The sequence below is a fragment of the Finegoldia dalianensis genome (genome assembly GCF_046255015.1).
GTDB classification, from domain to species: Bacteria; Bacillota; Clostridia; order Tissierellales; family Peptoniphilaceae; genus Finegoldia; species Finegoldia magna.
In genome coordinates this window covers 115,343-173,013 of the sequence record NZ_JBDLBQ010000005.1, presented here as the reverse complement: position 1 = coordinate 173,013, position 57,671 = coordinate 115,343, and the positions used below count along the sequence as shown (strand labels likewise).

Sequence of the window (57,671 nt, the reverse complement as noted above, 5' to 3'; positions counted from 1 at the left end):
ACTTTACAAGCATTGGAGTTATAATTAGAGATCTTGAGGACTCATATTTTGAAGATATTAAGTTAGAAAACAAAGGAATAACATTTAGAGATATTATAGTATTCGATGAAAACTTCAAAAAAACAAGTGAATATCGAATCAACTATAATAAAGCGAAAGATTATTGGTTGAAAAAAATTGAAGATTTACCTGAAGGACCAACATTAACAACCAAATCAAGTGAAGGAAATGTATCAATAAAACAATTTAATCTTCGTATAACTGAAAAGAGAGAATTAGAAATACAAGATATTTGTAGCAGAAACAAAATAACCCTAACAGCGTTTATATTAACAGCATATGCAGAAGTATTAAGCCGTTGGTCTAGCGAAAAAAGATTTTGTATAAATGTCACAATTTCGGAGAGAGGTGATATTCATCCTAATATTAGTTCTATTGTAGGGGATTTTACTGATATCAATTTACTAGAAATAAGCAATTTAAACGAAAATGAATTTGTGGAAAATGCACAAAATATCCAGCTTCAACTTTGGAAGGATATTGATAATAGAAGTTTTTCAGGTATTGAAGTTCTTAGAGAAGTATCAAAATCAAGAAAACAGAATATAATATATCCATATGTTTTTACAAGTGCTTTAGGCATTCAAGAGAACATTAAAAGTAACAGTATAAGTAATTTTGGGGAATTGGTTTATAAAATAACACAGACCCCACAAGTAATACTTGATTGTCAGGTAATGAGAGACAAGGGTGGAATATTGATTACATGGGATGTAAGAGATAATATATTCCCTAAAGGTATGATTGAATCAGCTTTTACAAGATTCTCTGATATTATACTAAATAGACGTAAAGAAAACTCTAGCAAAGATAAAGAAGTGTTAAGAACATTTGGCCAGAGTCATATATTGTCATCGGAGTTTAATGACAATATGAATTTTGAATCTTTTATTGGAAATCTATATCTAGAAGAAATGGCTTCTAAAATAATATTGAATAATTATGATCAAAAATATACGTATAAAAAATTAGGTTTGCTAGTAAGAAATATTAGAGATTTATTAATTATAAATAAATGCAAAGCTGGAGATACTGTTTTAATTAATTCACCGGATGCTTTTTTAAAAGTCGGAGCTATCTTAGCAATATTATCAATAGGAGGGGGAGCATTACCTATTGATGAAACGGAAGATTTAGAAGAAATAGAGTCGCTAAACAAGAAGTATGATATTAAATTTGCTCTAATTAATGATATTAACGATTTTTGCTTAGATGGAGAGATTTATAAAAATTTAAAAATTATTTCTTTGGAACAGATAGAAGATTTTGATGATGAAAAACCAGATAAATTTGAAATAACTGATATAGCAAAGGCTACACTCATTTCAAAGGAGATGGATCAATTAGGTGAAATGAGATTTTATCCTATCAAGGTTAAAAACATATTTTCTTTTGTCAGAAAACAAATTGATTTATTGAAAGTAAGAAAAGCTGATGAATTACTAGTTTGTGAAAATAACAATAGCCGTGTTTTAATTACGAATTTATTAATATGCTTATTATCTCAATCAACATTAAACCTGTGCAAAAATATTTCACAACAAAAATATAATAAAATGATAATGGACTCAGAATTCATACAGGTCAATATGCATCAACTTGAAGTGTTATGTAAAAATCATATTCGTAAATCAAAAATAAAATCAATAATTTCTAAAACTTTAATTGTTATAACTGCTATTGACTCTATGAGCTTAATAAATCAATTTCCAGAGTTATTAGAAAGTTTTAGAATTATATTTATGATTGATGATTTTACAATTCAAGATAATGAGCAGTATATGATTTTATGTAAAGAGTATGTAAAGATGGATCATGAAGATAATTTGCTTTCATTTAACAAGAATCTATCGAGCGGTGAAGTTTCTATTTTGGATCAGCATTTGTCTATGTGCCCAGAATGGGTTGTAGGTGATATATTCGTCAACAAAAAATCGAACGATGAGTCAAGTAGTGACATATATAACAGTACTGATCAAAAAAATGTTCTTGCGAAAACAAAATTTAGAGGAATGTATACATCAGATAGTATAATAGTAACCCATGATAGTACTGGTGATGTAAAATTAGAGGGTAACGATATTAATGTTTATGAAATTGAAAGTAAAATTAATTCTTTAAAAGATATTCATAAGTCTGCAATTGTCCCCAATAAAAATGATTGTAGCGTAGATGTGTTTGTCCAACCAAATTTTTCTGAAGCAACCAAAGATACCAGAAATATTAAATTTTCGGAGTTCAACATAAAAGATGTGGGTGACTTTAACTTGGATAATTTTTTAAGGTGGATGCAGGCATCAAACGAAACGGCTATAGAGGATATTTTTCAAACATTTTTAAAATTAGGAGTATTTGTTAATAAAAACAAGTGGTATTCTATTAAAGAAATATATTATGAAACAAAGGTTGTTGATATATACAAAAGATTATTGAAAAGATGGCTTAATGCACTTATTTCCGAGGGAATTATTAAATACAACGCAAACAGAGGATACAAATTAAATAGTTGTAGAGTAGATAATATAGGAAAGGCATGGGAAAAATGGAAAGAGATAGATTTGCACGTTAAATACAGCGATATAATGATGAATTATTTTTATGAATCACGAGTGAATCTAATTAAATTGCTACAAGGAAAGATAAATCCAGTTGAGTTATTTTTCCCAAATGGTTCTTTTGATGTAGCTTTAGCAGCATATAAAAACAATCCTATAAGTAACATAATGAATAAAGCAACGATAAAATATATTAATGATATTATAGATGATTTCAATCAACGCTTTCCTAACAAGGATTTCAGGATTTTAGAAGTAGGGGGAGGAGTTGGAGGAACCACTATTGATTTAATGAAGCAAATTAAAAATTATAATATAAAGTATTTATTTACTGATATTTCTCAGTCATTTATTAATGAAGCAGAAAAAAATTTTATAAAGTATAATAATATAGATTTTGGAATTTACGATATAAATAAAGATTATTTTGAACAGGGAATGAATAATTCAGAGTTTGATTTAATCATTTGCAATAATGTATTTCATAATGCAAATGATGAATCTGAAGTATTAGAACAATTTAAGGGAATGCTTACTAGAAATGGACATCTAGTAATTCTTGAAGGTTTACCCGGAAGTTATGCGTTATTAACTTCAATGGAGTTTCATGCAGGCTTAGACCATATAAAAGGATTTAGAGAAGATACGGATCAAGTGTTTTTATCAATGAATGACATGAATAAAATCATAAATTATTGCAATGGTGATTTGGTGAAGTGTTTTCCAGACAATAGCAGAGAACGAGATATTTTGGGACAATGTTTATATATTGTAAAATTTAGAGAAAGTATTATTGATTTAGATAAAAAAAGAATTTTAAATAATATATTAAGACTCTTGCCTTATCCTATTAGAGTTAATACATTTAATTTTATTAATTCAATCCCTCTTACAAGGGAAGCTTGTATTAATAGAAGAAAACTAAGAGATGATTTAAAGGAAAGAATTAATAAAAGAGTAAAAATAAAAGAAATAAATAAGAAGGAAGTTGGACCTGCAACTAATTTAGAAAAAAATTTAGTTCAAATATGGAAAGAAACATTGAAAGTTGAAAGTTTGAGCATTAATGACAACTTTTTCGAATTAGGAGGTGATTCTTTAATAGCTGCACAGATTGCCTCTAAAATGAAACAAAACTTAGCAGAGTTTAAAGAAGTTCCTTGGGATCAGATAATGTTGGGCTTAATTCAATCAGATTCCTTAAGAGAAATGTGTAGTAATTTTATATTTAACTCGCAAGAAGAACTAAAAGAAGATAATGAGAGTATAGGAAAAATAATTTTACTGAGTGAGAAAAAGACTACGAATTCAGCATGTGTTTTATTTCATGATGGTTTAGGAAGCTTGGGACCATATTCGAGCTTGATACCATTAATAAATGAAAATTGTGATAAGTATAATTTATACGGAGTAGGAAATATTGATGAAAAAAGTTTTTTATCAATATCTCCAGATAACTTGATATCAACATTAGGATACGAGTATGCAAATCTATTAGAGCAGACGGGAGAAAAAGAATTCGAATTAATAGGATTTTGTACGGGTGGGTTGATAGCTATTGAAACTGGTAAAGTTCTATTAGAAAAAGGTTTGAAGGTAAATATGGTGACCACAATAGATACTATGATATGCAAAAAGATGATACTAAATAATTTTCTATTAGAAAGGGCATTTGCACAACTCATAGGAGCGAATATTAATAAAGCTGGTCATTCAGTTTCAGACGAAGAAGTGAGAAAGAGCTTACTATACTTATCGAAGAATTATAATCTTAAATTAATGCAAAGGGATGATTTATTTTTAGAGTCTATTGATAAATTTAAGAATGTGAAAGAATGTTATGTAGAATTTAGTACATTAGATGAAAATGAGCGTTTTAATAGGATGTTAAATAGCATTGAAAACGAAAAGCTTAATGAAATAAATACTTTAAGTAATATTAAGCAAAGATTTAACATATTCTCTCAAAGTTTTGAGGCTGCTATGCTATATGAGCCTGAAAATTATGTAGGAGATGTAAAAGTTTTATATTGTGATAATGAAAAATTTACTTTTTTACCGCTCGATAATATTGATAATGAAAAATTTTGGAAGAATGCAACTTTAGGGGATATAAAGCTACAAAAAATAAAAGGGAATCACTTAACATGTTTAAATGGGAAAATGGCAAGTGAAGTATTTAAAAATATTTTTGGAGATAAAAAACAATGAAAAAAAAGATAGGTATATTGGGATCTAGTGGCTTTTGCGGGAATATAGTATTTGAGGAGTTGAAGCAAAGTGGGTATAGGTTAAGATGTGGACATAGATATATAAAAAAAGATCTCGTAGATAAATATATTGAGCACGTATCCGTTGATGTTTTGAATGATAAAGAGTTGTACCTTTTTTGTAAGGATTGCGACTTGATAGTTAATGCGACAGGACCTTCATATGTTACAAGCCCTAAAATTGCTTATGCAATAAAAAAACTTGATTTAAAATATGTTGATTTATTTGGCGTTAATTTATTGGATGATGAAATAATTTTAAATACAAAATCTGTAATAGGTACTGGAAATTTCCCAGGATTATCTGGAATTGTTTTGAAGTGGCTCAATGAAAAATATTCAAAAAACTTAAAACGTATTTACATGTATGCTGGAGGAAATGAGAAAGTGACATTAAATGCATTAATTGATGTTTTAATGAGTTCATTAGATGGATATATTGAGACCAATTGTTTTATCTATAAAGGAGAAAAGAAAAAAATAAGCAGAGAAGTTGATTTAAAAGAACAAAATAATGTTGATTTTTTACCTTTGAATTCTGTATGTATAAAATATATTTCTAAAGAGTTATTAAATGTTTCTGAAAAATTTCCTAATAATGAAGTTTATTGGAATAATGTGTATCTCAACCCAGAGCATGATAAGATTCTAAGACAGGGTGTTTCAGAAATCCAGAAAGAATATTCCTTGGAGAAAGTATATCAAGTTGCCGATTACATTAATGAGCAAATATCAAGTAAAAGAAAAGCTAAGGATAATTTACTTCAATACAAGTATCAATGTTCTATAATTCTAGACTATGGGTTTGGGGAATATGAGGAGTTTTTAGAAGTTATATGTGGAGATACTTATCTTATAAACGGTTATTTAACAGCAATGTGTGTAAAAGAGTTGTTGGATAGAGATGACATAAATAAAACAATGTGGGCGTTTGAGATTTTGGATAGTAAAGATGTTTTAGAAGAGTTGCTATACAGAAAAGCTATTTTAGATATTAAATTAAATGGCAAATCAATAAGAGATGAAATTTGTGTTAGCCAAGAAAGGGGGGAAATATAAGTTATGCAAAACAAATATAGAGTATTGGTTTGTGGTGTAGGATTTGGACAGTTTTATATAAAAGCTATCGAAAATATGAATGAAAAATTTCAGATAGTAGGCATTTTGTCAAAAGGTAGTGAATTGTCTCAAAGTTATGCTAAAAAGTATAAAATACCAATATATACAACCTTAAATGATGTGAATCTTAATGAAATAGATTTGGCTTGTGTTGTTATAGGGTCAACATTGATAGGTGGGGCAGGCAGTGATTTGGTTAAGCAACTGTTAAAGAATGGAGTAAATGTAATTCAGGAACAACCAGTTCATTTAAAAGAATATATAGAGTTTTTGAAATTATCAAGAGAAAATTCTTGTTTTTATAAACTTAACACATTTTATCCAAATTTAAAAAGTGTAGATACATTTTTGAGTTTATCTAAAAAGCTAAATAAGTTGTCGAAAATTAGATTTATTTCTGCACAATGCAGTGTACATGTATTGTTTCCTCTTATAGATATTTTGGGAAGAGCTTTGGGAGGACTAAAACCTTATGAATTTAGAAATATATCTACGCAGAATATAGAATCACCTTTTGAGATTATAGAAGGGTATATAAACGATATTCCTATATGTATAAGTGTGCAAAATCAAATGACTGCGAAAAATCCAGATAATTACATGTTATTAATGCATAAAATAATGTTTATAACGAACTCAGGGAATTTGACATTATCAGGTACAAATGGACCTATAATATGGGAGAGTTGTTTGGATAAGCCACATGATAAAAATGGAAAATTTAATTTAGAAGAAAGCAATGAGTTTTCGAAATTAAAAACATTTGAAATAGCTGAAGATAACGAAGAAACTTATAGTAGTATGATGAAATTAAGTTGGGTTAATTCTATTTCAAAGTCCATTATAGAATTTATAAATTGTATAGATAGTAAAAAGGCTAATATAGTGGAGCAACAATACTTGATTTCAGCGATAGAGACATGGGGTGAATTATCTAGAGAGCTTGGACAAAGTAAAATAATTCAACCGTATAAAAAAAATGCAATTAAAATTAATGATTTAAAAGGAGGAAAAAATGAATAAAAATAATATGAATGGTCTAAAAACAAAGGATTTGATTACTATAGGGGTTTTTACAGCTCTCTATTTTATATTTAATATGATTGGGGGAATGCCTTTTGGAATGAATCCTGTATTAACCTTTTATCAGCCAATGGGTAGTGCTCTTTTATCAGGAATAATATTTATGTTTCTGATCTCGAAAGTGGCTAAAAGAGGAACTATTGCTATTTTGGCAATAATAATTTGTATTTTGAGATTTGCAACTGGCATGCATTGGGCTATGGGTCTTGGAACTTTAGTTATGGGGATAATTGCTGAGTTTATAGCAGGAAGCAAGTCATATAAAAGTAAAAAAACAAACATCCTTTCTTTTGGAGTATTTGCACTTGGAGATATAGGGACTTTTGTCGTATATTTTATGGATCCTAAGTCTTGGTCAAATGCAATGATAGAGAAGGGGACAGATATAACATATATAGAGTCTATGAATGCAGCAGCTGCTGATTGGATGATTTATGTTATTGTGATTGGAACTTTTTTAGTTGCTTTATTTAGTGCTTTTATAGGTTCTAAACTTTTGAAAAAGCAATTTGAAAAGGCGGGTATTATATGATTTCAGGAGAATTGAATACACATATTAATCCATGCACAAAAATAGTTTTACTATTTTTGTGCATAATTATATCTAGTATATTGCCCTCAATAGAATATGAATTAGCTTTTGTAGCATTAATTGCTATTTTTAGTCTTATAAATAGAAAAATCAAAATTGCTTTTACTGGGATATTAATATATCTATTAGTATATTTTCTTAGTATTTTAATTGTAAGATATGGAAGTAATACTTTTAGAAGCATATTTATGCCATTTTTGGGTTTAGTTAATAAAATTTATCCGGTATGTATGCTCTCTATGATAATACTTAGCACAACGAAAGTAGGGGAGTTTTTATCTGCTATGGATTATGTTGGTGTTTCTAAAAAAATTTCTATCCCCCTAGCAGTAATGCTTAGGTATATACCAACTATAAAAGAAGATTGGCTATATATAAAAGATTCAATGAGGTTTAGAGGAATTTCTCCATCTTTTTTGGGGTTTATAAAAAACCCTTCTTTAACCGTAGAATGCATTTATTCTCCTATGATAATTATGGCGTCAAAAGCCGCAGATGAATTAACTATAGCTTCTATCACGAGGGGAATTGAATCACCAAATAAACGAACTTCAATTATAAGGATTAATTTTGGAATTTTAGATTATTTATCTCTAATAATTGGAGTAGTAATTACTGCATTTACAATATATTTGAGGTATTTTTATGATTAAGTTAAATGAAGTTTGTTTCAAATATAGAAACTCTAAGGATATTAGCCTAGATAATATAAATATAGAAATAAAAAAAGGAGAGTTTATTTTAATATGTGGTTCTTCTGGCTCTGGAAAAACCTCTATTACAAGGCTTATAAATAAGTTGATACCATATTATTATGAAGGAGATTTAAATGGTGATGTAAAAATAAATGATAAATCATTATCTGACTATCAAATGTTTGAACTTTCAAAAAATGTCGGCAGTGTTTTTCAAAATCCTAGAACCCAATTCTTTAATGTGGATACAAATAGTGAAATTGTATTCGGACTAGAAAACCAAGGAGTAGAAACAAAAATTTTAGAAGAGAAATTAGATGAAACCTGCAAGAAATTAGAAATAAATAAACTAAAAAATAGAAATATTTTTCATTTATCTGGAGGAGAGAAACAAAAAATTGCTTTTGCATCAGTTTATGCAACAAATCCAGATATTTATTTACTTGATGAGCCTTCTTCTAATTTGGACATACCGACAATAGATATATTAAAAAAACACTTATCCATGTTGAAAGAGAGTGGTAAAACAGTTATTATATCTGAACACAGAATCTATTATATAATGGATTTAGTTGATAGAATTATTTATATGAAGAATGGGAAAATTGATAAAATTTTTTCCAATAAAGATTTTTTAAGTTTATCTGAAGATGAAATTAAGACTATGGGTTTAAGAACAAGAAACAAACCTAGTTTAAATATAAAAGAAAAATCACCAATTATAGGTAAGTCTTATTTACAGGTAAATAATGTTTCAATTTATAGGAAAGATAAATGCCTTACAGATAGATTTAGTTTTTCTGCAAACAAGGGTGATATTATTGCTGTTTTAGGATCTAACGGCATAGGGAAAACTACTTTTTTAAGAACTCTTTGTGGACTTTATACTGATTATAAGGGTGAGTTTATTTTAAAATCTAAAGAAATTGATGAAAAAGCAAGAAAGCAAATATCTTATATGGTTATGCAAGACGTAAATTATCAATTATTTGCCGATAGTGTCTTTGCTGAATGTAAATTAGGAATAAAGAACGTAAAAGATGATTTAATTAATGAACTGCTAAATGATTTTGACTTATATAATTATAAAAATAGCCACCCTAACACTTTGTCTGGGGGACAAAAGCAAAGACTTGCCATAGTTTGTGGACTATTGTGTAACAAAGAAATTTTTATTTTAGACGAGCCTACAAGTGGGCTTGATTATAAAAATATGATTAAAACTGTAGAATTATTAAAGTCACATTCAAAAGATAAAATTATTTTTATAGCTACCCATGATTTTGAATTTGCAAGTTTAATTTGCAATCGTGTATTGGATTTAGAAAAAATAAGATATGTCTAACTTGATATCTTAATGAAATTATAAAAAATATTCACATTAATAAGAAGATAATTTAATTGTTTTATTATAGTTAACTAATAATTGTTCAGTATTACACTTTAAAATTATTAAGGCATAGAGTTTTCAAGGTAGTGTTAAATAAATTGTGTAACCTCTTGTGAAACTAAGTAAATTGTACCTAACTAGATAATGCTACATGCTTTGTACCTTAATCCCATATATTGGATGAAAAATTTTTGCTTTGGCGCTTTCCTTATGTTTTATTTAGCAGTTTACTTAGTTCATATAGTGCCATCCCAAATTCCTTATGGATCATAGAAGAAAACGCCGTGTTGTATTTTGAAACATCGGTATACACATACTTTTCCAGAGATGTTTCATGGGGAAATTGTTCTTTTACTTTAGGATATTTGTCTGCCCATTTATCAAACAAATTTTCTAAGGGAAGTTTAAGTCTTCCAGTAGGGGTGACTTATTATTGACTCTTACTTTATTGGCTATATTTCTTATGATATGTATCCAGTAGGATCGATGTTTTGATAAGGGACATTCATCGTTAAGAGTATGCTTTAGTTTTGTTAATTCATCGCTAACAAAGAGAACGATATCTTCTAGTCCTCTGGATTTAAGATCTTGGAATATTTCTCTGTAGTTAGAAGCAGATTCTATGGGATAAATAGCAAAGCTTAGACCCTCTTTGTGGCCTTCTTTTGTGATTCCTATAATATCATGAACAGCTTCTTTGCTAACCGAATCTCGTCTTATGGAGAGAAAGGTAACATAGCAGTAGACAACGGCCTGTCTGGAGTTCTTTTTAAAAAGCTATAGTTCCTCTAGGGTGGACTTCGAACTATTTGATACGGTTTGCTGACCGTATATTTTCTCAATCATTTCTAATAGGTCTCTGGTTGTTAGACCATTTTGGTGGAACAATTTAATGTTATCTTCAAGAGTAGAATTTGACTCGTTAAAAAAAGATAGGGGTTTTTGAGAAAAGAGCCCCTTCCTATCCATAGGCATCTTAAGATGTAATATACCATATTTGCCTTTAAGGGTTCTAGTGTAGTAGCTATTTCTAGAATTCCCAGAGTTGTATTCACTGGTATCACAGGGCTCAAATCCTAAAAAACGTTTTTTTCTGTTTCTAGAAGAAGATTCATCGCATCTTCCGGTTGACAGCGAAATATTTCTGTAACATCTACTCCTTGGGCTAGCACTTCAATCAATTCTTTGTTAAAATTTGTTATGAGGTTCTCCAATATTCATGTGATTTAGTTGTGTTAACTTAATCTTACAAGATTGGATCCTCTTTTTCTATCCAAGGAACAACTTTACGTTTACACAAGATATTTTACACTATGATTTTCAATGAGATATAAATTTATATTGTTAATTAATAGTATTAAAAATTCTAAAAAGAGGACTAGACATATTGAGGCGTCTTAGTCCTCTTTTTAGGAATATGGTTTAGATTTATTTATTTAAATTAATCATAATTTTAACCTCATTAGGATAAACTCCCTTATATCTTTTGTAAAGTTTGCTAAATCGGCTAGCTGAAGTATACCCAACAGTTTTAGCTATATGTCTTATTTCAAGATCAGTGGTTACTAATAATTGTTCTGCTATATTCATTCTTTTTCTTTGGGTAAATTCTGTAATACTCAAATTGTTTTTTTTCTTAAAACTTTCCTTTAACTTTGTTCCACTCATACAAGCGATTTTTTCTAGAAGTGATTGAGGTATGTTGTTAGAATAATGATCGCTAATATATCTTTCTACATTCTCAATAAGTTTTTCATCTTCGGTTGAAAGAGTCTTAAAATTTTTCGAATCTTCACTAGCCTCAACAGTTATATAAAACCACTCTTTTACCTTTTCCTCAAAGAAAAGTTTAGCTTCAGCATTTTCAAGTTTACAAGTCAAAATATCTTTAGCAATCTTACTTATTGGATTAATAATTGAATTTTTAGATTGAAAAAACATATCTTTTAAATCATCTACATTATTTGAGTAAGAATATGGTGGATAGTATTTTTCTAAAAAACTTTTTTTAAATTTTACACCTACAAGACACAATCTAGAATTTTTATGTATAAGATATCTATTCTTTTTGTCGCTTGGATCCATAACAAACATAGAAAAAGGTTCAATTGACTGATAGGGATTAAACCATTCTCCGTTTCCAGACATTACAAAATTGGAAATTAATGTAACATAATTTTGCATTGATTCAACGCCATCTTCTACAAAATCTTCTTTTATGAAAAGATTATGAATGTCTATTATAAAGTCGCTACTTTCGTAATACCAGTAATAACCATTATATAATTTCGTATTAGCTATATAATACCTCCCTAGAGGATGAAAATAATTCTCGTCTTTTAATTCCGATGAAACATAAGCATTTATTAAACTTTCAAAATTTTCCATACAAACCTCCAATAACACGTTTAGACATATAAACCTATATATATTGTAAAACAAACGAAAATATTTTACAATATACTTATGATAAAAGTTATCAAGTAAGTCGTACTTTTTATTTGAAATTTATCAAAATATTATTAAGGGGGTAAATATGAAAATTTACAAAAGGCTTTTTTCCTATGTGCCTGAGGGAAAACATAATGGATATATAGCAGTTTTCTTATCAGCACTATCTGCGTTTCTGATGGTGTACGGATATTCATTGTTGTATAAATTTTTAAGAAGTTCAATTGTTGAGGAGGATTTATTAGTTGCTAGAGCAATGTCTATTCAAACTGTTTTGAGTTTGACGTTGGGAGCTTTGGTATATTTACTATCAGGTTTATTTTCCCATAAGCTCGGATTTCGTTTAGAAACTAATTTGAGAAAGAAAGGGATAGATGGACTTACAGGAGCAAGTTTTCGTTTTTATGACTTAAATTCATCTGGAATTATAAGAAAAACTATTGATGATAATGCAGCTAAAACTCATACGGCAGTAGCACATATGATACCAGATAATTCACAAGCTTTTTTAATTCCAGTATTATCTTTAATACTTGCCTTTTCTATTAGTAGTAGAGTGGGATTAGTTATTCTTATACTAACAATAGTAGGGGCTCTTATTTTAAAGAACATGATGGGTGGAGGAGAGTTCATGGAATACTACCAAAAATCCTTAGAAATTTTAAGTGGTGAAACAGTTGAATATGTCAGAGGCATGCAAGTTGTTAAAATATTCGGAGCTACTGTAGAGTCTTTTAAAACTCTTTATAAGGCGATTAAGGATTATTCTAAGTATGCTCTTGATTACTCAATTAGTTCTAAAAAACCTTATGTACTATATCAATGGATATTTTTTGGGATTATTGCAATTTTGTCTATCCCTTTAGTTTTTACCATAAATAAAGTTAATAATGCTAATTTGCTTATTGTTGAACTATTCATGATTTTGTTTTTAAGTGGAGTAATGATGGTTTCATTTATGAAAATTATGTGGGCTAGTATGAACATCTTTAACGCTAGGTATGCGGTAGATACTTTGGAAGATTTATATAAAAAGATGAATGAAGATAAATTGTCTTATGGAGAGAATATTAATTTCAAAAACTATAATATAGAGTTTGATAATGTAACATTTGGTTACAATGGAAATAAAGTATTAGAAAATTTATCTTTTAAATTAGAAGAAGGAAAAAAATATGCTTTGGTGGGTCATTCAGGATCAGGTAAATCGACTATTGTAAAGCTATTATCTGGTTTTTACAAAGTAGATAGTGGCAGTATAAAGATTGGAGAGAGACCCTTAGAATCTTATAGTAAGGATACTCTAATAAACACAATTTCTTTTGTTTTTCAGGATAGCAAACTTTTTAAGACATCTATTTACGAAAATGTTGCTCTTGCTAATAGAAAGGCAAGTAGAGAAGAAGTTATGAAGGCTATGGAACTTGCAGGTTGTAATGTTATTTTAAATAAGTTTCCTGAAAGGGAGAATACCATGATCGGCTCAAAAGGAGTCTATTTATCAGGAGGAGAAAAACAGAGAATTGCTATTGCGAGAGCCATGCTCAAGAAATCTAAAATTGTAATTATGGATGAAGCTAGTGCTTCTATTGATCCAGACAATGAGTATGAGCTTCAAAAGGCCTTTAAAAACCTTATGAAAGATAAAACAGTTATTATGATTGCCCATAGGATGAGTAGTATTCGTTCTGTTGATGAAATTTTAGTTTTAGAGAATGGAGAAATAATTGAAAGAGGCAGTGATCAAGAACTTATTTCAAAAGGTGGAAAATATAAGGAATTATTAGAGCTTTATGACAGTGCAAATCAATGGAGGGTTAAAGATGAGGAAATTTTATAAAAAACGATTTTGTCTGACTGATAAAGGGGCTAAAGATCTCACTAAATCTACTATATCGAGTTTCTTGGTTTACTGTATTAATATGGTTCCTGCCTTTATTTTAATGATGTTAACAGATGAGCTTCTTTTGAAAAATGTTAAAAGCCCTTATTTATATTTTGGAGTTTCTGTTGTTACATTAGTAATAATGTATGTTTTGTTATCCAAAGAATATGATGATCTTTATACTACAACTTATGAAGAGAGTGCTAATTTAAGAATAGATATTGCTGAAACTCTATCAAAACTTCCCCTATCCTACTTTTCAAAACATAATTTATCAGATATATCTCAAACGATTATGGCAGATGTGGAAAAAGTAGAACACGCTATGAGTCATTCAATTCCTAAAGTAGGAGGAATGGTTTTATTTTTCCCACTAATTGGAATTATGTTAATGATAGGCAATTTTAAGATGGGGCTAGCAGTAATGATCCCAACTATTTTAAGTTTTATACTAATACCTATTGCTAAAAAGTCGCAGGTAAAAGGAAACAAGAAATATCACAAGGTACTTAGAGAAAACTCAGAAAAATTCCAAGAAACTATTGAACTTCAACAAGAAATAAATAGTTTCAACTTATCTGATGAAGTGAAGACATCACTTTATAAACAGATGGATGAAAGTGAAAAAATACATTTAAAAGTGGAAGAGAGTTCTATTATAACATTAGGTTTATCTACTATGTTTTCTTTCGTAAGTATAGCAGTAGTTAGTTATGTTGGTATTAGCCTTATTCTATCTGGGGAGATTGACATTTTATATCTCTTAGGGTATTTAATGTCTGCCATAAAGATAAAAGATATTTTCGATTTATCAAAAGAAGGATTATTAGAAGTGTTCTCTATAGATCCAAGTGTTGAAAGGATTAGGGAGATTAAGGAAACAAAAATTCAAGAGGGTAAAGATGTAGAACTGAATATGTTTGATATAGTCTTTAAAAATGTAGCTTTTTCTTATGATGATAATCAGGTTTTAAAGGACATTAGCTTTACTGCGAAACAGGGAGAGGTAACGGCTCTAGTTGGAGCTTCTGGCTCTGGAAAGACAAGTATATTAAGATTAATATCAAGATTATATGATTATGATAAAGGTCAAATTTTAATAGATGGAAAGGATATAAAAAACATTTCCACAGATTCTTTATTTAAGAAAATATCTATTGTTTTTCAAGATGTTACTTTATTTAACTCATCTATATTAGAAAATATTCGTATAGGTAAAAAAGATGCCAGCGATGAAGAAGTTATCAAGGCAGCTACCCTTGCAAATTGTATGGATTTTATTAATAAACTTCCTAATGGATTAGATACAGTTATAGGGGAAAATGGGTCAGAGCTTTCTGGTGGTGAAAGACAAAGGCTTTCTATTGCAAGAGCTTTTTTAAAGGATGCACCAATTCTTATATTAGATGAAATATCAGCAAGCCTTGATGTGGACAATGAAAAGAAAATTCAAGAAAGTTTGAATAAATTAATAAAGGATAAAACAGTTATTATTATTTCCCATAGATTAAAATCTATTGAAAATGTAGATAAAATCATAGTCATAGAAAATGGACATGTGGAAAGCCAAGGCAATCACAAAGAACTGATAGAAGAATCAAAATTGTATAACAATTTATTAGAAAAAACGAAATTAGCAGAAGAATTTATATATTGAGGGGATTAAAAATGAAACAAAACATGAAAGAACAGTTGTTGACCAAGAAGCCATTGTCTTTAATGTTTCAATTATCTATACCAGCAGTAATTGGGATGGTAGTTATAGGCCTATATCCACTTATGGATGGAATATTTGCAGGACAGATAATAGGGGAAAATGCCATGGCAGCTTGTTCAATAGCCATGCCACTTACATTTTTTAATAATGGGATTGCAACGCTTATAGGGATAGGTTCGGCATCGATTTTATCAAGAGCCATGGGAAAGAGTGATAAAGATACTATAGACAAGCTTATGGGAAATCTTATCTATTGGATTATATTTTTTTCAACGATCATAACAATAGGAGGAATACTTCTAGGACCATATTTTTTAGATTTAATTGGAGCAACAGGAGAAATAAAGGCATTAGGCATAAGGTATTTAAGAATAATATTTCTAGGCTCAATTTTTGTAAACTTTACCCAGTCAGCCAATATGGTTATGCGTGGTGAAGGACTTATGAAAAGAGCAATGAGTATCATGGGACTTGGTGCCTTTATCAATATAGCTCTTGATCCAATACTAATGAAATTAATGGGTGATTATGCCATTGAGGGAGCAGCTATAGCAACTGTAACAGCACAAGTAATTCAAGCGGTTATTACTCTTTATTATTTTAAAAGTAAAAGTGAAAATGTAAAAATAAAGAAAATAAAAAAAGAAAAAGATATATCAAAGGAAATGTTTGGAGTAGGAGTATCAGCTATGATCATGCAAGTATTTTTCATGGTTCAACAAACATTGCTTTATAGACAAGCTTTTAGATATGGAGGAGATCCAAATGCAATATTAATGTCGGCAACTTTGAGATTTTATGGATTTTCATTTATACCAATTTGGGGAATGAGTCAGGCGTTACAGCCGATTATTGGTACAAACTTTGGAGCAAAACAATACGATAGAGTAAAGGAAACTATGAAGATATTTTCTATAGGAGGAACAGTACTTGCAGCAATTTTTTGGTTACCAGCACAAGTATTTTCAAAACAGTTACTTGGTTTATTTAAAGTAAGTCAGGATATAATTTCAAGTGGAGTTAATAATTTCAGAATATTCTATTCAGTATTTATTCTTTATGGAATTATGATTATGACAATAACTTTTTTTCAAGCGATAGGGGATGGAAAAAAAGCTGGAATGATTGTAATGCTAAGACAGTTAATACTACTTGTTCCAGCCTTACTTATATTTCCAAGAGTATTTGGAGCAGGGGCTGTTTGGTGGGCAGAACCAGTTGTAGATTTTACTATGATAATGGTAGGTTTAGCAATGCAAGCCAAGGCTATTTCAACTATGAATTTAAATAATTAAAGATTTGATTTTTATAATATTTTTATGGGAAAAATAATATATCAGTAAAGAAAATTCGATAATTGAAAGATTACCTGCTAATAAAAGAAAATTACAAATACAAGATACTAGTGTAGAAGTATTTATTTCTAAAGGTTTTGCATAGATAACAAAGAAAGACATATAAACCAGCAGGAATAAGCACAGGATGCTTGTATAACTATAAAAAAATAAGAATGATATTTTATCTGAATTGATTTTTGAAAGATTTAGTCTTATTTTTAGTTGAATCCAAAGCCAATCAAAATTGAAAAAACAAATAAAACTAAAATTTATAGATTATTTTAACAAGAAAAACTTGGATAAGTTCATATGCTTGGAAGGAAATAAATTTTATGAGAATCTAGAGATATTAACACTTTCTATAGAATTTTTAGATATGAAGCAGAATTAATGCAAATATATCTACTTTTAGTGATATATATAAATGTGATGGAGGTAGATATATCAATGAAGAAAACTATAAATAAAACCACGATAAGAATACCTATCTATTTTAATAGCATGTTTATGTTAACTTTTTAGGTTTAACAGAAAACAGTTTTTAGTTTTAAAACTTCTATTTTTCAGAGGACTCGACATGCCTAAATGCCGTAGTCCTCCTTTTTTATGCTCAAAAATCGAAAAACGAGTAAAAAAAGGAGGACCAAAGGATGTCAGATAATGATAAAGAAAAATACATTTATGTTAAGGGTAAAAAAATATATGTACCTGATGAAGTGTATAGAGCATATAAAAAAGAGATTAATCATGAAGCTCATTTGAAGCGCCTGGATATAAAGCACGGTGTATTTCATTTTGGAGATTTTAATACAAGTGTTGTAGATATTGCGGATAAGAGTATTGATGTTGAAAAGATTATTGAAACTAAAATGCTAATAGAAGATCTGCATTGTGCATTAAACAATTTAAATGAGGAAGAAAGAAACCTAATCAAATTACTATATTTTGATGATAAAACTCTCATAGAAGTTGCAAAACAAAGAAACACAAATCCAATGAAAATTAGTAGATTAAGAAATAAGATTTTAGAGAAACTGAGAAAACTTTTGGATAGGTAAATCAAGTAGGGGACAGAGATATTTTTCTCTGTCCTCTATTTTTTTAAAATTTTTCAAAAAAATATTCAAAAAAGTGTTAAAAGTTGTCCTGAAAGTAAGGCTTATATATAGAGGGACTTTTATACCTCGTTATATATAGATTTTGAACCTTGACAACTGAATAGACCAAGACAAGACGTTAACTGTTAATTGAGCAATTTACAACTTACGCCAAGATAAACCTGCTAAGATAATTGGTTTAAATGAATACCTACATTTGTAGAGGATATAAGGTTTGGAGCGGTAAATAAGTTTGTATAAAAAGAGGGTGGCAACTCTTGTGCGATGATATTAACAGGGATAATGATACTTCTACAGTTGAAGCCGGCTCATCTTGAAAAGGGGCGGAGGTGAAATTCCTATGTTGCAGCCAATGCACTTGTCAATGTCAAAAAACTTAAAAATATTGAAGATAAGGAGAAGGTATTATGTGTGATGAACATAATATAAATACAGAAATGAAAACAGATAAAAAAGATAAACAGATGATAAATCAAATTGATGGTTGGAATATAGAAGTTAAATTTAATGAAAATGGATTTAGCTTAGAAAATTTAGTAGAGGAATACATCAAAGAAAAATTTTCTGTCTATTAGGGGCTGACAAAAAATATAAGGAGCGTTATAATATTTTTGTGGAAGCCTAACCTTGGTTTGATTTATTGTATGTAAATTGAACTAAAGGAGGCTTTTTTATGTTTAAAAACAATTTAGCAAAAGAAAATTTGGCAGTTATGTATTTAAGATTATCAAAAGAAGATGGCGAAAAAACAGAAAGTAACTCGATATCCAATCAAAGAGAAATTATAAACTCTTATGCAAGAAGAAATCAAATTCCAATAGTCAAAGAGTATGTAGATGATGGATATTCAGGTGCAAATTTTGATCGTCCCAATTTTAAAGAAATGATAAAGGCTGCCTATGATAGAAAGTTCAATACAATTATTGTAAAGGACTTATCGAGATTCGGAAGAGATTATATAGAAGCAGGAAAATATATTCAAAGAATATTTCCAGAAAACGGGATAAGATTTATATCTATAAACGACAATTACGATAGTCAAAGTGCAGATATAAACGATACACACCTTATACTTCCTATAAAAAATTTCATTAATGACAGTTATTGCCGAGATATTTCCAATAAGGTAAAAAGCTCTCAGAAGATAAAAAGAGAAAAAGGTGATTTCATCAGTGCCTTTGCACCTTATGGATATAAAAAATCAGAAAAGAACAAAAATAAGTTAGTGGTTGATGAACAGATTGCTAACAACATTAAAAATATATTTGATATGAAGCTCTTGGGATATTCCTCAAAGGCAATTGCAGATGAACTAAATCATTTAGGAGTTTTAACTCCAAGAAAATATAAAGAAAGTCAAGGATTTAAGTGTAATGGATTTCAAAATATAAAAGGCGGTAATTGGTCTGCAAAGGCAATAAACAGAATTATAGAAAATGAAGTATATATTGGAAATACCTTACAAGGAAAGAGTGTTACTTTAAGTTATAAAAATAAAAAGCAGATAGAAAAAGAGAAAGAAGAATGGATAAGAGTAGAAAATACCCATGAAGCAATTATAAGTAAAGAAGTTTTTACTATTGCAAATACTATGTTAAAAAGAGATTTGAATAATTCTCGTGGAAAGGACAAAATTGATATTTTTACAGGAATGCTTTTTTGTAAAGAATGTGGAAGTTCTTTGATTAGAAGGACTGTAAAGTATAAAAAAAGAGAAGAGATATTCTATATCTGTTCAAAGTACAACAAGGGAAAATCTTGCACAAGACACAGCATAAAAGAAGAAACTTTGATAAAAGCAGTATCTAAAATAATGAAGTCCTACATTGAATTTAATGAAAATCTATATTCTAAAGTTCAGCGTATAGATATAAATAAAAATTTGAAAGACAATCAAATTCCTATACTAAGACGAGAAAAAGCAATGACAGAAGAACTCTTATCTTCCCTTTACCTTGACCTAAAAGAAGATGTTATTAGTAAAGAAGAATATCAACTTTTTAGAAAAAACTATACAGAGAAATTGACTAAATTAGATGAAAGTATCGAGTATAGATTGAAAAAACAGGAATATACTAAGGAGAAGATTGACAAAAATAAGAGTTGGATCATCGACATTAACAAGTATAAAAATTTATCTGAAATAGATAGATTGTCTGTTGTGATGCTTATTGACAAAATTTTTATTTCTGAAGATAAGACGATAGATGTTAGGTTTAATCATACCGAAGAATTGTCTTTACTTGAAGAAATGACAAAAACGGATAAGCCTGATATTAAATCTAACACCATAAAAAAGAAAAGTGTCTATATAAGTAGGAAGTCAAAAACTATTCCCACTGTTATGAATAAAAGTCTTGTAAGTGCTGAAAGTGAGGTATGCTGTGGCTAGAACAAAAAACAGGCATATATCACAATCAGAAACAGAAGTTGGAAAAGTGATTGAAAAAATATACATTGCCGGTATTTATGCTAGATTATCACAGGAAAGAAAGGAAGCTTACAGGGATAAAAGTAATTCACTTGAAATGCAGGAAGAACTTTGTATAAATGCTGCAAAAGAAAAAGATATAAAGATTTTAAGAGTATACAAGGACTATGAGTATTCTGGAACAAATTTTAAAAGACCTGCATTTATTGAAATGATGGAAGATATCCGAACAGGTAGGATAAATTGTATCATAGTAAAAGATATGTCAAGGTTTGGTAGAGAGTATTTAGAAATCGCAAACTATATCGAAAAAGTATTTCCATTTTTGGGAGTTCGATTTATTTCCGTAAATGATAATTTGGATACTAAAGACGGTATAAAATCAGAACAGAGTTATGAAATAGCAATAAAAAATATCTTTAATGATTTATACGCAAAAGATATTTCAAAGAAAATAAAAGCCTCTAAAGAAATAAAAATGAAACAAGGGTCTTTTATAGGAGGATGGCTCCGTATGGCTATAAGGTTGATAAAATTGATGGAAAAAGAGTTCTGGTGATGGACGAAAAGGCATCAGATGTAGTAAGACTTATCTTTTATATGGCAGGTCAAGGTAAATCCAATATGCAAATAGCAAGAGAATTGACTAAAACATATACGACACCTGATGAATATAAAAGAACAGGTAAAATTTTTAAGGATAAAGAAGATACAAAACAATGGGATATTTCTTATATATCAAAAATGCTTTCTGATGAAGTATATATTGGGAATTTGATTCAAAGAGTATACTCAAATAGACATGATCCAAGTAGGAAAAGTAAGTTTCGTGATAAAGAAGAGTGGATTATAACAGAGAACACCCACAAAGGGTTAATAGACAAAACTACATTTGAAAATATCAGAGAGATAAAGGAGAAAAAACAAAACTATCTACCTTACCATTCACTGAAAAACATAATAAAAGACGGAAAAGAAAATGTTGGAGTAAAAATTCAAAGAGATCATAAAAAAGAAGGAAAGTATGACGACCTCATACAGTGCAGTGTTTGTGGCAGATATTTGAAAAAACAATATGGACCAAGAGGACTGAAATATCATGATGAGATTTGCTATTGTTATTATTGTAAAGGTGGAGACAGATTAAAATTAGAAAAATCTCATGTCAGAATATATGAGACAGACCTCGACAAAATTTTAGTAGATACCTTAAAAAGACTGGTTTCAAGCTTTTATAAAAAGGATAAAAGATTACAACTAAAAATATATTTAGAAAATATAAGTGCTGAAAAGATAAATCAAGTTTCTCTAAAAACAGATGTAAATAATAAAAAGATTGCTTCTCTTAGGATCAATCTACAAGAACAATATGAAAACTATGTTAAAGGAGAGGTTCTTTTAAGTGATTTTAAAATAGAAAGTAAAAAAATAAATAATCAAATAAAAACCTTAAAAAATGAATTAAAAGTTTTTGATGAAAGAATAAGAAATATAAGAAAGAAAAAAAGAGAAATTATGGAATTTATAGATGTACTATTTTGCTGCTTGGATGCTAAAAGCATAGAAGTTGATAAAGAATTGGTCGATACATTAATTAGCCATATAGAAATATCAGAGTATAAGCAGGTTACCATATATTTTAAGTTTAATCTTGATAAAGATATGGGAAAGCAGTTGGAGGTAGAGCATGAATAAGATAGCTATATATTTAAGACTTTCTGAAGAAGATTATCACAAAGTAGATGAAAGTGTAAGTATAGTAAATCAAAGAGATTATATAAAAAGCTACATTGAAAATGAAACATCTTTAAAAAGTTGTGAAATAGAAGAATATGTAGATGATGGATATTCTGCTACTAATACAAATAGACCTTCATTTTTAAGGCTTATTGAGGATATAAAGAGTGGTAAAGTAGGAACTATAATTGTAAAAGATATGTCTAGGTTTTCAAGAGATTATATCCTACTTGGGGATTATTTGAGCAATATATTTCCATTTCTAAAAATACGATTTATAGCTATTAATGACAACTATGATTCTTTAAAAGAACAAGGTAATGGCTTAGATACAGATACACAGTTTAAGACATTGTATTATGATTTATTCAGTAAGGAATTATCTGAAAAGGTAAGAAGTTCTATTAGGCAAATTAAATCGCAGGGGAAAAATATAAATTGGGCAGCACCTTTTGGATATATTAAAGATCCTAAAGATAAACATAGTATCATCATTGATGAAAAAACAGCTTTTATAGTTAAAGAAGCTTTTGATTTATTGCTAAAAGGATATTCGTGTATTCAAGTGGCTAATATATTTAATGAAAAAGGTTATATTACACGCTCTGAACGAAAAGAAGAACTGAAACTTTCTGATTATACTGGAAATTTAATTACTGGAAGTGAAGTAAAGAAAAGAGTTTGGACAAACGCAGCTATCTCACAGATTACAAGGAACGAACTATATACAGGAGATTATGTATATAATAAATTCAAAGAAACAAAAATAGGTGGAAGAAAAAGAATTTTACTTCCTGAAGAGGAGTGGAAAATACTTCCAAATACCCATGAAGCGATTATTTCCAGAGAAGTGTTTGATAAGGTTAAGAAAATAAAAGAAAAACGAAGTTTTGGGGGATATATAGGAAACAAAAATCGTTCTATTTTTTCTGATAAGATTTTTTGTAAAGAATGTGGTAGACATATGAGTTTACGATGTGACAGTAGACAAAAGAAGAATTCTGATAAAATATACAAGTATAAGATTTATTATTGTAATTTATGTAAAGCTGAGAAAAAACCAAACAATATCAAAGAGAAAGATATTATTGAACTTATAAAACCCAAATTAAAAGATTTTATGATTCAAAATACATTAAATGAAGAGAAAGTTATAGAACACAAGAATGTAAAAGAAGAGATTCTAAAGGAAATATCCATATTAAACAGAAATTTACAAATTATCTATGAAAACTATAAAAAGAAAAATATTTCAAAAGAGGACTATTTAAAGGAAAAAACTTTTATCCAAGATAAAAAGATATTATTGGAGAGTAAATTGGAAGAATTGAAGTCAGAGAAGATTGATTCAAGGAAAGAAACGGATATTACAGTCTTAGACGAAGATAGTTTATTGAAGGCTTATGTAGACAATAAAATTGATAAAATAATTGTATCAAGAAGTGGAGAAATAGAAATTGTAGAAATATAGATGGATGGTATTAAAAGTAACTCATAATCTCGCCAACTTTAATTTTAATACGCCAAAATGAAAATAATAGCAAGAAAATTTGCAGAAATAAATAGTGCTGTTTACTATGAGTTGATAGGGTAAATATTTAGGAACAAACAAAAAAATGATATAATTATAGTTAAAATGAGATATTGTGAGGTGATTTTTGTGTCTAAAATAAATGTGGAAGGATCAGAAATTAGCATTATTGCCATAGATAATAGAGATTATATTTCTTTAACTGACATGGTTAGAAATGTTGAAAATGGTGTGGCACTAATAGAAAAATGGCTAAGGAATAAAAATACAATTGAATTTTTAGGAATATGGGAAGAAATGTATAATGCGAATTTTAATTCCACCGAATTCGAGGGAATTAAAAATGAAGCAGGTTTTAATCGTTTTATTTTATCGGTTAAACAATGGGTCAATAAGACGAATTCTATAGGAATTGTTGCCAAAGCAGGAAGATATGGTGGAACATATGCACATAAAGACATAGCTTTTGAATTTGCGTCGTGGGTATCACCTTATTTTAAGCTCTATCTTATTAAAGAGTTTGAGCGCTTAAAGGAAGAAGAGCAAAAACAATTAGGTTGGGATATCAAGAGAAATTTAGCTAAGATAAATTACAAAATTCATACAGATGCAATTAAGAATAAACTTGTCCCTGAGAAATTATCAAAGGAAAGAATAAACTATATCTATGCAAGTGAAGCAGATATATTAAATGTAGCTTTGTTTGGAATGACAGCAAAAGAATGGCGTGAAAATAATCCAGAGTTAAAAGGAAATATGAGAGACTATGCTGATATATCACAATTAGTGTGTTTATCAAATCTTGAGAACTTAAATGCTGTTTTTATAAATGAGGGAATGGATGCAACTGAAAGGATAGAAAAATTAAATGCAATTGCTATTGAACAAATGAGGATTCTAACAGAAAGTGAACGTATAAAAAAGTTAAAATAATAGTTTTGTATATAAATTAGGCGATAGAAATATCGTCTAATTTTATGTAACAATTGCTTGACATTGTAGGGTAAGAGTACATTAGCAAATATTTTATTGAGAAGACTTGATTATAAAAATGGATCTGTGAAGTTTGATGATACAGAATTAAAATGCATAGATGAGGATGATTTTTATAGTAATATCTCATTGGTGAGTCAAAATGTGTTTTTATTTAATGATACTTTAAAAAATAATGTTTGTTTATACAATGATTACAGTCAGTCTGATTTTGAAAGATCTATTGAAAAATCAAAATTAAATAGTGTTATAGAGGATCTAGAAGAAAAAGAGAATACGGTTCTTGGAGAATATGGCACATCACTTTCGGGTGGAGAAAAGCAAAGAGTTAGTATATCTAGGGCACTTATTAAAAATTCATCATTTGTTATTATGGATGAAGCAACTTCATCATTGGATATCAAAACAGCGAGAGCTATTGAGAATACTTTATTATCTTTAAATCAAACTGTTTTAGTGATAACACATAGAATTGACGAGAGCATTCTGAAAAAATACGACAAAATATTTTTGTTAGAAGATGGAATAATTACACAAAGTGGAGATTATTCAGATATAAGTTATTTTAATGAGGTGTTATCATAATGAAAAACATTAGAGATTTATTAATTAAACAAAATTTAGGACAATTTATAGTATTCATTATAACCGCTATCTTAGAAATTCTAGCAGAGTTGTCATTTGCGTTTGCATTTAAGGTTATATTTGATTTGGCTACTGGAAGTACAGTTTATAGTGTGAAGGAAGTAGCGGCTATAATCATACTTTCGTTGATGTTCAAGATATTTACAACATATTTAATTGAAGTTCAAACAGAGAGAGTGAGCATTAAAGCTATGGAAGATTTTAAGTTAAATATGATGAGTTCATACTTAACAAAAGATAACGAAATGAAGACTTCAAATGTTTTAAATATAGTGACTGATTTATCTGAACAAATTTCTGAAATGTACATTAAACCTTTTTTGACTATTGTTAGAATGATTATAATGTTTATTGGAGCTGCAGTTGTAATCTTCATAAATCAAAAGTTTGTTTTATTGATAGTGTTCTTGGTGGGTTGGATTCCATTAGTTTATTCTAAGTTCTCCTCTTCAAAAACACAAAAATCTAGGGGAGAATATATTCAAACTAATGAACAATTCATTTCAAAGTCAAAAGAAATAGTGGATGGATACGATTTGATAAAATCTTTTAAGATTGAAAATAGAATTTTGAATATTTTTAAGAATCTAAATATAAAAAATGAAAATGCACGATATAATGCTGACAAAGATAGATCATTTTATTCAAGCATTTCAATTTCTATAAGTTCGATTGTGTATGTAGCGAGTCAATTAGCTGCATTTTCATTTGTAATATTTAAAGTTATAAGTGTTGGACAATTTATGATGGTGATACAACTATCTAACTTCGTTCAACAACCACTATCTGTGATTCCTGAAATGTATAGTGTTATGAAAAGTATGGAAGATCAAGTATCTTCTAAATTAAAATTGATTAATGAAACTAATAAAGATACAAGAAATTCAAAATTTGACTTTGATGACAAAATTTCAGTGAAAAACTTAGAGTACTCATATGGAGATAGCTTAGTATTAAGAGATATAAGTTTTGACTTAGAAAAAGGTAAGAAATATGCAATAATTGGAGAAAGTGGAAGTGGAAAGTCTACGTTAGCTAAGATTTTACTTGGAAGATTAGAAGATTACAAAGGAAGTATAAAAATAGGGCAAGACGAACTTAAAGATATCAATAGAAAATCTCTATACTCAAATATAGTTCCAGTTAATCAAGAGGTATTTATGTTCAATGATACGATAAAAGAAAATATTTGCTTATATAATGAATTTTCTGATGATAGAGTTGAATATGCAATACAAAAGTCAGAGTTATCCAAATTAATTGAATCTTTACCTAATAAACTTAATACTATTTACGGAGAAAATATGAGGGATTTTTCAGGTGGTGAAAAGCAAAGAATCAGTATTGCTAGATGTTTGATAAGAGATTGCGATATGATAATTCTAGATGAAGCCACTTCAGCACTTGATTTTAAAAACTCAAGATTAATAGAAAATACTATTCTTTCGTTGAAGCAAACAGCACTAGTTATTACTCATAAATTGGACGAAAAGATTTTAAAAAAATATGATGAAGTATTTGTCCTTGTTGGAGGAAAAATTGTTGAACGAGGAAAATATGAAGATTTAACTTATTTTAAATAACACATCTGTACCCATAAAATTATTTTAATTTGCTACTATGATTAGATGCAATTTGCATGTATTATAAAGGCGAGGTGATTTTAATGGATATAAATGAAAAATTAAAGGGCGGAGTAATAATGGATGTAATCAATGCTGAACAAGCGAGGATTGCAGAAGCAGCAGGAGCAGTAAGCGTAATGGCACTTGAAAGAGTTCCTGCAGATATTAGAGCTGCTGGTGGAGTTAGCAGAATGAGCGATCCTAAAATGATTGAGGAAATCATGAAAGCTGTCAAAATTCCAGTGATGGCAAAAGTTAGAATTGGTCATTTTGTTGAAGCGCAAATTTTGGAATCTTTGGGAATTGATTACATTGACGAATCAGAAGTTTTGTCTCCGGCAGATGACAAATATCACATCGACAAATCAAAATTTAACACTCCTTTTGTTTGTGGAGCGAGAAATTTATCGGAAGCTTTACGAAGAATCAAAGAGGGCGCCAAGATGATTAGAACAAAAGGTGAAGCTGGAACGGGAGATGTTGTCCAAGCTGTTACACATATGAGACAAATCATGGGCGAAATTTCATTGGTGAAGTCTTTGAAGGAAGATGAATTGTACGACAAAGCAAAAGAAATGGGAGTTTGCTTTGAATTATTGAAATACGTTCACGAAAATGGAAAATTACCTGTACTTAATTTTTCTGCAGGTGGAGTTGCAACTCCTGCTGATGCGGCGTTGATGAGACAATTGGGAGCTGAAGGTGTGTTTGTTGGTAGTGGAATTTTCAAAAGTGGAAATCCTAAAAAACGTGCCAAAGCTATCGTAAAAGCTGTAGAAAATTACAATAATCCTGATGTATTGCTTGAAGTGAGCAAAGATTTGGGAGAAGCAATGGTGGGAATTAACCCCGATGAGATAAAAGTCATCATGGCTAATAGATAAAACGAAATAAACTAAACAATGGCTACCTGAAAATTGGTAGCCATTTTTATGATATCATTTTCTTTAAATTCATTGTAATAGCTAGAAGTATTTACTATAATTATTAATGAAAGGGGTAGAAAATGAAAAAACTAACTACATCAAAATTTTTATTAGATAATAAATCTAAATTACAAGAAATTATAAAAAAATTGGAAACTGATTTCAAATACGTTTCTATTTTGGGTTGCGATGTTGATGGGGCAAGTTATTCTGTGACTACATCAGCAATTTCATTAAATCCATCTCCTGATTACCAAAGAGGATTTGTAATCAGAGTGTACACTGATTTGGGATTTAGTGAGTATTCATTTAACGAAGTAAATGTAGATGAAGTTTGCGAAAATGTCCGTAAAATCGCACTTGAAGATCGTAAAAAAATCGTCGAAGGCTTGGACAGAGTAACTTACGACAGACTTCCAAATGATGACGAAATTACAAAAGAAAGAATCACTGAAGTTGAAAACTTACCAGAACAAGATAATCCAGAAAAAATTATCACTACTTTGCAAAAAATTCACGACGAAGTTAAAGCGAAGTACGAAAAAATCGTTCAACTTTCTTTGAGATTGAATATTACGCAAGTTAACAAAATTTTCTTATCCAAAAATAAAGATTTGTACCAATCTTATGCTTATTCAACAGGATTTGCAATGGCGGCAGCAACTGATGGGAACAATACTAAAATAGATTTCATTTCTAGTTCTGGATTGTGTGGAAGTGAATTGATTTCTGAATTCGAAAAAGCAGCAGAAGATGCTTGTAGAAGAACTGAAGAATTACTTACAGCAGACAGAGTCGTTCCTGGAGAATACGACATAATTTGCGATCCTGATTTTACAGGATTAATCGCTCACGAAGCCTTCGGTCACGGGGCTGAAATGGATATGTATGTAAAAGAACGTGCAAAAGGAAAAGAATACCAAGACAAGAGAGTTGCAAGTGACAAGATAATCATGCACGACGGTGCGACTGCCTTCGATGAAGTGTCAAGCTATTTATTCGATGACGAAGGGAACTTGGGAAGAGATACTGTGATTATCGACAAGGGAATTTTGCGTCATGGAATGTGCGACGAATTGTCTGCGATTTTGTTGGGACAAGAATCCACAGGAAACGGCAAGAGAGAATCTTTCAAGAGAAAAGCTTACACTCGTATGACTAACACTTTTTTTGAAGAAGGTGAAGATTCCGTTGAAGATATGATTAAATCAGTTGACAAGGGATATTTGTTGGAAGGTTTCTCATCTGGAATGGAAGATCCAAAAAACTGGGGAATTCAATGCGTTGCAATGAAAGGCCGTGAAATCATAGATGGAAAATTAACTGGCAAAATCGTAAGCCCTGTTTATTTGACAGGATATGTTCCTGATTTATTGCAATCAATCACACAAGTTTCCAACGGACTTGTACTTTCTGGTGGAGGATATTGTGGAAAAGGCTGGAAAGAATGGGTTAAGACATCGACTGGTGGATCATACATTAAGGCAAAGGGGATTTTAAGTTAATGGAAAGATTAATAAATATATTAAAACAAAACGAAAAAATTACCGACTGGATAGTTGTCAACACTGTGTCCACATCAAACGAAGTATTTTTGATAAAAGACAAAGTAGACATGAACAGAAGTTGCGTGACTAATGAAACATCTGTAAGAGTGTTCGTGGATTTTGAAGAAAATGGCGACAAATTCAAAGGTGACAGCACAGTTGTGTTGAACTTAAGTGACAGTGACGATGAAATCAAAGAAAAAATCGACAGAACTGCTTTTGCAGCGAAATTTGTCAAGAACAAATACTACGAACTTCCAGAAAAAGAAGAAGGTTATGCCACTCTTAAAGACATCAAAGTGTGCGAAGATTTGACAGATAATTTCAAAAAAGTTCACGATGTTATCTACAAAGATTACGGCTACCAATCAAAAGTGAATTCTTGTGAGATTTTCGCCTACGAAAACCACAAGCATGTGGTTACATCAAAGGGCGTGGATGTAGAATATCCATCTAACAAGTTTACGTTTGAAATCGTAACTGATTGTAATGTTGGTGATGAACCTGTTGAAATATTCAACGGATATGATTTGACAAGTATCGATTATTCGAAAATCCAAGAAATTGTCGACAAACAACTTTTGGAAACTGAAAAAAGATCCAGCGCCGTTAGAAATGAAAAAATGGAAAATATGAGAGTGATTTTATCAAATGAAGCTGTCGAAGAATTCTTGTATTACTATTACAACCAAGCGAGAGATGCCATGATTTATCAACAAATCAGCTCTGCAAAATTAGGCGAGAGATTTTTCGGAGATAATCCAAAAGTAAACTTCAACATGAAAATCAATCCAACATTGGAGACATCAATCAACAAAAGACCTGTCGATTCAGAAGGTAAAAAACTTGTAGAATATGATTTGTACAAAAATGGCGTCGTAGAAAACTTGGTTACTAACGCAAAGTATAGTTATTATTTGAACGTAAAAAATATGGGACAATCACCAGTTTTCGAAGTGAGTGGTGGAGATATTTCTGTCGAAGAATTGAAATCACAAGATTACATTGAAGTATTGGCGTTCTCGTCATTCTTGATGGACAGCACTACGGGAGATTTCGGTGGAGAATTCAGACTTGCAAGGCTTGTAAAAGATGGTGTGAAATCATTCATAACAGGTGGTTCAATTTCATTAAATGTAAAAGAAGTTCAAGATTCTATGATTTTCTCAAAAGAATTGAAATCGCGTAAGAACAGCTTAGCACCAGCAGTTATTGCGTTTGATAATGTGACTATTGCAGGAAAATAAGGAGGTAAAATTGGAACAAAAAGATAAATTTGGCGTGTTGGAATTATATGCGTATTGTATTGGATATATTTTATTGATAACAATCTACAGATTTTTCAGAACAAATGAGTTTGATGCTGTAGGATTTTTGAAAATAGCAGCTACAATTTTTGTAGTAGCATCGGCTACGTTTGCAATTTTCAATAAAGGATCATTCGAGAAAACATCTTCTGATTACAAACTACCTATGATAATGATAACGGCTGTAGTGTCTATTCTAGTTTCAGTATTTATATTCTAAAAAAAAAGGTTTGAACATTGGAAATCCAATATTCAAACCTTTTTTAAATTCCGAGAACAAATTCGTCGTCGTTGTGAATTGTTTTAACCAAAAATCCCGATTTAACCAAGAAATAAGTCGTAGTTAATGTGGATAAAATATCAGACACTGGCATTGCAGACCATACGCCTGTAAGTCCGAAAAGTTTTGGGAAAATCAACATCAACGGCAACAAATAAATAAGTTGTCTTGTCATTGTCAATATGAAACCAATTTTTGGTTTGCCAATTGCTTGGAATAGTGACGAACCAATTATGGAATATCCAAGCATGAAAATCATCGAATTGTAAATTCTAAGTCCAGGAATTGCGATGTCCTTGATGACTGCATAATCTTCTGGTCTTGAAATAAAAATCTTCACCAACAAATCTGGTCTAAGCATAGTGAATGCCCAGTTCAAAACCATGTACACAGTTCCGGCTACAATAGCAATTCTCAAAGTGTGTTGAACACGTCTGTATTTGTGCGCTCCGAAATTAAATCCTAAAATTGGTTGGATACCTTGATTGATACCAAAAATCGGCATGAATGCAATTTGGGATACGCTGTAGATAACACTCATTGATGATGTCGCCAAGTCGCCACCGTAAATTTTAAGGAAATTGTTGAAAATAATATTAATACCACTAGCTACAAGTTGCATTGCGAATGGAGCAGAGCCCAGTGCAAAAATTTGCTTACAATAGTGCAAATCAAGCTTGAATGTTTCCTTTTTAAGTCTCAAAAGTGCGCGATCTGAAAGGAAATATCTCACAACCCAAATACAAGACAAAATTTGACCGATAATAGTCGCCCAAGCAGCACCTTTAACTCCCATTTTCATAGGGAAAATGAAGACATAATCCAAAATAATATTGCTGATTGCACCGATGAACATCGTAACCATCGCAGCCTTAGGATTGCCTTCTCCACGGATGAAGTTGTTCATCGCAAAACCAACCATTTGAAAAGGTGCACCATACAAAATAATTTTTCCATATTCATAAGCGTAAGGCATCAAAGTGTCACTTGCGCCGAAAATTTTCAAAAACCATTTTAAATTTAAAAGAAAAATCGCTGATATCAAAACCCCGAAAATAATAGACAGAACCATCGAAGTACCAAGTATGATTTCCGATTCTTTTTTCTTACCTTCACCGAATTTAATTGAAGAAAGGGAATTGCCACCCACACCAATCAACATTCCGAACGCCATCAAAAATAAAAAAATCGGGAAAATCAAATAAACGCCACCAATTGACATTTGATTTACACCGGCACCAAGAAAAATTCTATCTACAACATTATACAAAGCTTGAACCAACATCCCAATAGTCGCTGGAACTGAAAACTTCCAGATTAATTTCGGAATGGATTCATTGCCGAGAAGATTTGATCGTTGTTCGTTTAAATTTTCTATAATAATCGCCTCCTAATCAAAATAATACAAGTTATTATACATTAAAAAACAAACATAATCAATGATTTATAAAAAAATTCAATAAATAACTAAAGCAATTAAAATCTTATTATGATAATATAGAAGTAAGAATAATAATAAAAAGGATGATAACATGAAAATATTACACGTAATCGCACAACTTCCGAAACAAACAGGAAGCGGCGTTTATTTTACAAACGTAATTCAATTTATGCAACAAAATCATGAAAATGCTGCTATATTTGGAATACAAGACGACATCCAACTAAATTTGGATGAAACAATCAAAAAATATCCAGTGGAATTTAAAAGCGAAAAGTTGAACTTCCCAATAGTTGGAATGAGCGATGAAATGCCCTACGATTCCACAAAATACAGCGATATGACACACGATATGATTGAAGATTGGACAAATGAATTCACAAAACAATTGAAAAAAGCAAAACAAGAATTCAATCCAGACGTCATCGTATCTCATCATTGTTGGATGCTAAGCAGTCTCGTGTTAGATATTTTCGATGAAACTCCTGTTTTATTACTAAATCATGGAACCGACATCAGACAAACAAACCTAAACCCAGAATTATTTATGACTTGTGTGGATAATTTAAACCGCGCACAAAAAGTTCTAGCGCTAAGCAAAAAAGACGTAGAACCAATCTCTGATATATTTGGAATCGACAAAGAAAAAATCGTTGTAATGGGTGGAGGCTACAACAGCGACATATTCTACAGAAGAAAAGAAGACCCACAAAACGACAGAATCAAATTATTGTTTGCAGGGAAATTATCACACGCAAAAGGAGTTTACGAACTTTGCAAAGCCTTCAAAAAACTAGAAGAAAAATACGATAATTTGGAATTAACACTAGTGGGAGATGTCGATATAGAAACAAAAGTTGAGTTGTGGGACAACACAGGAAACTCACTTCACTTTGATTTGCACAACACATCTTGTCAGAAAAAACTCTCCAATAAAATGAGAGATTCAGACATCTACATTTTGCCAAGCTATTATGAAGGATTGGGACTCATTGCAATCGAAGCCTTGGGTTGTGGAATGAGAGTCGTAGTCACAGAAATAGAAGGACTAATCGAAACGTTAGGCGATGAAATAAATGAAAGTAGCGCAATTGAATTTGTCGAAATGCCACGACTCAAATCAATCGATGAACCTTATGATTCAGAAATCGAACCATTTGTTGATAGATTAGCAAAAGGAATTGAACAACAAATAATCAGAGTACAAAACAAAGAACCAATACCAGAAAAAATTCACGATTTAGTATTAAAACATTCTTGGGATCACATAATGCTTGAAATCGAGAATGAGTTGGTGGAGATTGCAAATTTACAATAGAATATAAAATTTACTGAATGCAGCTTTTAATTTATTAAGAGCTGTTTTTGTGTATATAAGATTGCTAAAAGTAACGTATAAAATTTTAGCTAGCTCAATATTATGTGTTTGAAGATATTGATAAGCACGAAACTTTTTTTAAAATTAATTTGATAACAAATATCATTGAAAAGAAATTGAGATTATAGTAAAATAAAAGAGTTCTTTAGATGATAAAGAATATCATTATTAATTTAATAGGAGGTTCGTATGAACAAAAAGAAGATTATTTTTTCTTTGGTTTTTGTATTTGCTTTGATTTTTGGATTAAATATTAATTCCAATGCAGCTGATGACAAATATACAGCGGATGATTTTGAAATTGTGGGAGATACTGTATACGGTTTTTCGAAAAGCGGTGTGCAAAAGCTAAAAAGAAATCGAAATGTTGTGCTACCAACAAAAAGTAAAGAAAATGTAGCTTTGAAAAAAATAGCAAGTTTTGCTTTTGTCTACAATAAGAGTAGTGCGATAGATGAGTATACTCAAAGAGAAGGCGAAAATGGAGAGGTTAACAACTTAGATGTTGATGGAAACGAAATTAAAAAGCTTGGAGAAGATTTCAAGCAATTAGACATAGAATCTGTAGAGATTCCTGAAGGATATACTTATATTGGGCAAGATGCTTTTGAAGAAAATAGTAATATTAAAAGCGTTAATTTACCAAAGACCATCACTAAAATTAGTGATTATGCATTTGCACATCTAAGTTTAAAGACTATAAAATTACCGGATAATTTGGAATTTTTGGGAGAACAAGTATTTTTTGATAACCAAATAGAAGGCAAACTTATTTTACCTAAAAATTTAACAAATTTAGGAGAAAGAGCATTTAAATCTAATCAAATTACAGAATTAGAATTTAATTGTGAAAAATTAGAAACTATAAAAGAACAAGCTTTTCAAGATAATAAAATTAAGCAAGTGAAGCTTCCAAATAGTGTGAAAAAAATTGATATTGGTGCGTTTAGTGGAAATTCTGGCGATGAAAACTACGCGATGAAAGTTGTGCTTTTCTCAAATGGAAATGTGGACAACAAGGATTCTTCTTCTATTGTAAACCCGACAGAAGAAGATAAGACAACTTCAGTAGATGTGGATAGTTCAAAATGGGATGAAAAAGATTTTGTATTTGATAAAGGCAAGGTTCTTGGATTTTCTAGTATCGGAAAATTAAAAGTTCGTGAAAACAAAAATCTTGTAATTCCTGAAAAGAATGGGAAATATGTTGTTGATGAAATTGGAGATGATGCTTTTCGAAATGTGGATTTTGAAAATAGTAGTTTGAATAAGTACGATTTACAAAGCGTAAATCTTCCGAAAAATGTGAAAAAAATCGGGAAATTTGCATTTCAGTCTAATTATTTGACAGAATTTGAAGCACCTGAGGCTCTGAAAATCATTGGAGACGGAGCATTTATGAATAACAAGATCGAAATGCTTGAATTAGGCGAAAATACTGAAATAATTGGAAGTAGTGCGTTTCATATTAATAAATTATTTGCAATAGTGATTTATCCAAATGTTAGAGAAATTGGAATTTCAGCTTTTAGAAATAACGATGCACAAAATGTAATGTTTATGGGCGATAAAGTTGAAAAAATAGGAGAAATGGCTTTTTGTAATAACAAAATATCTGAGTTGGATTTGAGTTTATTAACAAAATTAAAAGAAATATCTGTTCAAACTTTTTACAAAAATAGCATTACAAAGGTTACAATGCCCGGAAATTTGGAAAGTGTAAAAGAAGAAGCATTCAGATACAATAATTTAAAAGAGATTGATTTTTCGGATAAAATCAAAGAGATAAGATTTAACGCATTTGACGATAACAAAGTTGAGGATAACTACAAAAAAGTTTTAGTTAGAATTAAGGGAAAAACACTAGCTGATGGAAATAATTTTGTTGTTAATCCTGAAGAAACTACGAAAAACAAAGATGATTTGAAAAAAGTTTTGGATGAATTAAATAAGTTAAATTTAACAGAACTCAGAGATGATACTCAAAAGCAATTTGAAGATATGAAGGCTGAATGTGAAAAGCTGTTAAAACAAGACAAATTATCTGAGGGTGCGAAGTTAAAGTACATCCATGATACTCAGTTTTTTATAAATCGCTATAAGTTAGACTCATTAATTAAAAAAGGAGAATTAACGATTAAAAATCATCCACAAAATTCTGGGATTTTGAAAGATAAACTTGAATACGCAAAAAAATCTTATAACAATTCAGCTGTTGTGGATAATAAATTAACTCGTTTAACAAAAGAATTACAAAATCTTATTAATATTGTTGAAAACAAAGGGAACATGGCAAATTCAATAATGAAACAAGGTCATTTTGAACTTAAAACGCCACTTCCAATTCCACCTTATCATATTGGGGTGAATGTTTATTTCGATAAAAACGGAAAAATTTTGTATGTACTTGATATGTCATATACTATTGGAAAAGGCCAAAAAGACGAGTACGGAAATGATATTTTAAATGTCGATGAAGATAATGAAGGTTATCACATGTTGGCTTTAGAAACATTGGATGATTATGAAGGGCTAAATTATTCAGATATTTTGAAATCAAATATAGATAGTCTTGGAAAAATAAGAAAAGTTGATGATAGAGCAAAATACCATAGGGAAGGAATTTTCAATGCAATAAAAGATGCTTGCAAAGATTTTGAAAAAGAAAAATCAACAAAACCAGATAATCCTGGCAAAGACAATCCAACAAAACCAGATAATCCTGGAACAGTAACACCAACACCAAGTGTTCCATCAGAAACACCAGCAGAACCACAACAAAAAGTTACAACAAGAACAGCTGGAGCTGACAGAATACAAACAGCAGTAGAAGTATCCAAGAAATACTACAACACAGATGAAACAGTAATCGTATCAAACTACGAAAAATTCGCAGACAGCTTATCAGCATCAGCATTATCAAAACAATTAAAAGCACCAATCTTGTTAGTACAAAAAGATAAATTAGATTCAGTAGTAGCACAAGAAATCAAAAGACTTGGCGCTAAGAATGTAATCGTAGTAGGTGGAGACCACTCAGTTGACAAAGCTAAAAACAGCCTATCACAATACAACGTTAGAACAATAGCAGGAGCAAATCGCTACGAAACAAGTGCAAAAATCGCACAAGAAGTAATCAAACTAACAGGAACAAAGAAAGCTGTAATAGCAAGTGGAGAAACATTCGCAGACGCATTAACAGTAGCACCACTCGCAAACAAAAACAACATGCCAATACTACTAGTACAACAAAACAACATACCACAAGAAGCAAAAGAAGTATTGAAACAAATTGAAGAAGTAATAATTGTAGGTGGAGAAAAGACAATCTCCAAAGAAGTAGAACAACAACTACCAAACCCTACAAGAATAGCAGGAGCAAACCGTTACGAAACAGCAAAGAAAATCTACGAATACGGCTTCAAAGACAGATTAGAAGTTAACATCGCAAACGGAATAGTTCCAGCAGACAGCTTAGTAATAGGCTCAATAGACTGCCCAATATTATTAGTAGAATCAAATGAAATTCCAGAAGCAACAAAACAAGCATTCGAAGAAGCAAAATTTGAAAAAGTTAATGTATTTGGTGGAGAAAACTCAGTAAATGAATCAATAGTAAAAGAATTGATTAAGTAAACTAAACGCAGCACATAAAAATAATGTGCTGCGTTTTCACTAAAAAACAAAAAACATAATCTCTACTAATTTGAACATAATTAGTACACATTCATAGTCTATTATATAAGTATAAACAAAGTAAGTTTAATCACAAGAAACAATCTCCTCCCTTAATATTGTTTTAACCTTAGATTAAACTGGAGACCACTCAGATGGTCTCTTTTTTATATTAAAATTTTAACCTAAAAAAGCTAACTCGTTTGAGTTAGCTTTTCTTCTATATCTTTATTGTTCTATTGGTTTTGATAAGAATTTGAATCTTTTTTCTACGACTTTGATGTTTGATGGTGTTTTTTGGTACAATTCGCCATCTGTATCTGCGACTAATCCTTCAGGTGAGATGAACTTTATTTCTTTTGCTTTGAATGTTTGAACGCCTTCGTTTTCTTCGTTGAAATCAAAGCTGTTTGATTGTCCGAACATTGCTTTGAATGCTCCGATGTTTGATTGCTCAACAACAAACACATTCAACACTCCATCGCTTGGGCTGATGTCAGAGATTGGAACTTCAACTCCTCCGGAGTATAATCCATTAGCGACAAATACCATAACGGCATTTCCTTTTATCGTTTCGCCGTCGAGTTCCATTTCATAATCAAATGAATTGTCTTGTGTTAATGTTTCAAAAACTTTTGGAATGTATGTCAACACGCCGAATGTTGATTTGTCAGCGTCTTGCATTTTTTGTGCGTTTTCTGATGCCATTCCTACTGTCCAGAAATTCAGAGCGATTTTGTCGTCATTTAATATACAGTCGTATTCTTTGACTTCTGCATCCAACAAATTCTCACTTGCTTCTACTGGATTTGCTCCGATGTTAACAGTTTTTGAAAAATCGTTGAATGATCCTCCTGGAATAATTCCTATAACAGGGTTCATATCGTAATCATATAAGCCGTTGATGACTTCGTTTATTGTTCCGTCGCCTCCAACTACGATTACCAAATCAAAATCTTTTAATTCTTCACATTTTTTGTAGAAATCACCTTGTTCTTCGCTTTGGAAAAACACTGTTTCATTTGATAATTTTAATATATTAGGACTACATTTGCCTAATACTTCAAATATGTCTTGTTGTCCTGAATTATCGTGATACATAACGATTGATTTTTTGAATTTATTCATTAAATTCCTCCTAAAAATTTTACGATTTGTACAATTATCATTATGATAGGCTGGTGAATTAAATAAATCATCAAACTTTTTTTGCCCATTTTTGATAATACATTCTCTCTTACATTTAATTTTATATCTAAAAAGTCTCCTGCGCAATATCCAACTAGATACATAAAATACCAAGGTAGTAATGGGAAATAGTCGCCGCTGTAAAACTTATTGTTGTAGAATCCTATAAAACTAAATAAATTGGTACTTATATCCATTGGATGAGCGCTTATTTTGTAAGTTAGAATGAACATTACAAAAGATAGGGCACACAATATTTTTTTGTTAAGGGTTAATTTGTCGACAAAAATCGTGAACAATGACGCCAAGCACAACAGGTGAATTATTCCAAAAACTATGAAAAACTCATTTGCGAAGAAATACGTCGTAACGCTCAAAATCATAGCCACGATAAAAAGCGTGATGGTGTGTTTCTTGTGATTGCGAGATAAATTGAAGCAATAGCCCGATATCAAAATAAAGCTTATGCAGATGAATCTCTCCCAAATCATGCCTGTGGTGTTTTCAAACCATTCAATTTTGAAATTCTCCATGTAGACCAAATCGAATAGCAAATGGTAGATTACCATGTTGACAATTGCAAATCCCCTTAACGTATCGATCAAATTATTTCTTTTCATTATATCATCGGCGAGAATACTTTTAGTATTACTGATAGTATTTTTCTTGATAGCCTTTGGTTTTCCAATTGTCTTGCGAATATTTCTTGTGATTGTGATTGCATTTCCAAGAAATCTTCCTTTAAGTCATCGACTATGTGCGAATCGTAGTACATCGCTCCGTTTTCAAAATGCAGATACAATGATCTAAAATCCAAATTAATTGAGCCGATTACACAGTGTTTGTCATCTGAGACACAACTTTTTGCGTGCAAAAATCCCGGAGTATATTCGAAAATTCTAACACCTGCTTCTAAAAGAGTTTTGTAGTAAGTTCTTGTTACCATGTAGACCAATTTTTTGTCTGGAATTCCCGGAGTTATGATTCTAACATCGACACCACTTAAAGCCGCATCTCTAAGTGAGTCTATCATATCATCCGAAGGAATTAAGTACGGTGTTGTAATGTAGAAATATTTTCTGGAACGTGATAATAATTGCATATACGTACCTTTTCCAACAGGGATACCATCTAGTGGAGAATCGGTGTATGGTTGACAAAAACCTTCGTTTTCGGAAACATCTGGCACAGTTTTTTCGAAATAATATTTGTAGTCTAGCTCGTTATCGTCGTACAATTCCCAAATTGACAAAAACATTATTGTAAATGACCACACACCATCACCAGTAACTCTAATTCCAGTATCTTTCCAATATCCAAATCTTTGGATTTTGTTCATATATTCATCTGCCAAATTAAATCCGCCAGTGTAAGCGACTTTTCCGTCGATAACGACGATTTTTCTGTGGTCTCTATTGTTGTGACGGGGCATAGGTAGAACTCTGATTTTATTGAAAACTTGAACCTTGATGCCTTTTTCTTCTAGTTTTTTGTAATATCTACGAGAAAGTTTGGTGATGCAGCCGAAATCGTCGTACAAAATCCTGACGTCGACTCCCTCTTTTACTTTTTGTTCCAAAACTTCCAGAATATTATTGAACATATAACCTTCTTCGATAATGAAAAACTCCAAGAAAATATAATCTCTTGCGTTTTTTAAATCTTCCATCAAATATTCAAAGAAAATCTCACCGTTTTTTAAATATTTCGAACTTGTTTTAGAAAATACAGGAGCGTGAGCTGTTGTGTTTATGTAAGTTGCGATTGACTTGGAGTCACCCTCCAGTTCATCAATTACATTACCATTCGACAAAATATGGTTGTTAAACGTTGAACTAATCGTATCCATTCGTCTTTGTTGTGCACGAACGAATCTGTTTCTTCTGAAAAACAAATAGAACACCGCTCCAAACAACGGGAATATCCATATAGGAATGAGCCATCCTAGTTTGAAACTCGGGTTTACATCGGTGTTGACCACCATTATAGTAAAAGCGAAGGATATTATAATATTTAATGTGTAGACATACACAAAATTTCTTTGAAAACTTAAAATAAAATAAACTAATAGTGAAATTTGAATTATAAATACAATTGCCAAAAGCATTATTCTACTAGTTAAAAATTTGAATAATTTTTTCATTTTTACCTCCACAAATATTTTTAAATTTATTTAATTATAACACAAAAACCCCGACAAACTTTGAAAATCAATTCAAAATCGCCAGGGTTTATTTTTAAAAATATTATACCAATTTTACTCTGTGATATACTTTCTTACCTTTTTTTATAATAAGTTCATCATCGTTAAAATCGTGAATTGTTACAATTCTTTTTGGATCAGCTTCCTTCTTGTCATTAACAGAAATTCCGTTTTGAGTTACAAGTCTACGTGCTTCGCTGTTTGATTGAGTAAGTCCTGTCATGGTCAACAAATTCAACAAACCAATTCCATTTTCAAAATCCAAAGCTTTCATTTCAGTTGTTGGCATATTTTCATCAACAGCGTTTGAATTAAACAATGCGTTTGCTGTTTGACGGGCTTCTTCTGCTTTTTCTTCTCCGTGAACTAATTTGCACACTTCAAATGCCAAAACTTCCTTAGCTTTATTGATGTCACTTCCCTCTAAGCTACCAAGTCTCTTACATTCTTCAGTTGGCAAGAATGTCAACATCAACAAGAATTTTTCGACATCCCTGTCGTCAACATTTCTCATGTATTGGAATAAATCGTAAGGAGTTGTTTTGTTTTCGTCCAACCATACAGCGCCTTTTTGTGATTTACCCATTTTAACTCCGTCAGCAGTAGTTAAAAGCTTGAAAGTCATTGCATAAACCTTGTCGTTTTCTAATTTTCTAACCAAATCGTATCCGCCTAAAATATTAGACCATTGATCAGAACCGCCCATTTGTAATTTACAACCGTATTTTCTGTACAATACCAAATAATCGTATGATTGCATCAACATATAACTAAATTCGAAAAATGTTAGACCTTTTTTCATTCTGTTTTTGTAACTTTCCAAAGTCAACATTTGATTTACAGAAAAATGAACGCCGATTTCTCTCATGAAATCCAAGAAATTCAAATTCAACAACCAATCCTTGTTGTTTTCAATGTATGCCTTGTCTTCACCAAAATCGATGAATCTTGTCATTTGAGAATAAAATCTTCTGGCATTTTCATCGATAACTTCCTTAGTCATAATACTTCTCATATCGTTACGACCAGAAGGATCCCCAATCATTGTAGTTCCGCCACCTAAAAGACAAATCGGAATGTGACCGTGAGCTTGCATTCTCATCATAACCATCAATTGAATAAAATGGCCAATAGTCAAACTATCTGCAGTCGCATCAAATCCAATGTAAAATGGAACTCTTTCTTTTCCGAGTAAATCTCTCAATTCATCTTCGTATGTAGCTTGTTCAAAATATCCACGCGCTACCAATTCGTCATACACATTTTCATGTTCAAATTCGTAATTAATCATAAACTCCTCCTATAAAATAAAAAAACTCTTGACACGAAAGGGCGAATCTACGCGGTACCACCTTTCTTATCAAAAGCTTATGTTCCATGCAAAGTATGAAACTACCTTGAAAACTCATGTGTTGTAATTCCCGAATAATCGGTACTGGTCACAATCATAATTTTCTATTGAGTTATTAAAATTTTATACTAGAATTAGATTCTAGTCAATAGCAAAATGGTTTTTTTATAATTTCGTAGCCAAATGATTGATAAGAACATCGATAGCAACCTTGTTCTTGCCACCCTTTGGCACAATCAAATCGGCAAATTTCTTACTAGGTTCCACAAAAAGTTCATGCATTGGCTTAACAGTTTCCATATATTGAGTCAAAATCGATTCAATAGTTCTGTCACGTTCCACGACGTCTCTTGTAATTCTTCTTTTGAGTCTGACATCTCCGTCGCAGTCTACGAAAACTTTCATATCCATTAAATTGCGAAGTTCTTCATTCTCCAAAACCAAAATTCCTTCTACAATCACAATTGGCTTTGGGCTTTTCTTCAAAGTATCAGAGCTTCTAGTGTGAATTGTAAAATCGTAAGTTGGAATGTCGATTTCTTCATTATTTATAATTTTTTTAACATGCTCAATCAACAAATCTGTTTCAAAAGCTTGGGGATGATCGTAATTCAAACTAGCACGTTCATCCATAGTCAAATTATCATGAGCAAAGTAATAATTATCGTGTTCAATAATTTCTATTTTATCTTCAAAATGTTTTTTCAAAGTCTTCACGATTTCAGTCTTGCCTGAAGCACTTCCACCTGCGACTCCTACAATATACGGTTTCATATTAGCCTCCTAGTTATTAGTTAATTTTAATATAAATTTTACAATTTTTCAAGGTTGAAAATTAGGATAACCTTTTAATTATATGTAGAATAAAATTATAAATTGTGCTAAAATAATATTGAAATGTTTTATTTTGTAAATTTTATTACAAACTTTACAAAAAATTCAAGCGAATCACAATTACGGAAAATGTTTTAACAAAAAAACAAAAGGGGATTTGAAATGTCAAAAAACACAAAACTTATTATTTACTCGTTGATTTACATATTGTTCATGATAATCATCAGATACACATTGTCTCATGCGCATGGATTTTTGATTGACCATTGCTTGATGATATTCTTGGCTATCGCAGTAGTCCTTGGATATTTCCATGGATTTATTTTCAAATTCAATTTTACGATTGTTTTCGTAGCGATATTTATGATGCTTTTCATCGGACAGATGACACCTCCATCCAGAGGATTCATCGAATACTCATTTATCGACTTTTATTACGTGTCGGCGGCGACGATTTTCATGTTAGTAGCAGACATTGCAGGATCCATCAGAAAAACTCACTTGATTCAAAAAGAGATTTTCTTGGAACAATTAGAAAAAGAAAAAAACGCCAAATTATTTAAATCGTAATCAATTAAACCATCAAGTGTTTTGCTTGATGGTTTTTGAAATTTTGGTGCAAATTGCTTTAATGTGGAAAAATAAATAAAATAATGTTAAAATATAGATTATAGTTTATTAAAAGAGAAGGAAGAGAATGAATATACTACAAAAATTATCAGAAGAATTAGGCATAAAATATGATAACGTTGTTAAGACAGTTGAATTATTAGATGAGGGAAATACAATTCCATTTATCGCCAGATACAGAAAAGAAATCACTGGGAATTTGACTGACGAAACGTTGAGACAATTAAACGATAGGCTTACATATTTGAGAAACTTGCAAGAAAGAAAAGACGACATCACACGTCTTATCGATGAGCAAGGAAAACTCACTGAAGATTTGAAAAAACAAATCGACGAAGCGACTATTTTGACAGAATTAGAAGATATTTATCTTCCATTTAAGCCTAAGAAGAGAACTCGTGGATCAATCGCTGTAGAATTGGGACTACAACCAGTAGCAGATATGATAATGGAGAAAACTCACTCTTTATCTGAGATTGAGAAAAAAGCCTCAGAATTTGTCAACGGAGAAGAAATCAAAACAGTTGATGATGCTATTAGTAAAAGTTTGGACATCATAGCAGAATTCGTATCTGAACAAAAAGTATTCAGAGATATAGTTCGTAATTCGTTCATAACAGATGGGGTTATGAAAACTGAAGAAAAAAATGAAGACGAATCCGGCACATACAAGATGTACTACGATTATTCAGAAAAAGTAAAAGATGTCAAAGCACACAGAGTTCTTGCGGTATTTAGAGGAGAAAAAGAAGGATTCTTGAAAGTTTCGTTCATTTTAAATGACGATTATAATATTTTCAAAATTATGAGAAAAATCGCAAGAACAAATGATTTTGAAAGCTATGATTTGATTGAAAAAGCAGTAAAAGATAGCTACAAGAGATTGATAGTTCCATCAATCGAAACAGAAGTACGTCAAAGTATGAAAGAAATGGCAGACGACGAATCAATCGGCGTATTCAAAAGCAATTTGAAACCATACTTGATGCAACCACCAATCAAAGAAACTGCAATTATAGGACTTGATCCAGGATTTAGAACTGGTTGCAAAGTTGCAGTAATTTCTGAATACGGGGATTTCTTGGACAGTGCTGTAATTTATGTGACAGATGCCAGAAAACAAATTCAAAGAGCAGACGAAACTTTGAAGGATTTTATCGACAAATACAATGTAAAGCTAATCGCAATCGGTAATGGAACTGCATCTCGTGAAACAGAAAAATACGTATCTGATTTGTTGGCACAAATCGACGATGAAATCTTTTATGCAATCGTAAACGAAGCGGGAGCTAGTATTTACTCTGCATCAAAACTTGCAATCGAAGAATTCCCTGACTTGGATGTAACAATCAGAGGTGCTATTTCGATTGCACGTCGTATTCAAGACCCACTTGCAGAATTGGTCAAAATCTCTCCACAATCAATAGGAGTTGGACAATATCAACATGACGTCAACCAAAAGAAATTAAAATCATCACTTGAAGAAGTTGTAGAAGATTGCGTAAACACAGTTGGGGTCAACATCAACACAGCAAGCTCCGCGCTTTTGAATTACGTATCTGGAATTACGAAAACAACTGCGAAAAACATCGTGGATTACAAAATAGAAAACGGACCATTCACTAATCGTCAAGAAATTTTAAAAGTAAAAGGAATTGGACCAAAAGCATTCGTACAATGTGCAGGGTTTTTGAGAATTCCTGAAAGCGAAGAAATATTAGATAACACAGAAGTTCACCCAGAAAGTTACGAAATCGCAAAACAAATTATGAAATACGATTTGAACGATATAGATGTGAAAAAACTATCCGAAGAACTAGAAGTAGGAGAACCTACTTTGCGTGATATAATCGAAGAACTAAAAAAACCGGGGAGAGATCCACGTGATGAAATGCCAAAACCAGTTCTAAGACAAGATGTATTGTCAATCGATGATTTGGAAGAAGGAATGATAGTCACAGGAACGGTTAGAAATGTCGTGGACTTCGGAGCATTCATAGACATCGGAATAAAAGAAGATGGACTTTGCCATATTTCTAAGATGAGCAATTCTTACATCAAAAACCCAAGAGAAGTGTGCGAAGTAAGTGACACCGTAAAAGTAAAAATAATTGGAATAGATAAAGACAGAGGATTGGTTTCCTTGTCGATGAAGTTATAAAATGGGCGCTATTATAGCGCTTATTTTTATGAGAAAATTCAATTGACAATATGGGATATATAACATAAAATATAATCAGAGGTAAATATGAATGATTTTGAAGCAATATTATATGAAAAAGAAAATGGAGAAATACCAGTAGAAAAGTTTTTGGATAATTTACCTATTAAAATGAAAGCAAAAGTAGTTGGATTGATTCAAATATTGCAAGAATTTGGTAATGATTTAAGACAACCTTACAGCAAACACTTAGAAGATGGTATATTTGAACTCAGGGCAAAGCAAGGCAGAGATATTACAAGAGTTTTGTATTTTTTTTATTTTGATAAAAAAATTATATTAACTAATGGATTTGTAAAGAAAACTCAAAAAACGCCAAAGTCTGAAATCCAAAAAGCAAAAAAATACAGAGATGATTTTATGGAAAGGACAAAAAATGAAGACTTTTGATAACTATTTAAAAGAGCAATTGGAAAATAAAGAATTTGCAAATGAATATAAAAACATTCAACCAGATATGGATATTATAAGAGCTATAGTTTCTGCAAGAACATCTCAAAACTTAACACAAAAGCAATTATCTGAAAAGACAGGCATTGATCAATCAGACATAAGTAAGTTAGAAAATGGAACCAGAAATCCAAGCATAAATCTTTTGAAAAGACTAGCTGATGGTTTGGGAATGGATTTAAAAATTGAATTTGTAAAAAAGAATACACAAATTTCAAAATAAACAATTCAGAATATATTGAAGAGGATTGGTTTCCTTGTCGATGAAGTTATAAATATTTTCAATAAAAACTCCCAATTAGTTTAGCAATTAATTAGGATTTTTTTACGTTATTTGCAAATAAATATGCTGCGATAAAGTATATAATTTTGTTTTTAAATAAGATGATAAATTTATATTAAATTAATTGTTTTAAATGTGTTATTAAGTTATAATAATATCGGTATAAAATTAACTACCAAAAATAAAATCATTAGGAGGAAGCTTTGAAAAGAGTTGTAGCTTTTCTGTTAGCTTTTGCGCTTGTTTTTGGATATGCTCCAGTAGCAAAAGCAGCAGATGAAAAAGTTGATGGTAATGTAAATAATGAAGCCACATTACCAGAATCAGATGTCAAAACAAAGGAATTTTCTGTCAAAGTATTGTGCAAAGTGTGCAATATGACTCCTGTTGTAAACCAACTGGATTTTGAATTAGAAAATTTAGAAACAAAAGAAGTGATGGAGTTTACTTCAGTACAAGGAGTTGCAAAGTTTAGTATCAAAGATATTAAAGTAGGTCAAAAATACAAAATCACTTTGAAGAAGAACAAAGATTATCAAATGGATTCATTTAATGTAGAAGTAATGGAGTTTGAAGGAGATCTTGTATTAGCAAAAGAAGACAACTACATTTTAGAAGATATTCAAGTAGCTAAAATTGATCTTTCAAAGGAATGTGTCGACGATGTTTGTGAATTTTCAGACAAAAAAGTAACTATGGCACCAATTCCAATGATGGTGGAAGAAAATGGTAATAAAAGAGCTTTGAAATCAGATGAAGAAGTTATATTTAATTTGTATAATACTTCTAAAGCTGAGAGAGTTGGCGAAGTAAAAACTATAAATGGACAAATTCCAGCTTTAAGCGTTTATGAAAAAGATGATTACATTCTATTCACAAGCCCAAAGAATAAAAAGTTCATTCTAGCGGACAAGCCATTTGAAAAACCTGTTAGTGAATTCTATTTCAGACAAAATGGAGAGGGCAAATTACCAATTAGACATAAAACAAAAAATCCATACTTAGAACCAGCAAAAACAGAAATAGAATCATTGACTGTAAGACCATTAAAAGAAAACGAAAAGATTAATGATAGAGTTACATTAGATTATGTTTGTATAGCACCAATTGAAGGAGATAAGCAAGATTTTAAGGATTTAAAAGTTGTATTTACAAGTGAATACGATACAGTGACTGCAGTTCCTATTTTGCAAGATCAATACGGAACTTTATTGAGTCCTTTTAGTTTGTATGAAGGAGTACAATATTCTGTAAAAATCGAAGATCCTAAGGGACAATACGCTATAGAAAACTTCCCGTTCGCTATAATTGACAAATCAGAAAGAGGACCTAATCATCCATTGGGATGGGAAGATGGAAAATACGGATTCAACCATTCATATTGTGGAAATGCAAACTACATTACTGTGGTTAAAAAAGGCGAAGAAAATAAACATAACACAGTAATTAAATGTGCAAACGGAAATACATCTGTTTCTGGAATGAATTTTAGGGATTTACTTTTAAGAACAATTCATCCTAATAAATCACAAATCAAAGGAATGGAAAGAAAAGATTTTGATTTATTTAGATTTAAATTAATCAATCCAAAAAGATGTGAAGTTTCCAAAATGGCTGATGGAGATTTTACAATTCACAGAAACATACCAAAAGACAAATCAGTAAAAGCTGTATATCAAGTGGAAAAAGATGGAAGTCTTACAAAACTAGACTATACTGTGAAAGATAATGTGGCAAATATTAAGACAAAAACATTGTCCATTTACGATACTGTAATTGAATATGGCAAAAAATCAGAAGAAAAATTGGATCAAGAGTTTGAACTAGATGTATTGTGTGGTTCTTGCAACAGATTGCCAGTTGACAAAGAATTGGAATTTGAACTTGAAGACTTGAATACGAAAAAAGTTTCAAACTTCAAATCAAAATCTGCAAAAGCTAAGTTCACTTTAAGAGAAGGCGAGAAATACGAAATTCGTTTGAAGAAAAACGACGAATATAAGTTAGATACATTAAAAGTAAATGCAAAAAAAATGAATGGTAAAATTGTAGCAGTAACAGATGATAATAAAGTTGTAGAAGAAATTTTGTTGACTAAGTTAGATTATTCAAAAGAATCTGTGGATGATGTTTGCAAATTATCTGACAAAAAAGTCAAAATGGCTCCAATTCCAATTATGGTTAATGAAGATGGAAAGACTAGACCTTTATCAGATAGAGAATATTTGTATTTCACATTATATGATTTAACTAGATCTGAAAAAGTTGGAACTTTCATGGCATATGAAGGGGAATTGGCATCATTGTACGTATATGAAAATGACGACTATATGCTAACAACTGGCTCTAAGAATAAGCAATTCATATTATCAGATACTCCTTTTGATAAGGAAGTAAACGAATTTTATTTCAAAGCAAATGGCGAAGGAAATTTACCAATTAGACACAAAACTAAAAACCCTTACGCAAAACCAGTTGATCCAAAAATTGATCATCTAACAATAAGACCTTTGAAAAAAGATGAAGTTATCAAAGATAAATACACTATTGATTATGTAAGAATATTACAAGATAAGAATAATCCAAAAGATTACAGCAATGTTAAGTTGATATTTACAAGTGAATACGACACTGTAACTGCAACTACTTTAGAAGAAGATGAATGGGGAGTGCCTATTACACCAATCGATTTGTACGAAGGAGTGCAATATTCAGTAAGAGTTGAAGATTCAAAAGATGAATTTGCAATTGCTAATTTCCCATTCACACTTGTTGATAAATCAGAAAGAGGACCAAACCATCCATTAAAATGGGGCGACGGCAAATATGTATTCAATCAAACTTCTTGCACTAACGCAACTTATCTTACGTTAGTTCCAAAAGGAACAGAAAATGATAACAATACAGAATTAAAATCTGAAGATAAAAGTACAACAATCAAAGGAATGAACTTTGGAGATTTGATGCTTAAAACAACATATCCAGAAAAATCAGATGTAAGACAACTTTCTGGAAAAGATTTTGATTTATTCAGATTCAAATTAATAAATCCTCATAGATGTGAAGTTACAAAAATGGCGTTAGGAGATTTCACAATACAAAGAGTTGTTCCTAATGATAAAAATGTTGTAGCGGTTTATGAAATCGACAAATATGGAAACTTAAACTTATTGCCATTCAAGCAAGATAAAGATTTAGTAGACATTAAAACAAAAACATTGTCTATTAATGATATCGCGATTGAATATACTAAAAAACCAGTAGAAGATAATCCAAGTGTTCCAGATGATAAACCAAATAAACCAGATGACAAGCCAAGTACACCGGACGATAAACCGAATAATCCAGGCACAGTGATCCCAAGTAATCCTGGAGATAATACTAATCCTTCTGATAAAAAAGAAGTGAAATCATTCGAAGATTTGTACAAGCAATTTGCAAATTCTAGAATTTCAGGAGAAGACAGATATCAAACAGCTATTGAAATTTCTAAAAAACACTTTACATCTTCTGAAAATATAGTATTAACATCAGCAAATGAATTGGTAGATTCATTGACATCAACTCCACTTGCGACATCTTTAAAAAGTCCAATACTTTTAAGTGGTAAATCAGAAGTAAATGCAAATACTCTGAATGAAATTAAAAGATTAAACGCAAAAAATATTTATATTGTAGGTGGAGAATCTACTATATCAAAAACAGTAGAATCTAATTTAAAACAACAAGGATACAATGTAGTCAGAGTTTCCGGCAAAGATAGATACAAAACATCTGTCGAAGTTGGCAAAAAAGTCGTGGAAAAATCTGGAAATAAACACAAAATTGTGTTGGCGAGTGGAGTGAACATTGTCGATGCACTTTGTGGAAATAGTATTTCCGCCAAGGAAAATATCCCAGTATTGTTAACTCAAATCGATGAATTGAATGAATACACGAAGAAAGCAATTAAAGAATGGAATATAAATGAAATTGTAATTGTAGGTGGAAAATATTCTGTATCAGAAAAAGTCGAACAAGAGCTTGTATCTATGGGAATAAAAGTAACTAGATTAAGTGGCAAAGATAGATTTGAAACTTCAGTAGAATGTGCAAAACACATCTATCCAAATGCAGAAAAAATCCTTGTAGCAAATGGATATAATTATGTAGATGCATTGGTTGCAGGTCCTATAACACAAATCAATAAAACTCCAATAATTTTACTTGAAAAAGATAAAATCCCAGCATCTGTTCAAAAATATTTGAACGATTCTAATATCAAAGAAATCCAAGTAATTGGAGGAGTAGAAAGTATTTCAAAATAAAACCTTAGAGATATTGGCATGTAGCTGATATCTCTTTTTTTGTGAAATTTAGAAAAATAATGGATAATATTTGTGAGGTGAATTATGAATACAAAATACGTTATAAAAAATGCAGCAGTTAGTCCAGATGATTACAACGAATTGCGCGAAAAATCTGGTATTGGAAATAGAAAATCGAAAAAGAATGCGAAGGTTGCAATCGAAAATTCTCTTTTCATTTCATCGATTTATGATGGGGATAAGTTAATTGCGATGGCAAGGGTTGTCGGAGATGGGGCGATTAGTCTTGTGGTTACTGATGTGATGGTGGATTCAGAATATCAGAAAAATGGTTTGGGAAGAGTTTTAATGAATGAGATTAACAAATACTTGGACGAAAATTACGATGAAGATGCGTATATTATTTTGTTGGCGAACACTCCTTATGATGCATTTTACGAAAAATTTAACTTCAAACAATTTCCTAACAAGAAGGGTATGCTAAGAGTTTTGTAAATTTTAAATTAAATATTTTAGTAACAGAAAATTTTTGTTCGTATTTTTAACGAAAAATGATTTATTAATTGGTCGTATTATGATAAAATTTATTCAACGCGAAAAGTTCTTTCGTAAAATTTATAGGAGGAATTTATGAAATCTAAATCTAAGATGAGCTATAACTTGTCGGTAATTTTACTAATTCCACTTGGTATAGCTATCAATTTTGTTGGTGCAAATTTGACTGCAGCATTAAAATTACCGGTTTATTTGGATGTTATAGGAACTGTGTTTACAGGTGTATTGTGTGGGCCTTGGATCGGTTTTCTTACAGGTGTTATCACAAACATCGTGACATCTGTTACTAACCCTACGCAACTACCATACATGATTGTAAGTGGTGCAATTGGTTTGGTTGCTGGTTGGTGTGGCAAAAAAGGAATGTTCAAGACTCCAGCAAAAACATTCGTAGTAGGAATTATTATTTGGTTAGTGGCAATGATTACATCTGCGCCGATTACTGTTTTGGTGTTTGGAGGAGTTACTGGAGCGAGTGGTTCTAGTGCTATAACGACTTTTTTGGTTGCAACAGGAAAAGGATTATGGGAGTCTGTAATAGGGTCAACGGTTCTTACAGAAACTTTGGACAAATTTTTGACTTCTTTTGCGGTGTATTTTTTAATAAAATCAATTCCGAACAGAAATTTGTTGAGATATCCTAATGGAATTAAATACATAAAAGAAAAGAAGAACAAATACGTGAGAGGTGCAAAATGATATCTAAAATTTTCCCAACAACAAAACTTTTTATGGTTATAATTACGGTTATTATTTCGTTGGTTTTGCCATGGCAATTTGCATATCTTTTTGTACTTCCATTAAGCTTGATATTAGCTTTGTTGGATAATAAATTCAAACAATACGTGAAAAAATTGTGGATAGTATTATTGCTAGTGCTTTTGATAATGTTCTTGTTCCAACTTTTCTTGGACAAATCCACAGAACACGTGTATGAACACGTGTATTTGAATTTAGGATTTATGAGAGTGACACTTAACGGAATTTTAAATGGATTGGAACAAACTAAGTTCATATTGACGCTTATCACTTTGTTTTTGTTATTCTTCGAAACTACAGACATTGAAGATTTGATGATTGCTCTTCAAGAAAAAAACGTAAGCCACGTTACAAGTTACGTAATTATGGCGACAATGACTATGATTCCAGAAATGATTAAGAAAAGTTCCAAAATCATCAAAGCACAAGAAGCACGTGGGATTGAAACTACAGGTTCCATCAAAAACAGAGCCAAGGCATTCTTCCCATCTCTTGGACCTTTGATTATATCTTCACTTTCAGAAATAGACGAAAAAACAATTACACTTGAAGCGCGTGGATTTGCATCTGAAAACGAAAAAACTTGTCTCAAAGAAATCAAGAAAACAACTGCAGACAGAATTATTTTTTACGTTTTCATTGCATTGGTTGTGTTGGTATTGGTGTGGAGGTTTAAATAATGATAGAACTTAAAAATGTTTCGTTCAAATATGAACTTCAAGAAGATAAAACGATAAAAAACTTGGATTTGTACGTGAAGCAAGGAGAATTTGTGGGGATTATTGGCAAAAATGGTTCCGGCAAGACGACTTTGTGCAATATCATTAGAGGGATAATTCCAGACTTCGTTCAAGGAACAATCACAGGAAGTATTTCTATCGACAATAAAAACATCAACGATATCGAACGAGGAGAAATGGCGGAATTAGTTGGATTTGTATTCCAAAATCCATTCAGTCAAATCTCTGGAATCAAGAAAACTGTATTCGAAGAAATAGCCTACGGACTAGAAAACTTGGGAGTTCCAAGAGAAGAAATCAGACAAAGAGTAACTGATGTCATTAAATTACTTAAAATAGAAGATTTGCAAGACAAAAATCTTAACGAATTATCAGGTGGTCAATCGCAAAGAGTAGCGATAGCTTCAATCATCGTAATGAATCCAAAAGTATTGATATTTGATGAGCCTACAAGTCAGCTTGACCCACTAGGAACTGAAGAAATCTTCTATATTTTGAAACTTTTAAAATCACAAAACAAAACAATAATACTGGTAGAACACAAGATTGATTTGATAGCAGAATACGCCGATAGAGTTGTGGTAATGGACGATGGAGAAATCATCTTCAATGGTGAAACTCACGAAGTTTTATCAAACGATAAAATCGAACAGCACAATGTATCTATGCCTATAGTTTCAAAACTTGCATACAAATTAAATGAAGAAAAGCCAGGATTTTTGAAAAACATACCTATAACTTTAGATGAATGCAAGAAAGAATTGGAGGAAAACTAATGAGCAAATTAGAATTTAAAAATGTAAGCTTTACTTATCCTAACGGATTCAAAGCGATTAACGATTTGAATTTGGTCGTGAATTCTTCAGAAAAAGTTGCAATCGTGGGACAAAATGGAGCCGGCAAATCGACTTGTGCAAAACTAATGAATGGACTATTGAGACCTAATTCTGGGGAGATTTTGTTAGATGGAAAAAATACAAAAGACATGACCACAGCACAAATATCCAGAAAAGTAGGCTACGTCTTCCAAAACCCTAACGATCAAATCTTCAACTCCACAGTTTACGATGAAGTCGCTTTTTCGTTGAGAGCATTAAAAGTCGACGAAGATGAAATGGATAAACGTGTCAGACAAGCTTGTGAAATCTGTGAACTTTCAGAATATTTGGACGACCATCCGTACGACTTACCTTTTAGTACGAGAAAATTCATCACAATTGCCATTACAATCGCAAATGACTGCGATGTATTCATATTTGACGAACCAACTGCGGGGCAAGATGCTTATTCTATGAATTGTTTGAAAAGAGTTATTGACTATTTGCACGAACAAAACAAAACGATTATAACAATCACACACGACATGGAATTTGTCGTTGAAAACTTCAACAGAGTTGTCGTGATGTCCAACAAAGAAATCATCAAAGATGCTGATAAGAAGGAAGTTTTTGATGAAGATGAAATCCTACAAAAAGCATACATCCAACCACCTGTTGTCAAAAGACTTTGCAACTCAATTAATTTGAATGAAAAATTATTGTCAGTGGATGATTTTGTAGATTACATCAAAAATTTTGGAGATGCTAATGATTAATTGTATATTGGATTTTGATCCGGGAGTTGATGATGCAGCAGCTTTATTTGCAATTAAAAATTCGAAAAATTTAAAGCTGTTGGCACTTTCTTCAGTAAACGGAAACGTATCAATCGAACACACAACAAGAAATATGCAATGCTTGGCAAAACTTTTGGACATAAATGTTCCTATGGGAAAAGGACAAGAAGTACCACTTGTAAGAGAGCCTTATTTCGCATCAGCTCATGGAAATGATGGAATTGCAGGATTAAGAGATATGATGGAATCAAATGATGTGGCTGAACTTACAAGCGAAAATTCTGTTATAATGATGCACGAAATTATTAAAAACTCAACTGAAAAAATCACGATAATTGCAGTTGGACCACTTACAAATATTGCACTACTTCTTAGAACTTTTCCTGAAGATAAGGAAAAAATCGAGCAAATTAGCATAATGGGTGGCTCCATCACAAGAGGTAACGTCACAAGTCTAAGCGAATTTAATTTCTTCGTCGATCCAGAAGCAGCGAAAATCGTATTTGAAAGCGGAGTTAAAATCATAATGACAGGATTAAATGTAACACAAAAAGCCAGTATAACTGATGAACAAATTCAATTTTTGGATAAAATTGAAACAAAAACAGCCAAATTTGCACACAAAATATTGAAATACTACACGTCAAACGATGCAGGAATTCACGACCCTTGCTCAGTAATCGTATTGGATAATCCAGAAGTTTTCGAAACGGAAGACATGTTCATCAAAATCGACACCCAAAACGATGAAACAAGAGGAATGAGCTACAGAGATTTAATCAAAGAAGAAAATGGTGAATACAACTGCAAAGTTATCACAAAAATCGACATCGATAAATTCAGAGAAATATTGATGCAAGCTCTAACAGAATAAAACTTACTCCGAGAAATATCTCGGAGTTTTTCTAAATAGGAATGATAATCATTATTGACATAATAAAAAAATAGTGTTATTATTTATTTGGATAAAGTTAGTAGGATACATTTTACAATTGATTTTGCAGATTAGACGTAATTTGCAACTAAATAAGTTTTAATTCTCAAATAAACTTATTACATATTTAAAATTGAATAGGAAAAATAGAATAGAAAACCAAATTTTATTGTAGTAAGTTAATTAGTTAATAAAATTAGAATGCATTCGAATTTGTTTTGAGAGATTAATAACTATTTGTATTTTCTTACTAACAAATATAAATAAGGAGTATTGATATGAATAAATTAAAATTGATGGCTATAGTTGGAGTGATGTCAGCGGCGTTATTGCTGAATGGTTGTGGAGCACAAAAAGATGCACCGAAAGAAAACACAAAACAAGCTGAACAAAAACAAGAAGACAAACAAGAAGACAAAAAAGAAGACAACAACGCTACTGAAAAAACTGAGGACAAAAAAGAAGAAGTAAGCTTATCTGATTGGGCTGGAGAATGGAACAATATGGGAAGCTATTTGGAAAAGCCAGAAGTTCAAGGTGCTTTCAAAACTTTAGCGAAAAAAGAAAATGTCGATGAGAAAAAAGCAAAATCAGATTATCTTGAAAAAAGAAAATGTGAATTCAATGGATTGAAAATCGAAGGAAATAAAATTACTTTCACAAGCAAAATTCCTTCAGAAAATGGAGACAAAATAGCTGAAACTGAGTACAAATTTGTAGAAAAAAAGGCTGTAAAACACGGATCACATATGCTAGAATGGGATGTTTTTGAAGCTGTGGATTCTAACGCAAAATACAAAGTTTTATTGATGATGCCAATTCACGGCGAAGAAGAATTAACACATTTCCACATGAGATATGGCAATGACAAGGAAGAATTATTTGCAAAAGAAGGATGGTTCCCAACTTTCGTAAAACCAAACACAACTGATAAACAAATTATCGGAGAAATCGAAGAATAAGGTTGGAATATGAAATTGACAAAGGGCAGGGACGACCTGTCCTTTGATTTTTGAAAAGGAGAATTTAGATGAAAAAGAGATTTTTGAGTTTTCTATTAGCCTTGTGCATGGTTTTGTTTGCGGGATGTTCCAATCACACGAAAAAATCTTCGGGAAAACCTGTTATCTACACATCGTTTTTTCCTGTGCATGATTTGGTGAAGATGATTGCAGGAGATACTGTAGAGGTTAGAACTTTCATGCCGGTGGATAAGGAGCCTCATTTGTGGGAGCCGTCTGCTAAGGATATGAAAAAACTTGCCGATGCAGATTTGCTGGTTGTAAATGGTGCGAATATGGAACATTGGGTAGACAAGGTGCACGAGAATTTGCCTAATTTGGATATTTTGAAGTTGTCGGATTCTGTAGAGCTAATCACGTATAAAGGAGCTGCTGCAAGGGGCGATTTTCAATATATGGCACAATTGGACTTAACAAAGGGAAAAAGAAAAATAGATTTTGGGCATACTCATGAAGATATTATGAGAGTTGCGTTCTTCAAGGACAATGGAGAAGACAAAAAAGAATTGGTGAAAAAAGCTAAGGAAATTATGAATCAAAAAGGTGAGATTGTTCACCAAAAAAACACTTTCGATGTTGAAGAAGGAAAAGTATATGGCCTTGAAATGGGCCATGAATCTGGGGAGATATTTTACAATATAAAAGATGATGGCAAGTGGATTTTCGTATCGGACAGAATAAGCGAAGATTTGCTACCATATTATTTACAAGATACTAACGGTAAATTGCTTCAAGATGAGGGCAAATTAAAGCCTGTAATGGAAGGGTCTTCGTCAGGATTTGACAAGATA

At 31.0% G+C, this 57,671-nt stretch carries 43 protein-coding genes and 2 pseudogenes (2 of these 45 running past the window's edge); 37 read left to right on the top strand and 8 right to left on the bottom strand.

The annotated features are described in order from the left end of the window. The 6 genes in view from ABDJ34_RS06790 to ABDJ34_RS06765 are tightly spaced (at most 3 nt apart) and all read left to right on the top strand, a layout consistent with a single transcriptional unit that may run on beyond the window. Positions 1 to 4,826, top strand: the 3' portion of a protein-coding gene (locus ABDJ34_RS06790; protein ID WP_412701824.1) for a condensation domain-containing protein. It extends 610 nt beyond the left edge of the window; only the last 4,826 of its 5,436 coding nucleotides appear in the window; its start codon lies off the left edge, out of view; it ends in the stop codon at positions 4,824 to 4,826. Next, a complete protein-coding gene (locus ABDJ34_RS06785) occupies positions 4,823 to 5,944 on the top strand; it encodes a saccharopine dehydrogenase family protein (RefSeq protein ID WP_002842334.1) in 1,122 nt (373 codons plus the stop codon). Before ABDJ34_RS06790 ends, ABDJ34_RS06785 begins: the two co-directional genes overlap by 4 nt. A gap of 3 nt (positions 5,945 to 5,947) precedes the next feature. After that, positions 5,948 to 7,027 (top strand): Gfo/Idh/MocA family oxidoreductase, encoded by a 1,080-nt coding sequence (locus ABDJ34_RS06780; protein ID WP_002842344.1) that lies wholly within the window; start codon positions 5,948 to 5,950, stop codon positions 7,025 to 7,027. Next, positions 7,020 to 7,619: an MptD family putative ECF transporter S component gene (locus ABDJ34_RS06775; RefSeq protein WP_002842343.1), complete on the top strand. Its 600-nt coding sequence runs from the start codon at positions 7,020 to 7,022 to the stop codon at positions 7,617 to 7,619. The genes ABDJ34_RS06780 and ABDJ34_RS06775 overlap by 8 nt, the downstream gene beginning before the upstream one ends. Then, entirely contained in the window at positions 7,616 to 8,332 is a 717-nt protein-coding gene (locus ABDJ34_RS06770) for an energy-coupling factor transporter transmembrane component T (RefSeq protein ID WP_004837820.1), read from the top strand. Before ABDJ34_RS06775 ends, ABDJ34_RS06770 begins: the two co-directional genes overlap by 4 nt. Next, on the top strand, positions 8,325 to 9,719 hold the full coding sequence (locus ABDJ34_RS06765) for an ABC transporter ATP-binding protein (RefSeq protein WP_004837819.1): 1,395 nt from the start codon (positions 8,325 to 8,327) through the stop codon (positions 9,717 to 9,719). Before ABDJ34_RS06770 ends, ABDJ34_RS06765 begins: the two co-directional genes overlap by 8 nt. A gap of 438 nt (positions 9,720 to 10,157) precedes the next feature. Here the strand turns inward: ABDJ34_RS06765 and ABDJ34_RS06760 are convergent. Both ABDJ34_RS06760 and ABDJ34_RS06755 read right to left on the bottom strand, forming a co-directional pair. Continuing rightward, positions 10,158 to 10,898 (bottom strand): annotated as a pseudogene (locus ABDJ34_RS06760) (transposase). A gap of 294 nt (positions 10,899 to 11,192) precedes the next feature. Then, complete coding sequence (locus ABDJ34_RS06755) at positions 11,193 to 12,152, bottom strand: helix-turn-helix domain-containing protein (protein WP_106460513.1); 960 nt, start codon at positions 12,150 to 12,152, stop codon at positions 11,193 to 11,195. Between the two features lie 148 nt (positions 12,153 to 12,300). On the opposite strand from ABDJ34_RS06755, the gene ABDJ34_RS06750 reads away from it, so the two are divergent. The 16 genes and pseudogenes from ABDJ34_RS06750 to ABDJ34_RS06675 all read left to right on the top strand — a co-directional run bounded on the left by ABDJ34_RS06750 (position 12,301) and on the right by ABDJ34_RS06675 (position 31,234). Further along, positions 12,301 to 14,055, top strand: a complete 1,755-nt coding sequence (locus ABDJ34_RS06750) for an ABC transporter ATP-binding protein (RefSeq protein WP_412701823.1) — start codon at positions 12,301 to 12,303, stop codon at positions 14,053 to 14,055. Then, positions 14,039 to 15,757 carry an ABC transporter ATP-binding protein gene (locus tag ABDJ34_RS06745; RefSeq protein WP_247907316.1) on the top strand — a complete coding sequence of 573 codons (1,719 nt, stop codon included), beginning with the start codon at positions 14,039 to 14,041 and terminating at the stop codon, positions 15,755 to 15,757. The genes ABDJ34_RS06750 and ABDJ34_RS06745 overlap by 17 nt, the downstream gene beginning before the upstream one ends. A gap of 11 nt (positions 15,758 to 15,768) precedes the next feature. Beyond that, complete coding sequence (locus tag ABDJ34_RS06740) at positions 15,769 to 17,112, top strand: MATE family efflux transporter (protein WP_412701822.1); 1,344 nt, start codon at positions 15,769 to 15,771, stop codon at positions 17,110 to 17,112. A 692-nt stretch (positions 17,113 to 17,804) separates the two neighbouring features. After that, on the top strand, positions 17,805 to 18,212 hold the full coding sequence (locus tag ABDJ34_RS06735) for a sigma-70 family RNA polymerase sigma factor (RefSeq protein WP_002841660.1): 408 nt from the start codon (positions 17,805 to 17,807) through the stop codon (positions 18,210 to 18,212). 467 nt (positions 18,213 to 18,679) lie between these two features. Continuing rightward, complete coding sequence (locus ABDJ34_RS06730; RefSeq protein ID WP_000332792.1) at positions 18,680 to 18,847, top strand: hypothetical protein; 168 nt, start codon at positions 18,680 to 18,682, stop codon at positions 18,845 to 18,847. A gap of 98 nt (positions 18,848 to 18,945) precedes the next feature. Next, a complete protein-coding gene (locus ABDJ34_RS06725; RefSeq protein ID WP_412701821.1) occupies positions 18,946 to 20,664 on the top strand; it encodes a recombinase family protein in 1,719 nt (572 codons plus the stop codon). Beyond that, the gene (locus tag ABDJ34_RS06720) at positions 20,657 to 21,262 is read left to right on the top strand and encodes a recombinase family protein (protein WP_412701820.1); all 606 of its coding nucleotides are present in this window, start codon (positions 20,657 to 20,659) and stop codon (positions 21,260 to 21,262) included. Before ABDJ34_RS06725 ends, ABDJ34_RS06720 begins: the two co-directional genes overlap by 8 nt. Next, positions 21,208 to 22,398 carry a recombinase family protein gene (locus ABDJ34_RS06715; RefSeq protein WP_412701819.1) on the top strand — a complete coding sequence of 397 codons (1,191 nt, stop codon included), beginning with the start codon at positions 21,208 to 21,210 and terminating at the stop codon, positions 22,396 to 22,398. Before ABDJ34_RS06720 ends, ABDJ34_RS06715 begins: the two co-directional genes overlap by 55 nt. Continuing rightward, positions 22,391 to 23,911: a recombinase family protein gene (locus ABDJ34_RS06710; RefSeq protein ID WP_412701818.1), complete on the top strand. Its 1,521-nt coding sequence runs from the start codon at positions 22,391 to 22,393 to the stop codon at positions 23,909 to 23,911. The genes ABDJ34_RS06715 and ABDJ34_RS06710 overlap by 8 nt, the downstream gene beginning before the upstream one ends. A 189-nt stretch (positions 23,912 to 24,100) precedes the next feature. Continuing rightward, on the top strand, positions 24,101 to 24,904 hold the full coding sequence (locus ABDJ34_RS06705; RefSeq protein ID WP_002842397.1) for a KilA-N domain-containing protein: 804 nt from the start codon (positions 24,101 to 24,103) through the stop codon (positions 24,902 to 24,904). Positions 24,905 to 24,985: 81 nt separating this feature from the next. Next, positions 24,986 to 25,549, top strand: a pseudogene (locus tag ABDJ34_RS06700) (ATP-binding cassette domain-containing protein); the annotation flags it as partial. Further along, on the top strand, positions 25,549 to 27,192 hold the full coding sequence (locus ABDJ34_RS06695; protein ID WP_412701817.1) for an ABC transporter ATP-binding protein: 1,644 nt from the start codon (positions 25,549 to 25,551) through the stop codon (positions 27,190 to 27,192). The pseudogene ABDJ34_RS06700 and the gene ABDJ34_RS06695, both read left to right, overlap by 1 nt. 83 nt (positions 27,193 to 27,275) lie before the next feature. Continuing rightward, positions 27,276 to 28,118 (top strand): pyridoxal 5'-phosphate synthase lyase subunit PdxS, encoded by an 843-nt coding sequence (gene pdxS / locus ABDJ34_RS06690; protein WP_412701816.1) that lies wholly within the window; start codon positions 27,276 to 27,278, stop codon positions 28,116 to 28,118. 122 nt (positions 28,119 to 28,240) lie between these two features. Further along, complete coding sequence (locus tag ABDJ34_RS06685) at positions 28,241 to 29,665, top strand: TldD/PmbA family protein (protein WP_412701815.1); 1,425 nt, start codon at positions 28,241 to 28,243, stop codon at positions 29,663 to 29,665. Then, positions 29,665 to 30,954: a metallopeptidase TldD-related protein gene (locus ABDJ34_RS06680; protein ID WP_412701814.1), complete on the top strand. Its 1,290-nt coding sequence runs from the start codon at positions 29,665 to 29,667 to the stop codon at positions 30,952 to 30,954. Before ABDJ34_RS06685 ends, ABDJ34_RS06680 begins: the two co-directional genes overlap by 1 nt. 10 nt (positions 30,955 to 30,964) lie before the next feature. Beyond that, positions 30,965 to 31,234, top strand: a complete 270-nt coding sequence (locus tag ABDJ34_RS06675; protein WP_412701813.1) for a hypothetical protein — start codon at positions 30,965 to 30,967, stop codon at positions 31,232 to 31,234. Between the two features lie 43 nt (positions 31,235 to 31,277). On the opposite strand, the gene ABDJ34_RS06670 is transcribed toward ABDJ34_RS06675, so the two are convergent. Next, entirely contained in the window at positions 31,278 to 32,612 is a 1,335-nt protein-coding gene (locus ABDJ34_RS06670) for an MATE family efflux transporter (RefSeq protein ID WP_412701839.1), read from the bottom strand. 214 nt (positions 32,613 to 32,826) lie between these two features. On the opposite strand from ABDJ34_RS06670, the gene ABDJ34_RS06665 reads away from it, so the two are divergent. Together ABDJ34_RS06665 and ABDJ34_RS06660 are read left to right on the top strand one after the other, a co-directional pair. Next, entirely contained in the window at positions 32,827 to 34,053 is a 1,227-nt protein-coding gene (locus ABDJ34_RS06665) for a glycosyltransferase family 4 protein (protein ID WP_412701812.1), read from the top strand. A 249-nt stretch (positions 34,054 to 34,302) separates the two neighbouring features. Beyond that, positions 34,303 to 37,749 carry a leucine-rich repeat protein gene (locus ABDJ34_RS06660; RefSeq protein WP_412701811.1) on the top strand — a complete coding sequence of 1,149 codons (3,447 nt, stop codon included), beginning with the start codon at positions 34,303 to 34,305 and terminating at the stop codon, positions 37,747 to 37,749. A gap of 267 nt (positions 37,750 to 38,016) precedes the next feature. Here the strand turns inward: ABDJ34_RS06660 and ABDJ34_RS06655 are convergent, their stop codons facing one another. The 5 genes from ABDJ34_RS06655 to udk form a co-directional block, all read right to left on the bottom strand. Continuing rightward, positions 38,017 to 38,916, bottom strand: a complete 900-nt coding sequence (locus ABDJ34_RS06655) for a diacylglycerol/lipid kinase family protein (RefSeq protein WP_412701810.1) — start codon at positions 38,914 to 38,916, stop codon at positions 38,017 to 38,019. Next, the gene (locus ABDJ34_RS06650) at positions 38,916 to 39,596 is read right to left on the bottom strand and encodes a heparan-alpha-glucosaminide N-acetyltransferase (protein WP_412701809.1); all 681 of its coding nucleotides are present in this window, start codon (positions 39,594 to 39,596) and stop codon (positions 38,916 to 38,918) included. The genes ABDJ34_RS06655 and ABDJ34_RS06650 overlap by 1 nt, the downstream gene beginning before the upstream one ends. Next, positions 39,596 to 41,119: a cardiolipin synthase gene (gene cls, locus ABDJ34_RS06645; protein ID WP_412701808.1), complete on the bottom strand. Its 1,524-nt coding sequence runs from the start codon at positions 41,117 to 41,119 to the stop codon at positions 39,596 to 39,598. The genes ABDJ34_RS06650 and cls overlap by 1 nt, the downstream gene beginning before the upstream one ends. A gap of 103 nt (positions 41,120 to 41,222) precedes the next feature. After that, positions 41,223 to 42,470 (bottom strand): tyrosine--tRNA ligase, encoded by a 1,248-nt coding sequence (gene tyrS, locus ABDJ34_RS06640; RefSeq protein ID WP_154272490.1) that lies wholly within the window; start codon positions 42,468 to 42,470, stop codon positions 41,223 to 41,225. 225 nt (positions 42,471 to 42,695) lie between these two features. Further along, positions 42,696 to 43,304: a uridine kinase gene (gene udk, locus ABDJ34_RS06635; RefSeq protein WP_154253956.1), complete on the bottom strand. Its 609-nt coding sequence runs from the start codon at positions 43,302 to 43,304 to the stop codon at positions 42,696 to 42,698. A gap of 222 nt (positions 43,305 to 43,526) precedes the next feature. Here udk and ABDJ34_RS06630 point away from each other — a divergent pair, with 222 nt between their 5' ends. From ABDJ34_RS06630 to ABDJ34_RS06570, 13 genes are all read left to right on the top strand, one after another. Continuing rightward, entirely contained in the window at positions 43,527 to 43,934 is a 408-nt protein-coding gene (locus tag ABDJ34_RS06630) for a hypothetical protein (RefSeq protein WP_154253954.1), read from the top strand. A 127-nt stretch (positions 43,935 to 44,061) separates the two neighbouring features. After that, positions 44,062 to 46,155, top strand: a complete 2,094-nt coding sequence (locus ABDJ34_RS06625) for a Tex family protein (protein WP_412701807.1) — start codon at positions 44,062 to 44,064, stop codon at positions 46,153 to 46,155. Positions 46,156 to 46,242: 87 nt separating this feature from the next. Further along, positions 46,243 to 46,605 carry a type II toxin-antitoxin system RelE/ParE family toxin gene (locus tag ABDJ34_RS06620; RefSeq protein ID WP_412701806.1) on the top strand — a complete coding sequence of 121 codons (363 nt, stop codon included), beginning with the start codon at positions 46,243 to 46,245 and terminating at the stop codon, positions 46,603 to 46,605. Then, complete coding sequence (locus tag ABDJ34_RS06615) at positions 46,592 to 46,888, top strand: helix-turn-helix domain-containing protein (RefSeq protein ID WP_154253948.1); 297 nt, start codon at positions 46,592 to 46,594, stop codon at positions 46,886 to 46,888. The genes ABDJ34_RS06620 and ABDJ34_RS06615 overlap by 14 nt, the downstream gene beginning before the upstream one ends. A 263-nt stretch (positions 46,889 to 47,151) precedes the next feature. Further along, positions 47,152 to 51,255, top strand: a complete 4,104-nt coding sequence (locus ABDJ34_RS06610; RefSeq protein WP_412701805.1) for a cell wall-binding repeat-containing protein — start codon at positions 47,152 to 47,154, stop codon at positions 51,253 to 51,255. An 84-nt stretch (positions 51,256 to 51,339) separates the two neighbouring features. Next, the gene (locus ABDJ34_RS06605) at positions 51,340 to 51,750 is read left to right on the top strand and encodes a GNAT family N-acetyltransferase (RefSeq protein ID WP_412701804.1); all 411 of its coding nucleotides are present in this window, start codon (positions 51,340 to 51,342) and stop codon (positions 51,748 to 51,750) included. Positions 51,751 to 51,885: 135 nt separating this feature from the next. Beyond that, a complete protein-coding gene (locus ABDJ34_RS06600; RefSeq protein WP_412701803.1) occupies positions 51,886 to 52,509 on the top strand; it encodes an ECF transporter S component in 624 nt (207 codons plus the stop codon). Beyond that, the gene (locus ABDJ34_RS06595) at positions 52,506 to 53,249 is read left to right on the top strand and encodes an energy-coupling factor transporter transmembrane component T family protein (RefSeq protein WP_412701802.1); all 744 of its coding nucleotides are present in this window, start codon (positions 52,506 to 52,508) and stop codon (positions 53,247 to 53,249) included. Before ABDJ34_RS06600 ends, ABDJ34_RS06595 begins: the two co-directional genes overlap by 4 nt. Further along, positions 53,249 to 54,085 (top strand): energy-coupling factor ABC transporter ATP-binding protein, encoded by an 837-nt coding sequence (locus ABDJ34_RS06590; RefSeq protein WP_412701801.1) that lies wholly within the window; start codon positions 53,249 to 53,251, stop codon positions 54,083 to 54,085. Before ABDJ34_RS06595 ends, ABDJ34_RS06590 begins: the two co-directional genes overlap by 1 nt. Beyond that, positions 54,085 to 54,903: an energy-coupling factor ABC transporter ATP-binding protein gene (locus ABDJ34_RS06585; protein ID WP_412701800.1), complete on the top strand. Its 819-nt coding sequence runs from the start codon at positions 54,085 to 54,087 to the stop codon at positions 54,901 to 54,903. The genes ABDJ34_RS06590 and ABDJ34_RS06585 overlap by 1 nt, the downstream gene beginning before the upstream one ends. Next, on the top strand, positions 54,896 to 55,798 hold the full coding sequence (locus ABDJ34_RS06580; protein WP_412701799.1) for a nucleoside hydrolase: 903 nt from the start codon (positions 54,896 to 54,898) through the stop codon (positions 55,796 to 55,798). The genes ABDJ34_RS06585 and ABDJ34_RS06580 overlap by 8 nt, the downstream gene beginning before the upstream one ends. Positions 55,799 to 56,136: 338 nt before the next feature. Next, positions 56,137 to 56,820 carry a ZinT/AdcA family metal-binding protein gene (locus ABDJ34_RS06575; protein WP_412701798.1) on the top strand — a complete coding sequence of 228 codons (684 nt, stop codon included), beginning with the start codon at positions 56,137 to 56,139 and terminating at the stop codon, positions 56,818 to 56,820. Positions 56,821 to 56,888: 68 nt separating this feature from the next. Beyond that, positions 56,889 to 57,671, top strand: the 5' portion of a protein-coding gene (locus ABDJ34_RS06570) for a metal ABC transporter substrate-binding protein (RefSeq protein ID WP_094206739.1). 534 nt of this gene lie beyond the right edge of the window; only the first 783 of its 1,317 coding nucleotides appear in the window; the start codon lies at positions 56,889 to 56,891; the stop codon falls past the right edge of the window.

Coding starts and splice junctions, on each gene's coding strand:
- ABDJ34_RS06780 (WP_002842344.1), top strand. CDS start 5,948: ATGCAAAACAAATATAGAGTATTGGTTTGTGGTGTAGGATTTGGACAG.
- ABDJ34_RS06625 (WP_412701807.1), top strand. CDS start 44,062: ATGAATATACTACAAAAATTATCAGAAGAATTAGGCATAAAATATGAT.
- ABDJ34_RS06770 (WP_004837820.1), top strand. CDS start 7,616: ATGATTTCAGGAGAATTGAATACACATATTAATCCATGCACAAAAATA.
- ABDJ34_RS06730 (WP_000332792.1), top strand. CDS start 18,680: ATGTGTGATGAACATAATATAAATACAGAAATGAAAACAGATAAAAAA.
- ABDJ34_RS06615 (WP_154253948.1), top strand. CDS start 46,592: ATGAAGACTTTTGATAACTATTTAAAAGAGCAATTGGAAAATAAAGAA.
- ABDJ34_RS06735 (WP_002841660.1), top strand. CDS start 17,805: ATGTCAGATAATGATAAAGAAAAATACATTTATGTTAAGGGTAAAAAA.
- ABDJ34_RS06685 (WP_412701815.1), top strand. CDS start 28,241: ATGAAAAAACTAACTACATCAAAATTTTTATTAGATAATAAATCTAAA.
- ABDJ34_RS06605 (WP_412701804.1), top strand. CDS start 51,340: ATGAATACAAAATACGTTATAAAAAATGCAGCAGTTAGTCCAGATGAT.
- ABDJ34_RS06775 (WP_002842343.1), top strand. CDS start 7,020: ATGAATAAAAATAATATGAATGGTCTAAAAACAAAGGATTTGATTACT.
- ABDJ34_RS06585 (WP_412701800.1), top strand. CDS start 54,085: ATGAGCAAATTAGAATTTAAAAATGTAAGCTTTACTTATCCTAACGGA.
- tyrS (WP_154272490.1), bottom strand. CDS start 42,470: ATGATTAATTACGAATTTGAACATGAAAATGTGTATGACGAATTGGTA.
- udk (WP_154253956.1), bottom strand. CDS start 43,304: ATGAAACCGTATATTGTAGGAGTCGCAGGTGGAAGTGCTTCAGGCAAG.
- cls (WP_412701808.1), bottom strand. CDS start 41,119: ATGAAAAAATTATTCAAATTTTTAACTAGTAGAATAATGCTTTTGGCA.
- ABDJ34_RS06575 (WP_412701798.1), top strand. CDS start 56,137: ATGAATAAATTAAAATTGATGGCTATAGTTGGAGTGATGTCAGCGGCG.
- ABDJ34_RS06695 (WP_412701817.1), top strand. CDS start 25,549: ATGAAAAACATTAGAGATTTATTAATTAAACAAAATTTAGGACAATTT.
- ABDJ34_RS06750 (WP_412701823.1), top strand. CDS start 12,301: ATGAAAATTTACAAAAGGCTTTTTTCCTATGTGCCTGAGGGAAAACAT.
- ABDJ34_RS06630 (WP_154253954.1), top strand. CDS start 43,527: ATGTCAAAAAACACAAAACTTATTATTTACTCGTTGATTTACATATTG.
- ABDJ34_RS06650 (WP_412701809.1), bottom strand. CDS start 39,596: ATGAAAAGAAATAATTTGATCGATACGTTAAGGGGATTTGCAATTGTC.
- ABDJ34_RS06580 (WP_412701799.1), top strand. CDS start 54,896: ATGATTAATTGTATATTGGATTTTGATCCGGGAGTTGATGATGCAGCA.
- ABDJ34_RS06740 (WP_412701822.1), top strand. CDS start 15,769: ATGAAACAAAACATGAAAGAACAGTTGTTGACCAAGAAGCCATTGTCT.
- ABDJ34_RS06725 (WP_412701821.1), top strand. CDS start 18,946: ATGTTTAAAAACAATTTAGCAAAAGAAAATTTGGCAGTTATGTATTTA.
- ABDJ34_RS06745 (WP_247907316.1), top strand. CDS start 14,039: ATGAGGAAATTTTATAAAAAACGATTTTGTCTGACTGATAAAGGGGCT.
- ABDJ34_RS06595 (WP_412701802.1), top strand. CDS start 52,506: ATGATATCTAAAATTTTCCCAACAACAAAACTTTTTATGGTTATAATT.
- ABDJ34_RS06660 (WP_412701811.1), top strand. CDS start 34,303: ATGAACAAAAAGAAGATTATTTTTTCTTTGGTTTTTGTATTTGCTTTG.
- ABDJ34_RS06620 (WP_412701806.1), top strand. CDS start 46,243: ATGAATGATTTTGAAGCAATATTATATGAAAAAGAAAATGGAGAAATA.
- ABDJ34_RS06590 (WP_412701801.1), top strand. CDS start 53,249: ATGATAGAACTTAAAAATGTTTCGTTCAAATATGAACTTCAAGAAGAT.
- ABDJ34_RS06755 (WP_106460513.1), bottom strand. CDS start 12,152: ATGGAAAATTTTGAAAGTTTAATAAATGCTTATGTTTCATCGGAATTA.
- ABDJ34_RS06665 (WP_412701812.1), top strand. CDS start 32,827: ATGAAAATATTACACGTAATCGCACAACTTCCGAAACAAACAGGAAGC.
- ABDJ34_RS06765 (WP_004837819.1), top strand. CDS start 8,325: ATGATTAAGTTAAATGAAGTTTGTTTCAAATATAGAAACTCTAAGGAT.
- ABDJ34_RS06600 (WP_412701803.1), top strand. CDS start 51,886: ATGAAATCTAAATCTAAGATGAGCTATAACTTGTCGGTAATTTTACTA.
- ABDJ34_RS06785 (WP_002842334.1), top strand. CDS start 4,823: ATGAAAAAAAAGATAGGTATATTGGGATCTAGTGGCTTTTGCGGGAAT.
- ABDJ34_RS06715 (WP_412701819.1), top strand. CDS start 21,208: ATGGCTCCGTATGGCTATAAGGTTGATAAAATTGATGGAAAAAGAGTT.
- pdxS (WP_412701816.1), top strand. CDS start 27,276: ATGGATATAAATGAAAAATTAAAGGGCGGAGTAATAATGGATGTAATC.
- ABDJ34_RS06710 (WP_412701818.1), top strand. CDS start 22,391: ATGAATAAGATAGCTATATATTTAAGACTTTCTGAAGAAGATTATCAC.
- ABDJ34_RS06655 (WP_412701810.1), bottom strand. CDS start 38,916: ATGAATAAATTCAAAAAATCAATCGTTATGTATCACGATAATTCAGGA.
- ABDJ34_RS06680 (WP_412701814.1), top strand. CDS start 29,665: ATGGAAAGATTAATAAATATATTAAAACAAAACGAAAAAATTACCGAC.